Raw genomic sequence first — 55,136 nt, 5'->3', positions numbered from 1 at the left:
GCCGTGGCCATCGCCATCGTCTACGTGCCGATCTTCATCCGCGTCACTCGCGGCCCCGTGCTGTCGCTGCGCGAGGTGGAGTACGTCAAGGCGGCCAAGAGCACCGGTCAGGCGCGGATGGCGACCATGTTCCGCCACGTGCTGCCGAACATCACCTCGATCATCATCGTGCAGGTCACGCTGTCGCTCTCGTGGGCGGTGCTGACGGAGGCATCGCTGAGCTTCCTCGGACTCGGCACCCCGCCGCCCGCGCCGTCTCTGGGGTCCATGATCTTCGAGGCGCGCACCCTCGTGACCATCGCCCCGTGGACCATGATCGCCCCCGGCGTGATCGTCGTGCTCCTCGTCGTCGGCCTGAACCTGCTGGGCGACGGGCTGCGCGACAGCCTCGATCCGCGGAACCGGGGCAAGCGATGATCGCGGAAGACCTCGGCGCCCTCGCCACCGAGGCGAGCGATCCCCGGTACGCCCGCCTCGACCAGATGAGCGTGGCCGAGCTCGCGCAGACCATGAACGAGGCCGACGCCACCGTGCCCGCGGCCGTGCAGCGCGCTCTCCCGCAGATCGTCCCGGCGATCGAGCAGACGGCCGCGCGCATGGCGCAGGGCGGGCGCCTGGTGTACGTGGGCGCCGGCACCCCCGGACGCATCGGGGTGCTCGACGCCTCCGAATGTCCGCCCACGTTCAGCACGCCGCCGGAGCTCGTGTTCGCGATCATGGCGGGCGGTCCCGGCGCGATCGTGAACCCCGTCGAGGGCGCGGAGGACGACGCCGACGCCGGCGCCGCCGCGATCGACGAGGCCGGCATCGGCCCGCTCGACACCGTGATCGGCATCGCGTCCAGTGGTCGCACGCCCTATGTCGTCGCGGCCGTCCGGCGAGCGCGTGAGCGCGGGGCGCTCAGCATCGGCCTGTCGTGCAATACCGGCACCGTGCTGAGCGCGACCGCGGAGCACGGCATCGAGGTCGAGGTCGGCCCCGAGGTGCTCTCCGGCTCCACGCGACTGAAGTCTGGCACGGCGCAGAAGCTCGTGCTGAACATGTTCTCGACCATCGCGATGGTCCGGAACGGCAAGGCCTACGGCAACCTGATGGTCGACGTGAAGGCCACGAACCACAAGCTCCGCGAGCGGGCGATCCGCATGGTGCGGACGATCGCCGCTGTCGATCGCGACACGGCGGCCCCCGCGCTGGAGAGCTCCGGGTGGGATGTGAAGCTCGCCTCGATCATGATCCGCCGCGGGGAGGACCTCGCCGCGGCCACCGACCGACTCGCGGCAGCAGGCGGCCGTCTGCGCACCGCACTGGAGGAGAACTGATGCGCGTCCTGGGACTGATCTCCGGCACTTCGCACGACGGGATCGATGCCGCCGTCGTCGACTTCGCCACCAACGGGGGCTTCACGGCGCACGGCGTCGACCTCCGGGGCACGGTGCTCGCCTCCACGAGCATCCCCTACGATCCCGAGCTGCGGGCACGCCTCATCGCCGCGCTGCCCCCGGCGCAGACCACCCTGGCCGAGGTGGCCGAACTCGACACCCTCATCGGGCAGGCGTTCGCCGACGTGGCGGCCGACATCGCGGCGGAGGTCGGCGGCGTCGACGCGGTGTGCTCGCACGGCCAGACCGTGTACCACTGGGTCGACGGCGCGCACGCGCTCGGCACCCTGCAGATCGGGCAGCCCGCCTGGATCGCCGAGAAGACCGGTGCGCCCGTCGTCTCCGACATCCGTATCCGCGACATCACCGCGGGCGGCCACGGCGCGCCGCTCGTGTCGTTCCTCGACGAGCTGCTGCTCCGCGGCCGCGCCGGCGTCTCGGCGGCGCTGAACCTCGGTGGCATCTCGAACATGACCGTCGTCCGCCCGGACGGCCTCGTCGCCTACGACATCGGCCCCGCGAACGCGCTGGTCGACGCGGTCATCGTCGCGCACGATCTCAACCCGCTCGGCTATGACGACGATGCGGCGATCGCCCGGACCGGACGGGTCGACGAGGCGCTGCTGGACGCCATGCTCGCGGACCCCTACTACGCCCTCACCCCGCCGAAGAGCACCGGCAAGGAGCACTTCCACCTCACCTACGTGCAGGAGCACCTCGCGGCACAGGGACGCGAGATCGCGGTCCCCGACGTCGTGCGCACGCTCACCGAGCTCACGGTCCGCACGGTCGCCCGCGACGTCGAGGCCGCCGGGATCGGGTTCCTCGCGGTGTCCGGCGGCGGCTGCCGCAACCCGCTGCTCCTGGAGGGGCTGCGGACCGCGCTGCCGCAGACCGAGGTCGTGCTGGCCGACGAGCTCGGCGCCCCCGCCGACAGCAAGGAGGCCATCCTCCTCGCGCTCATCGGCTGGTCGACCCTGCACGGCGTCCCCGCGATCGTCCCCGGCGGGACGGGGGCGCGCGAGCCGCGCATCCTCGGCACGATCACGCCCGGCGCCGGCCCGCTGCAGATGCCCGAGCCGGTGGCGGCCATCGACTCCCTCACCCTCACGGAGGCGGCGGGATCGTGACCGTCGTCGAACGGATACGCGTGCTGCGGGTGCCTGCGCCGCTGGCCCGCCCCTTCGTCACGGCCGTCCGTCGCACGGCCCACCTCGACGTCGTGCTCGTGGAGGTGACCGACGCCGGCGGCCGCCGCGGATACGGGGAGGCCGCGACGAGCTGGCGCGTCACCGGGGAGAGCCCCGAGAGCGTGGCGGCTGTGGTCGCCGGTCCCCTCGCCGACGCCGCGCTCAGGCGCTCGGTCGACGATCCCGGGCTGCCGGACGCCCTCGCCGCGGCCGCCTGGGGCAACGCCGCCGCACGCAGCGCGGTGGCGTGCGCGCTCGCCGACCTCACCGCGCAGCACCGAGACGAGCCGCTCGCACAGACGCTCGCCACGGACGGAGACGCGCCCGCGCGCATCCGCACCGACATGACGCTGTCGGTGGCGGAGCCGGCCGCGCTGGCCGCGACCGCCGTCGAACATGCGGCGGCGGGATTCCGCTGCCTCAAGATCAAGGCGTCCCAGGACCACGACACGGTCGCGGGGCTCCAGGCAGTCCGTGCCGCCGTCGGCCCCGACATCGCCCTGCGCGTGGACGCGAACCAAGCGTGGGACGCCGGGACCGCGATCCGCGTCATCCGGGCGGCGGAGGACGCCGGCGTGGGTCTCGAGCTCGTCGAGCAGCCCGTCGCCGCGCGCGACCTCGACGCGCTGGCGGTGGTGACCGCGGCCATCGACACCCCGATCATGGCGGACGAGTCCGTCCGCACCGCGCAGGATGTCCGCGACATCGCCGCGCGCGGGGCTGCCGAGCTCGTGAACGTCAAGCTCGCCAAGACCGGCGGGCTCAGCGAGGCGCTCGCCTGCGTGCAGGCCGCCCGTTCCGCCGGCCTCGGCGTCGTCGTGGGCTGCATGATGGAGTCGCACGTGGGTGTGGCCGCCGCGGCGCATCTCGCCGCCGCCGTCGCTCCGGACGTCGTGCACGACCTCGACGCGGCATCGTGGCTGCGCCGCTCCCCGGTGACCGGAGGGCTCACCGCCGACGCGGAGTGGCTCACCCTCGCCCCGGCCGCAGGACTGGGGATCACCGGGATCGCCCCCGATGCCGAGGTGCTGCTCGACCGCTCCCGGACAGGGGTTCTCGTATGAGCGCTGCCGAGGCGATCGCCGCCGTCCTCGCCGGGCCGACCGCGCCGCGGGGAGCCGTCGCCGGTGTCGCCACCCGCACGAGCCGGGACACGGCCGCCGGCGGTTTCGCCGACCTCGCGGGGACGCCGGTCACGACGGACACCGCGTTCGACCTCGCCTCGGTCACCAAGGTCGCCGGGACCACCACCGCCATCCTCCGGCTGGCCTCCCGGGGCGACCTCCGACTCGACGATCCGGTCGACCGCTTCGTCCCCGGCACCGCCTGCGCACCAGGGACCACCGTGCGCCATCTGCTGCTGCATCGGGCGGGACTGTGGGAATGGCAGCCGCTGTACCTCGACGGCGCGCACGCCGATGGCGCGGCCGCCGCAGATGCCCTCCCGCTCCGCTACGGCGTGGATGAAGGGCGGCACTACTCCGACCTGGGCTTCCTGATCCTCGGCCGCATCGTCGCCGCCGCGACCGGCCTCTCCCTCGACGCGGCCGTGCGCGAGCTCGTGACCGAGCCCCTCGGCCTCACACGCACGGGCTACGGGCCCGTCTCCGGTCCGGTCGCGTCATCCGCGGGCGACGGGGATGCCGCTGAGCGACGCATGGTCGCCACCGGCACGCCCTACCCGATCCTCACCTCTCGTCGGCACTTCCCCTGGCGTGAGGGGGAGATCACCGGTGTCGTCAACGACGGCAACTGCTTCCACGCCCTGCGCGGCGTCTCCGGGCACGCCGGCCTCTTCGGCACGGTCGACGACCTGCTCACTCTCGGCGTCGCGCTCGCCGATGCCGACGCGCACCCGGACCTCTGGGACCCGGCACTCGTGGCCGAGCTGTTCCGCGACGGCCCCGACCCCGGTCAGGCGCTCGGCTGGCGCAGTGACACCGTCACCGCCGGCGGACGACCGGTCCGGATGCTCTGGCACCCCGGATACACCGGCTGCGCCCTGGGCGTGGTCCCCGCCACCGGAGCCGCCGTCGTCCTGCTCGCGAACCGGCTGTTCGCGAGCGAGGTCGCCCCCACCGAGACCCTCTGGCGCGCAGCGCTGCCCGCACTCCTGGACCCCGAAGGAACGAGTACCCCATGAGCACCACTCCGCCCGTGCTGAGCATCGACGGCCTCGCGGTCGCCTTCCGGACCGGCTCCGAGCTGGTCACCGCCATCAGCGACATCTCGATCGACATCGCCGCCGGGGAGACGGTCGCCGTGGTCGGCGAGTCCGGCTCCGGGAAGTCCACCACGGCGGCTGCGGTCAACCGTCTGCTGCCCGAGAACGGCGTCATCACCGCGGGCAGCATCCGATTCGACGGCCGCGAGCTCACCGACCTCCCCGAGAACGCGATGGTGTCCCTCCGCGGGGCCGGCATCGGCCTCGTGCCGCAGGACCCGATGTCGAACCTCAATCCCCTCATGCGCGTCGGCGAGCAGATCGGGGAGGCGCTCGAAGTCCACGGGCATACCAGCGGCGACGCGACGAAGACCCGCGTGGTCGAGCTGCTGGAGATGGTCGGGATCCCCGATGCCGCCCGCCGGGCGACCCAGTATCCGCACGAGTTCTCCGGCGGCATGCGGCAGCGCGTGCTCATCGCGATGGGACTCGCCTGCAAGCCGCGGCTGCTCATCGCTGACGAGCCCACCTCGGCGCTCGACGTCACCGTGCAGCGGCGGATCCTCGACCAGCTCGATCAGCTGACCGACGAGCTGGGCACCGCGGTGTTCCTCATCACCCACGATCTCGCTCTCGCCGCCGAGCGCGCCGACCGGATCGTCGTGATGTTCCGCGGCCGTGTCGTCGAGGAGGGGACCTCAGCGCAGGTCCTGGGGAACCCGCAGCACGAGTACACCCGGCAGCTGCTCGCGGCCGCGCCGAGCCTGGCGTCCCGCCGCGACGCCCTGCCCTCACGCGAGATCGCCGCCGACGCCGTGCCCTTCGTCGAGATCCGCGACCTGCGCAAGGAGTTCCCGCTCCGGAACGCGAAGGCCGGGGAGCCGCAGACCTTCACGGCGGTCGACGGCGTGAGCTTCTCGATCCGCCGCGGCACGACCGTGTCCATCGTGGGCGAGTCGGGCTCGGGCAAGTCCACCACGGCGAACATGGTGCTGGGACTGGAGGACGCGACCTCCGGGTCCATCCTCTTCGACGGCACCGACCTGACGACCCTCCGCCGCAAGGCGCTCTTCGCGCTGCGCCGCCGCGTCCAGCCCGTCTTCCAGAACCCCTACGCCTCGCTCGACCCGCGGTACACCGTGGAGCAGTCGATCGCCGAGCCGCTGCGCGTGCACCGGATCGGCACCGCGGCCTCCCGGCACGCCCGCGTCCTGGAGCTCCTGGAGCAGGTCGCCCTGCCCGCGGCCATGGCCGAGCGGCTGCCGCACGAGCTCTCCGGCGGACAGCGGCAGCGGGTCGCGATCGCCCGCGCCCTGGCCCTGGAGCCCGAGCTCGTCGTGCTGGACGAGGCGGTCTCCGCGCTCGACGTGCTGGTGCAGGCGCAGATCCTCGACCTCCTCGCCGACCTGCAGAAGCGCCTCGGGCTCAGCTACCTCTTCATCAGCCACGACCTCGCCGTCGTGCGCATGATCTCCGACGAGGTGCACGTCATGCAGCGCGGCGTCGTGGTCGAGAGCGGCACCCCGGAGAGCATCTTCGACACGCCGCAGCACCCGTACACCCGGGAGCTGCTCGCCGCGATCCCCGGGGCGTCGCTCGCCTCCTGAGACGTCCAGGCGGCCGTCGGCTCAGCGCCGGCGGTCGTCGTCGTCCCAGGGGCCTTCCCACCAGCCGGCGCGGCCGTCATCCTCGCCGCCGCGGCGGCGGGAGCGCACGAACTGTACCACGAACACGACCAGCGACGTGAGCGTGATGAGGATCAGGACGAGGAACAGCAGGTCGCTCTGGTTCATGGGCGCTTCCCCTCCGCGGCATCCGCCACGATCTTCGCGATGCGGGCGGCCTTGGTCTCCGCGCGCTTGGCCATCGCGATGTGCGTGAGGCCGAACTTCTTCACCGACTTCGGGAACGCATCCCAGGTGGCCCTCGCCGCCGGCACCGCGTCGAGGGCGGCGGTGAGCTCCGGGGGCTCGATGCCGGACTCCGGGCCGTCGAGCACGGTCCACGAGCCGTTCGCCTTCGCCGTCTCCAGCGCGCGGATTCCGGCAGGGGCGAGCAGCCCCGCGGCCTCCAGCTCCGCGATGCGCGCCTTGTTCGTCGCCGCCCAGCCGCTCCCCGGCCGTCGAGGGGAGAACCACTGGCCGCCGGTCTCGTCGTCGAATGTGCGCACCGGGCCGTCGATCCACCCGAAGCAGAGGGCCTGCCGGACCGCGTCCTCGTAGCCGACGCCGGTGGCGGATCGCCCGCGGACGCTCAGCAGCCACACCCCGGCCGTGCGTTCGTGGTTCGCCTCGAGCCAGGCGCGCCAGGCCGCGGCGTCCGCCGCCGTGACCCGCTCGCCGTCGTCGAGGGCGCCCACGTCAGTCCTCGTCGAGGGTGGGGATCGAGTCGGTGATGGTCGGCAGCAGGTCGGCGACCGAGTCGACGATCTCATCCGGCCGGAAGGGGTACTGCTCGATGATCCGCTGATCGCTGATGCCCGTGAGCACGAGCACCGTGTGCAGACCCGCCTCGATGCCGGCGACGATGTCCGTGTCCATCCGGTCGCCGATCATGCCGGTCTTCTTCGAGTGCGCGCCGATCTTGTTGAGGGCCGAGCGGAACATCATCGGGTTGGGCTTGCCGACGACGTAGGGCTCCTTGCCGGTGGCCTTGGTGATGAGGGCGGCGATCGCTCCCGTGGCCGGCAGCACCCCGTCGGCGCTGGGGCCGGTGGCGTCCGGGTTGGTCACGATGAAGCGCGAGCCGTTGATGATGTGGCGGATGGCCTTCGTGATGGCCTCGAACGAGTAGTTGCGGGTCTCGCCGACGACGACGAAGTCGGGGTTCGTCTCGGTCATGATGAAGCCGGCCTCGTGCAGCGCGGTGAGGATGCCGGCCTCGCCGATGACGAACGCGGAGCCGCCGGGGAGCTGCTGCGCGAGGAAGTCGGCGGTCGCGAGCGCCGAGGTCCAGATGCGCTCCTCCGGCACGATCAGGCCGCTCGCGCGCAGGCGGGCGGAGAGGTCGCGGGCGGTGAAGATCGAGTTGTTCGTGAGCACGAGGTAGGGGATCTCGTTGCGCTCCCATCCGGCGAGGAGTTCGGAGGCCCCGGGGATGGCGTCGTTCTCATGGACGAGCACGCCGTCCATGTCGGTGAGCCAGCATTCGATGTCGTCACGGTGTGCCATGTGCTCAGCCTAGAGGCCCCACCTTTCCTTTCGAATCGCCTGATTGGCCCCATCCCCGGCCGATTTGCCGCAAAGTGCGCGATTCGAAGTGGGGGGTCAGGCCGACAACCACACCACGTCGCGGGCGGCGGCGGGCAACGGCGGCTCGGTGCCGTCGAGGGCGATGCCGAACGGCGTCACCGTCACGGTCGTGCCGACGGTGAGGCCCTGGGCCTCCAGGGTCCGCAGGAGCTCCGGGTCGCGGTCGTCGACGCGGAGCACGCGGCCGGTGTGTCCTTCCGGGGCATCGGCGAGCAGGATGAAGGGCGCCCGTTCGATGCGGCCCTCCGCGTCCGGGATGGCGTCTCCGTGCGGGTCGAAGCGCGGCCGCCCCAGGCGCTCGTCGATGCCCTCGAGCAGCCGGTCGCTGATGGTGTGCTCCAGCACCTCGGCCTCGTCGTGCACCTCGTCCCACCCGTACCCGAACTCCTGCACGAGCCAGGTCTCGATGAGGCGGTGGCGGCGGACCATCGCGAGGGCGCGGGTGGTCCCGGCCTCCGTCAGCCGGACCGCTCCGTACGGCACGTGCGACACGAGCCCCGCCGCGGCGAGCTTCTTCACCATCTCCGTGACCGACGACGGCGCGATGCCGAGCTTGGCGGCCAAGACCGAGGGGGTGATCGGCGCATCCTGCCACTCGGTGTGTGCGTAGACGGTCTTCAGGTAGTCGTCAGCTGCCGGGGATGCCACCCGTCAACCTTACGCGTTCGGGTCGGGCTGCCTCGCGGCCTGGGTCAGGCGCTCGCGGAGCCGAGCAGGATCACGGCCGCCTGCCCCGCGAAGAACAGGACAAGGAACCCCAGGAGGGCGGCGGCGAGCGACAGGCGCCCGTCGAAGCCCTCCACCTCGGCGATGCCCACCTTGCGGGCACGGAAGGCGAAGACCAGGGTCGCGACCCCGAGTGCGAGCTGGACCCAGGGGCTGGCGGGGCCGATGACCTTCGGGAACGCGATGAGCAGACCGCCGATGACGCCGGTCGCGAAGCCGCTCCAGGTGAGGAGGCGGACGGTGCGACGGGCGGACGCGGCAGACATGGTGTCGAGCCTATCCGCCGTCATGCCCCCGTCAGCACCAGCCAGAGCAGAGCGCCGTTCAGGGCGATGAGGAGCACCGAGGCCACGACGCCGGCGACCGTCGTCCACACCCGGTTGACCCACGCGCCCAGTGTCCGGCGCTGCGCGGTGAGGGTGACGAGAGGGATGAGCGCGAACGGGATGCCGAACGACAGCACGACCTGGCTGAGGACGAGGGCGAGCGTCGGATCCACCCCGATGCCGAGGATCACCAGCGCGGGGATGAGCGTCACCAGGCGGCGCGCCAGCAGGGGGATGCGCACGTGCAGCAGGCCGTGCATGATCTCGGCGCCCGCGTATGCGCCGACGGAGGTCGAGGCGAGACCCGAGGCGAGCAGCCCCACGGCGAAGAAGGTCGCCACGACCGGGCCGAGGCCTGCGGCGAGGGCGGCGTGCGCACCCTCCAGCGAGTCGGTCCCCGCGACCCCCGCGAGGTTCGCCGCCGCGAGCAGGAGGATGCCGAGGTTCACGGAGCCCGCGATGACCATGGCGATCGTCACATCCCAGCGTGTCGCCGTGAGGAGGCGGCGGATCCGCGAGGTCTCGACCCGGGCGGCCTCCTCGGTCGTCTCGGCGCTCGTCGCACCGAACCGGTCGCGGGCCAGGGAGGAGTGCGCGTAGATCGCGTGCGGCATGATCGTCGCGCCGAGGATCGAGGCGGCGAGGAGCACGGACCCCGTGTCCTCGAAGCGCGGCACGAGGCCGCTCACCACGCCAGCCGGATCCGGCGGCGCGAGGAAGAGACCGGCCATGAAGCCGATCGTGATCACGAACATGAGGCCGATGATCACGAACTCGAAGGGCCGGGCGCCGCGACGGTTCTGCACGGCGAGCAGGACCATCGACACCGCGCCGGTGATGAGGCCGCCCCATAGCAGGGGGATGCCGAACAGCAGGTTCAGGGCGACGGCGCCGCCGATGACCTCGGCGAGGTCCGTCGCCATCGCGACCAGCTCCGCCTGCAGCCAGTAAGCACGGCGGGCCCAGGGGTGGCGCAGCCGCTGGCCCAGCATCTCCGGGAGGCTCTGGCCGGTGACGACGCCGAGCTTCGCGGACAGGTATTGGATCAGCCAGGCCATCACATTGCCGGCGACGACCACCCACACGAGCAGGTAGCCGTACTGCGCCCCCGCGGTCATATTGCTGGCGACGTTGCCGGGGTCGAGGTAGGCGACACCCGCCACGAGCGCCGGTCCCAGCAGCCACAGCAGGCGCGGCGAAGCGGTGCGAGCGGGGGTCAGCGAGGCGTCGGAACTTTTAGGCACACCGAAACCGTAGCGTATTTTTCGGTGTGCCTAAATATCTGCGAGATGATTCTGGTGACCTCTTCGCCGACGGGGAGACGGCCGACACGGCGATAGCCTGGCGGGATGGATGCGCAGCGCCCCGAGAGCTCGGACCCGACCGCCCCCGGTGGGTCTCCGGCGCAGCCCGGATACGGCGTCGGATCCTGGCCGGGAGGACCGTCGGCCTGGCCGCGGGGAGACCAGTACGATCCGGAACTCCTCGCGGAGGGCGACACGCGGAACGTGATCGACCGCTACCGCTACTGGCGCATGGAGGCGATCGTCGCCGACCTCGACACGCGGCGTCATCCGTTCCACGTCGCGATCGAGAACTGGCAGCACGACATGAACATCGGTTCCATCGTGCGCAGCGCCAACGCGTTCCTCGCCGACACGGTGCACATCATCGGTCGCCGTCGCTGGAACAAGCGGGGCGCCATGGTGACCGACCGCTATCAGCATGTCGTGCACCACGAGGACATCGCCGCGTTCGCCGCCTGGGCCGCGGCGGAAGGGCTGCCCGTCATCGCGATCGACAACGTCGACGGGGCCGTGCCGGTCGATCGTGCCGACCTGCCGCGCTCCTGCGTCCTCCTCTTCGGTCAGGAGGGGCCCGGGCTGTCGCCGGAGGCATTGGCGGCCGCCTCGGGTCACATCGAGATCACGCAGTACGGCTCGACCCGCTCGATCAACGCGAGTGCCGCCGCCGCCGTCATCATGTACGAGTGGTGCCGTCGCCACGCGGCGTGACCAGCGCGGCCGGTCGGCTCCGTCAGGCCGGATCGATACCGAACAGGTGTCGCGAGATCGCGCTGACGTCGCGGTCGAGGCCGTCCATGCGCCGGCTCAGGCCGTGCACCTCCTTCCGGAGATCCCCGATCTCGGATTTCACGCCGACGATCTCGCCCTTGATCCCGCCGATCTCACCCTTGATCCCGACGATCTCGCCCTTGATCCCGCCGATCTCGGTGCGAACCGTGCCGATCTCCGTCTTGATGATCCTCACGAACATGGTCGCCATGAGAGTGATCGTGGCGTACATGCCCGTGGCAAGGACTCCGATCGTCGTCCATACCTGTGCGTCGTTCATCCCCAGCATCCCTTCAGTGTCGCTCCATGTTCGTCGGAAGCGCGAGGGGTGCGGGGTGCTGTATTCCGCTCTGCCCGGCGGCGGGGGATAAGTCGTCCTCTCCGTCGGTTGTGGAGGACTTATGCGGACGCGGCGAGCCATCGCCCGGAGCGCACTCGCCACCCCAGCGTCGCCAGCCGTGCGAGCAGGTACACCCCGAAGAACGCGACGGCCAGCCACACGAGGCCGGCGGTGCCGTCGATCCCCGTCGCGGCGATGATGCCCAGGGCGGGCAGGAACGGCACGAGGTTCAGACCGCCCGCGATCGCCAGGTACCGGGCGTCGTCGGCCCCCATGAGCACGCCGTCGAGCACGAACACCACGCCCGCGATCGGCTGCGCCACCGCGAGCACGAGCAGGGCCGGCTGCACCACCTCCGCCACGGCCCGGTCGCCGGTGAAGACGATGCCGAGCACCCCGGAGAGGGCGGCGATGACGGCGCCGACCACGACCCCGAACCAGGCCCCCCATGCGACCGTCCGCGCCAGCACGCGGCGCACCTGCTCCTCGTCCCCGGCGCCCAGCTCCTTGCCGATCAGCGCCTGCGCGGCGATCGCGAGCGCGTCGAGCGCGAACGCCGCCGCCGAGAAGATGGTGAACACGATCTGCCAGCCGGCGAGCTCCTCGGTGCCGATCCCCGTCGCCACGGCCACGGTCGCGAGCAGGGCGACGCGCAGGCTCACGGTGCGGAGGAACAGCCACCCGCCCGACGTCGCGGTGTGGCGCAGACCGTCCCGCTGGGCACGCAACGAGGCGCTGTGCCGGGTCGCGAGACGCCGGACCACGAGCGCGTACGCCGCGACCATGCCCCACTGCGCCGTCACGGTGCCCGCCGCGGAGCCGGCGATGCCCCAGCCGAGTCCGTAGATGAAGAGCCAGTTCAGCAGGGCGTTCGCCGCGAAGCCGAGTCCCGCGATCCACAGCGGCGTCATGGTGTCCTGCATTCCCCGCAGCAGCCCCGTGGCGGCGAACACGATGAGCATCGCGGGGAGACCCCACATCGAGATCACGAGGTACTCGTTCGCCTGGGCCGCGACCTCGGGGCTCGCCCCGAACAGCGAGACGAGCCAGGGGGAGGAGACAGCGCCGACGACGGCGAGCACGGCACCCAGGCCGAGCGCCAGCCACATGCCGTTGATCCCGACCGAGACCGCCTCTCCCGGACGCCCGGCCCCGAACCGACGCGCGACCGCGGGGGTGGTGGAGTACGCGAGGAACACCATGAGGCCGACGATCGTCTGCAGCACGGCTCCGGCGATGCCGAGTCCGGCGAGGGGGACGGTGCCGAGGTGGCCGACGAGGGCGGCGTCGACGATGAGGAAGGCCGGCTCCGCGATGAGGGCGCCGAGCGCGGGGACGGCCAGGCGCAGGATCTCGCGGTTCAGGGAGGTGCGGGCGGCCATCCTCCGAGCCTATGACCTGTCGTCGACCCCCGAGACCTCCGGCCTCGACCGGACGTAGGGTGAAGGAGGAGCTCCGAGCGGACGGAGGCGCATCATGACGGATCCCCGGGAGGCGGCCGCGCGTTATCGGGCCCGACGGCAGCAGGGTGGTGGTGGTGCTGAGGACGACGGCGAGACCGGTGCCCCGTCCGCGGCGGCGGTCGATCGAGCCGCCTTCGTCGAGTCCGCCATCCAGGTCGCCATCCGTCGCGGCGACTTCGACGACCTGCCGGGCGCCGGGAAGCCGCTCGAAGGGCTCGGAGACCACCACGACCCGGACTGGTGGATCCGTCGGAAGATCGAGACGGAGGGGCTGACCGGGCTCGGCCCTCCCGCGATCCTGCTGCGCACCGAGGACCGGGAGCTCGACGGCCAGCTCGACCTCCTCGGCAGGGAATCCGACGTCCGGGAGGTGCTCGAGGACTTCAACCGCCGCGTGCGCGAGGCGCGCAGGCAGCTGCAGGGCGGGCCACCCGTCGTGACACCGCTGCGCGATGTCGACGCCGAGGTCGTCGCATGGGCGGAGCGCCGGGCGACGCGTGCAGCCCCTCCCGAGGCGCCATCCCGGCGCCGACGTTTCGGTCGTCGGCGCCGGGGATGACTCAGCCCTCCGGTCCCTCCACCGGACGCGCCCGCCGCGCCTGCATCCAGCCGTCCACCCCGAATCGTCCGGCGGTGACGATCAGCAGCACCGTCGCGGACAGCACCAGCATCACCGGGTACTGCGCGATCAACTGATCCGCGCTCCAGTAGAGCGCCAGGGTCCCGGCCGAGACGAAGGCGACCGTTCGGGTGAGCGCACCCGCGACGAGGAGGATGCCGAGGCCCACCTCCAGCGCCGGGATCACCGCCCCGAAGAACGGAGACGCCGAGGCCATCGCCGCGCCGAGCGGATCGAAGAACGCCGGCACCCTCGTGTTCCCCTGCGCGCTCTGCGCCACGAGCTCGATGTCAGCGGCCCCGAAGCCCGCCCGGTACTTGAGGACACCCTCGATGAGCCACAGGACCCCGACCGCGACCCGGGCGGCCGCCCCCAGCAGCGAGCCGATCACGAGGCGAGCGGATCGTGGCGCGGTCATGACAGCTCGGCTGCCCCGAAGACGGCCTTCGCCTTGTCGCAGTAGATGACGACGTGCGAGTACTCCCCGGCCTTCACTCCGTCCAGAGCGAAGGTCTGCGTGGCGGTGTCGTACGAGACCGCGTCGACGAGCATGCCGGCGGCGATCGCGGCTTCATCGGTGCCGTCCGCGAGGTACACGTGCAGATCGGGCCCCTCGTCCGAGGAGAACTCCGTCAGCATCACTTCGCCGTCGGAGACCGAGACGGTGCCGGCCACCTTCTTGCCGTTCAGGCCGGCGAACTCCCCGGTCCTGGCGGCGGTGTCCGTGCTCGCCGAGCTCTTGGTGGTGCTCTGGGAGGAGGAGGACGACGGCGCGGAGGAAGCGCCGGAGTCCTGGGGACTGCAGGCGGCGAGGGCGAGGGCGAGCCCGAGGGCGGCGGTCGTGGCGAGAAGGGTCTTGCGCATGAGGATCTCCTGTCCGGTGCGGGAAGAGCCCGCCCGGCGAGTGCCGGACGGACGTGCTGCACAGCACGCTAGGAAGCACCGGAGTAGGACGGGGAAGACATTTCGGAACTGTAAGGATCCGCCGACCGCCGTGGCCGCGGCGGCTACCCTCGACCGCATGGAAGGCGTCGTCAGAGTCGCGGTCGTGGAGGACGACCCCACGGTGCGCGAGGCCGTGGGGGAGTATCTGCGCACGCACGGCTATGCGGTCTCGAGCTTCGGCGACGGCGTCTCGGCACGAACGGCGCTGCGGGAGACCGTGCCCGATGTCGTGATCGTCGACCGCATGCTGCCGGGCATCAGCGGCGATGAGCTCTGTCGTGAGCTGCGCGCCGCGTCCGATGTCCCGATCATGATGCTCACCGCCCTCGGCGAGGTGGAGGACCGTATCGACGGCTTCGCGTTCGGTGTCGACGACTACCTGGCCAAGCCGTTCTCGATGCGGGAGCTGTCCCTGCGGATCGCGGCCCTCGTCCGCCGCTCGCACGCCGCGCAGGCCGCGTCCGGGGAGCTCAGGGCCGGCGCCTTCGCGATCGATCTGCTCCGGCGGCGCGCGTGGGTGCGCGGAGACGAGATCGCCCTGACGAGCAGGGAGTACGAACTGCTGGCCTTCCTCGTGCGCAACGACGACCGTGCGCTGGGACGCGACGAGATCCTCCGCGAGGTCTGGGGATGGACCGTCGGCGATCTGTCGACGGTGACGGTCCACGTCAGGCGCCTGCGGGAGAAGGTCGAGGAGGATCCGCAGGACCCGCGCCATCTGCTCACCGAATGGGGCGTCGGCTACCGTTTCGTGGCGAGAGGGGACGGCTGATGACGATGCCCTCCGGTGCGGTCGTCCTGCAGATCGTCGTCACGAGCCTGCTGGTGGCGATCGTCGTCGCCCTCACCGCCGTACTTCTCCTGCGAGCCCTTCGGCGTCGCGGACTCCGCGCACAGCTGATGGTCGTGGCGAGTGCGGGCACGGTCGCGATGGCGGGGGCCGTGGTGGCGATCGCACTCGAGATGTACCTCTCCGCCCACGACCTGACGATCCTCCTCACCGTGATCGCGGTCTCGCTCGTGCTCGGTCTGGGCATGGCGTGGTGCATGGCGCGGACGGTGCGCGCCTGGGTCGAGGGGTTCTCGGTGTCGCTGGGCAGGATCGGTCGGACGGACGACGCGGTGGTGGACGCGGCGGCCTCTCGGGAGCTCGCCGGCCTCTCGACACAGCTCGCGGTGGTCTCGGCCGAGGTGGATGCGGCGAGGGCCGAGCTGGTGCGGCTGGACTCCGCCCGTCGGCGCTTCTTCGCCTGGATCTCGCACGACCTGCGCACCCCACTCACCGCGGTCCGTGTGCTCGCCGAGGCGGTGGAGGACGGCGTTGCGGTCGCTCCGGAGCGGTTCGCCGGTCAGGTGCGGGGACAGGTGGAGACGATGAGCCGGATGGTCGACGATCTCTTCGAGCTGTCCCGCCTCACGTCCGGCGCGGTGCAACTGCAGACCGAGCAGGTGGTCCTGTGGGATGTCGTCTCCGATGCGGTGGCCGACGTCGCGGCCGCCGCGGCGAAGCGCGACCTTCGCATCGTCGAGCGCGGGATCGCCGGTCCGGTGCTCTGGGCCGATCCGCATCAGCTCGGCAGGATCGTGGTGAACCTGCTCACGAACGCCGTCCGGCACGCCCCTCCCGGCACGGAGATCGTGCTGTCCGCGACGATGGTCGACCGGGACCGACTCGTCCTGGGGGTGCTGGATCAAGGGGCCGGTGTGGCGGTGGAGGACCTGGACCGGATGTTCGACGTCGGCTGGCGCGAGGACACGGCGCGAGCGACGGCGGGCGACGACGACGGGGTCGCGTCGGGTGCCGGGCTCGGGCTGTCCATCGCCAGAGGCCTCGCGCGTGCGCACGGCGGTGACGTCTTCGCCGAGCGCACCGCCGCCGGGTTCCGCATGAACGTCTCGCTCCCCGTGGGGGCCCCTGGGCATCCGTGACGCCGTCTGGACACCGTGGGGGACCCCGGCCATAGGCTGGAGCGCATGACCGATGTGCTTCCCGCGGGCCTCGCGCTCGACGACCTCAGCCCCGACATCCGCCCGCAGGACGATCTCTACCGTCACGTGAACGGCGCCTGGATCGCTCGCACCGAGATCCCCGGAGACAAGGCGCGCTGGGGCTCCTTCCATCTGCTGGCCGAGCAGGCCGAGAAGGATGTGCGCGCGATCGTCGAGGAGTCGCAGGAGGCGGAGGAGGGGACTCTCGCCCGCAAGATCGGCGACCTCTTCGCGAGCTTCATGGACACCGATCGCATCGCCGCCGCCGGTGTGACCCCGCTGGCCGAGACGTTCGCCGAGATCGACGCGATCGACGGCATCCCGGCCTTCCTGCGCACCGTGGGGACCTACGACCGGGAGGGCCGGGCGGCGGTGATCGGCCTCTACGTCGACGGCGACCCCGGGAACCCGGAGCGCTACCTCCCGGTGCTCGTGCAGGCCGGACTCTCGCTGCCGGACGAGAGCTACTTCCGTCTCGACACCTTCGCAGAGACCCGCGCGGCGTACCGGGAGCACCTCGAGCGCCTGCTCGCTCTCGCCGGTGTCGCCGATGCCGCCGCGCAGGCCGAGCGCTCCATCGCCCTGGAGACCGAGCTCGCCGGGCACCACTGGGACAACGTGCGCAGCCGTGACGCGGTGGCGACCTACAACCTCAAGACGTGGGACGAGCTCCAGGCCCTCGCCGGCGTCGACCTCACCCCGTGGCGCGAGGCCGTGACGCCGACGAACCCGCGGGCGTTCGACGAGGTCGTCGTCGCGCAGCCGAGCTTCTTCGAAGGGCTGGGCGGCCTGCTCACTCCCGAGCGTCTGGACGACTGGAAGGCCTGGCTGCGTGCGAAGGTCGTGCACGCGGCGGCGCCCTACCTCACCGACGACCTCGTGCAGGAGAACTTCTCGTTCTACGGCACCCAGCTCACCGGCGTCCCCACGATCCGCGAGCGCTGGAAGCGGGGCGTGTCGGTCACCGAGGGGGCGCTCGGCGAGGCGATCGGCAAGGTCTACGTCGAGCGGCACTACCCGCCGACGGCGAAGGCCGCCATGGACGAGCTCGTCGCGAACCTCGTCGAGGCGTACCGGCAGAGCATCGAGACGCTGGAGTGGATGACCGCCGAGACCCGGCAGCGTGCGCTCGCGAAGCTGGACGCCTTCACGCCGAAGATCGGGCACCCGGAGGTGTGGCGGGACTACTCGGCCCTCGTGATCGACCCGGCCGACCTCCTCGGCAACGTGCGCCGCGCGGCGATCTTCGAGCACGACCGCAACATCGACAAGGTCGGGAAGCCGATCGACCGCACCGAGTGGCACATGCCGCCGCAGATGGTGAACGCCTACTACAACCCCTCGATGAACGAGATCGTGTTCCCCGCGGCCATCCTCCAGTACCCCTTCTTCGACGCGGGGCGCGACGCGGCGGCGAACTACGGCGGGATCGGCGCGGTCATCGGGCATGAGATCGGCCATGGCTTCGACGACCAGGGCAGCCGGTACGACGGCGAGGGGCGCCTGCAGGACTGGTGGACCGATGCCGACCGCGCCGCCTTCGAGGAGCGCACGAAAGAGCTCATCGCCCAGTACGACGCCCTCGTGCCGGAGGGGCTGGACGCCGAGCATCACGTGAACGGCGCCCTCACCATCGGCGAGAACATCGGCGATCTGGGCGGGCTCGGCATCGCGCTGAAGGCGTATGAGCTGTCCCTGCGCGCCGATCCCGCGGTCCCTGAGCCCGTCGAAGGCCCGGTCATCGACGGCTACACCGGTGTGCAGCGGCTGCTCCTGTCGTGGGCACAGGTCTGGCAGCAGAAGAGCCGGGACGCCGAGACGCTGCGTCTGCTGACCATCGACCCGCACTCGCCCAACGAGTTCCGGTGCAACCAGATCGTCCGCAACATCGACGCGTTCTACGAGGCCTTCGGGGTCACCGAGAAGGACGCCCTGTGGCTTCCGGAGTCTTCCCGGGTGACCATCTGGTGACGAACCTCCGCACTCTGTGAGACGCGCCCCGGCGGTGGGGTTACGATAGCCCTGCCGCCGGGGCGCCCCTTCCCGGAAGCGCAGTATCCCTCCCCCTCCTGAAGGACCACGCGTGGGTGCGACCGACCCTGGTGACGCGTTCCGGAACGCCTCGGCTCCCGGAGCGTCCGGGAGCGCGCCCGAGTCGGCCAGCGGTCGCCGTTCGCAGCGGCCGGGAGCCCGCCGGCTGCCGCGTCGCGTGGCCGTCGGTCGGCGGTCGTTCACCTCGACGCTGAAGGCTCTCGAAGGCCTGGCGAACGCCGGGGCACAGGTGTCGGTGCACGTGGTCGACCTCGACTCCCATGTGCACGTGCTGGCGGGGGACGACCACGTCACGATGCCCGTCGCGGGGCTCGGTGTGGTCCCCCTGCTCATCGAGGTGGCGGCGGCGTTCGAGTCCGGCGCCCTCGACCCTCTCGAGATCGTCGAGCGCTCGAGCGTCGAAGCCGTGGAGAGCTCCGGCCTGTGGCGGCATCTGCGGGCACCGGCGCTGCCGCTGGAGGATCTCGCCGTGCTGGCCGCCACCGCCGGAGATCCGATCGCCGTGAACATCCTGCTGCAGAAGGTGGGGCATGACCGGGTGCGGGAGCGCATCGAGGAACTGGGTCTGCGGCGCACCGCCCTGCTCGACCGGTTCCGCGACCGCCGCGGTCCGGACGACGCCCCGCAGGTCGCCGTGGGATCGGCGCGCGAGCTCGCGGGTCTGTTCTCCGCGCTCGTCAACTCCCAGGTGGTGGATGCCGCGGTCAGCGCCCAGGTGTCGGAGTGGCTCAGCCTCAACCAGGACCTCAGTCTCGTGGCCGCCTCGACGGGGCTCGACCCCTTCGCCCACGAGCACGATGCCCACGGCCTGCTGTTCGTGAACAAGACCGGCCGCGATCGGGGGGTGCGCGCCGAGGCCGGTGTGCTCGCGGGGCCGCGGGCCGGTGTCGCCTACTCGATGATCGTGTGCTTCGACGACCTCTCGATCAGCCACCGCCTCCGTGCGCACGACGCCTTCCGCGTGCTCGGGGTCGAGCTCATGGAGTACACGCACTGACTCCGCACGCCTGTCCCCGCGCGTCAACGCAGGCATCCGCGCGGCATCAGGCTTCTGGAACGGCAGTGAGCCTGGTCTCGCGCGAGCGCCTGATCGGGAGCAGGGGTGGCTAGCATCGGGGGATGCCTCGCGCCTGGACTCCGCACCGCCGCGACGACGGGGAGCTGCTCGGCTGGATCCATCCGGAGGGCGCGGACTGGGTCGCCGTCGACGTGCTCGGACGCAGGGTCTCCACCCCCGGCGAGTGGCTGGACGCGGAGGCCGCGCTGGAGGAGCACGGCATCGCGTGGCTCGCCGATCCGTGGATGCTCGAGGGCGAGGGGGACCGCCCGCTCCGGGTGCGCATCCTCGAAGTGACACCAAACGAAGAAGGGGTTCCGGGGCGCATCGTCGTGAAGGTCGACGACTTCGGCGACATGACCCGACCCGCGACCGCACGGTTCACCCTGCCGTGGCCGCTCCCCGACCGCCTCCGGTCCCCGCGTGCCGACGACCCGGATCCGCGCACGATCTCCCGCTGAGACCCGGCGCCGCGTCGCAGATCCGCCGCACGTCGCACGTTCTGCGGCAATCCCTGCGACCCCGACGCGAATCTGCGACGGGCCGAGTCAGCCGGGGAGCGAGGGGTGCTGCTCCGTGGCACGGCGCCGCGGAATGAACAGCGAGAGGATCACGGCCACGATGCCGGCGGCGATCGCGAGCCAGAAGCACACCTCGAACGCCGTCCGCGTCGGCACGGCCACGCCTCCGACGTCGACGCTCATCGCCGCGAGCACCCCGCCCATCACGGCCGAGGCCGTCGAGGTGCCCACGGAGCGGAACAGCGCGTTGAGCCCGTTCGACGCCCCGGTCTCGTTCGCGGGCACGGAGCGCATGATGATCATGGGCATCGCGGCGAAGGTGAACCCGATGCCGACGCCGATGAAGATGTTGGCGATGAAGATGTGCCACACCTCGGTCGACCACAGCAGCACGAAGACGTAGGCGAGCACGATCGCGATGGCGCCGACGGTGAAGAGCGGACGCGGCCCCACGGTGCGCTCCAGCCATCCGGACAGCGGCGAGATCACCATCATGACCAGACCCGCCGGCATGATGACGAGCGAGGCGGCCACCATGTCGAGCCCGAACCCGGCGCCGCCCGCCGCCGGCATCTCCAGCATCTGCGGGAAGGTGACGTTGGAGGCGAACAGGGCGAAGCCCATGCCGATCGCGGCGATGTTCGTGAAGAGGACGGCGGGCCGAGCGGCGACCCGCAGGTCGAGCAGCGGATCCTTCGCGCGGAGCTGATACCAGCCCCACAGCAGCAGGACCGCGACGCCGCCGATCACGCAGACGAGGGTGAGCGGTGCCGTCCAGCCCCACTCGGCGCCGCGCGACACGAACAGCAGCAGGCCCGTGAGGCCGATCGCGAGTCCGATGGCCCCGAGCACGTCGAGGCGGCCGGGGGAGCGGAGCACGTCCTCCGGCACCACGGCGAGCACCAGCAGCAGCCCGAGGACTCCGAGGGCGGCGGCGAGCCAGAACAGCATGTGCCAGTCGGCGTTCTCGGCGAGCAGTGCGGCGACGGGCATGCCGATCGCCCCGCCGACGCCCATGGTCGCGCTCATCAGGGCCACCGCGGTGCCGAGGCGCTCAGGCGGCAGCACGTCGCGCATGATGGCGATGCCGAGGGGGACGACGCCGGTCACGGCCCCCTGGAGGGCGCGGCCGATGATCACGCCGACGATCGATCCGGAGAGCGCGGCGATGACCGAGCCCACGATGAGGATCGCGAGGAGCACGATGACGACGCGGCGCTTGCCGTACATGTCGCCGAGACGGCCGGAGATGGGGGTCGCGACGGCGGCCACGAGCAGGGTGATCGTGACCACCCAGGTGGTGTCCTCGCGGGAGGAGTTCAGCAGCTGCGGCAGCTCGGCCTGCAGCGGCACGACGAGGGTGAACATGAACGACGAGCACAGGCCCGCGAACGCGAGCACGGCGATGACCGCCCACCGCGGAGGGGTACGGGAGAGGCGTTTCCTGGCTCTGTCGTCGTTCGCACCCACCGGCTCAGGCTATCGGCGTTCCCGGAGTGGAGGGGCCGATGTGGTTGCATGGCCGGATGACCGACGACTCCGCGCCCGTGCAGCGCCCCGCCGACTCCGCGTACCACCGCCGGCTCCCGATCGGGGAGGTGCTCGACGCCTCGGCGCTCGCGGAAGGCCTGCCCTGGGCGTTCGAGAGCATCACGATGCGACCGCTGGAGCCGATGCTCGTGCCGGAGGAACCCCGAGCCGGCGAGCAGGACCCGGCCGAGTGCGGCCACTGCGGTCCGAGCGTGCACACCATCTGGCACGACGACCTCTGGCAGGTGCGTGCCGGGTGGGATGTCGGCGGCCTGCCGTTCATCGGCGGGGTCGCGCCGCGTGAGCACTGGCTCCTCGAGAACGCCCCGCAGGAGGTGCTCGCCGCTCTCGGACCGCTGATGCAGCGCGTGTCGGAGGCGGTCAAGAGCATCCCCGGCGTCGCCCGCTGTCACTTCGGCCGCTGGAATGACGGCTCCGCGCACATGCACATGTGGGCGCTGGGCCGTCCGGCCGGCATGATGCAGGGACGCGGCGCGGTGCTCGCGTTCTGGGACGGGATCCTGCCGCCGCTGCCGGCGGAGATGGCCGAGGACCACCTCCGCATCGTCGCGGAGGCGCTCGCCGCGGGCGGGGGACAGGCCTTTCCGCACCGGTGACCCGGGGTCGGTTTCCGCGAACGGGCGGAGGAGGGGCAGACTGGGATCGTGCGAACCATCCGCGATCTCGACACCGTTGAACTCATCCTCGACGCCCAGAGCCTGCTCGACTCCATCCGGGGTCCGCAGCGCGTGGTGGACGCCGGGACCCTGCGCGCCCTGCAGCAGTCGGGCAACTACGTCGTCGGCTTCTTCGACGGCGAGGGCGACGAGGAGCGCATGGTCGGCGCCTCGATCGCCTTCTTCGGCGAACCGGCCCGCCGTGCCATGCACTCGCACATCACGGCCCTGCTGCCCGAGTACCGAGGGCGCGGATGGGGGCGGGAGCTCAAGGAGCACCAGCGGCAGTGGGCCTTCTCCCGCGAGGTCGGCCGCATCACGTGGACCTTCGATCCGCTGGTCGCCCGCAACGCGCACTTCTTCCTCACCGTCCTCGGCGCCCGCGCCACGGGCTACTCGGTGAACCGCTACGGCATCTTCGGCGGCGGCGATGCGGGCGACGAGAGCGACCGCCTCGACGTCGAGTGGGCCCTCGCGGACATCGCCAAGCCCCCGGCGGACGATGCGGTCGTCGAGACGCTGGAGATCCCGGACGACATCGAGGGCATGCGGGAGTCCGACCCCGCGGCCGCGCACGAGTGGCGGCTGCGCCTGCGCGCGCAGATGGAGGGCCTGCTCGGCAGCGGTCTCACGATCGGCGGCTTCGAGGCCGGTCGGGGCTACCTCTTCACCGCGTGATCGGCGGCGCGGCCGTCACCGCACGCCGCGCATGAGCCGCAGCACCGGCTTCACGCTCAGCAGCAGTCCGATGCCGACGAGGATCGCGATGCCGCCGAGGATCGAGAAGTACGGCACCTCGTTCCCCGGATCGTAGAACTTCACGAGCTCGCCCGAGATGGCGGTGCCGAGGGCGATGGACAGGAAGAACAGCGCGACCATCTGCGTGTGGAAGACTGCCGGGGCGAGCTTCGTCGTGACCGACAGCCCGACCGGCGAGAGCAGCAGCTCGGCGACGGTGAACACGAACAGGATGCCGACGATCGCGAGCAGCGGCGTCGAGTTCGCACCGCCGCCGGAGAACGGCAGGAACAGCAGGAAGGCGGAGCCCATGATGATGGCGGCCAGTCCGAACTTGACCGGGGTCGACGGCTGACGCTTCCCCAGCTTCGTCCAGATCGCCGCGAAGACCCCGGACAGGATGATGATGAACACCGGGTTGATGGACTGCACCCACGACACCGGCATCTCCCACCCGAACAAGTCGCGGTCGAGCCGTTTGTCGGAGTAGATCGTCAGCACCGTGAACTGCTGCTGGTACAGCGACCAGAACGCGACGCTCGTGAGGAACAGCGGCAGGAACCCCCAGACCCGCGAGCGCTCGGTGGCGTCGATGCGGCGACTGCCGAGGATCACCGCGAAGTAGGCGACCGCGGCGACCACGGTGACCCCGATCACGATCGTGGCGAGGTTGTCGGCCTGGATGACTCCGGTCAGCACGAGCACCGCGATCACGACGACCGCACCGACCGCGATGCCGGCGACCAGCGGGTAGCGCGTGCGGGGGAGCGGGTTCGGCACCTCGCGCGAGGAGGCGGGCAGGCCGCGGCGGCCGAACGAGTACTGCACGAGACCCAGCGTCATGCCGAGGGCGGCGAGGCCGAACCCCCAGTGGAAGCCGAGGGTCGACTGGAGCAGCCCGGTGAGGATCGGTCCGAGGAAGGCGCCGAGGTTGATGCCGAGGTAGAACAGCGAGAACCCGGCGTCGCGTCGTTCGTCGTCCGGACGGTACAGCGTCCCCACGACCGACGTGGCGTTCGCCTTCAGGCCTCCCGAGCCCAGGGCCACGAGCACGAGTCCGACCCCGACGCCGACGAACCCCGGCAGGAGCGCGAGGGCGAGGTGGCCCGAGACGATGACGATGGCGCTGACGAACAGCACCCGCTCGGAGCCGAACAGCCGATCGGCGAGCCAGGCCCCGAGGATGGTGGACAGGTACACGGAGCCGCCGTACGCGCCGACGATCCCGCCCGCCACCGCCTCCGGAAGCCCGAGGCCGCCGTCGGTCACCGAGAAGTACAGGTAGATGAGCAGGATGCCCTGCATGCCGTAGAAGCTGAACCGCTCCCACATCTCCACGCCGAAGATGTGCACGAGCGACCACGGCTGCCCGAAGAAGCGGGTGTCCTCGTCGCGGGAGGCGGGCGGGTGCGCGGTGGTGCTCATGCGTGGGACGGTACTCCTCCCGCGGGTCCCGCGGCCAGGGGTTGCGCTCCGGCCCCGGATAGACTGGGGGTGCCCGTGCTCACGGGCATTCTCCGCATCCGACCATTGGAGCCACCGTGGCCGAACAGTCCCGTCTTGACAAGGTCATCGCCCTCGCCCGCCACCGCGGGTTCGTGTTCCAGGCGGGTGAGATCTACGGCGGTTCCCGGTCGGCCTGGGACTACGGCCCCCTCGGCACGGAGCTGAAGGAGAACATCCGGCGGCAGTGGTGGCAGACCTTCGTGCGCGGTCGCGGCGACATGGTCGGCCTCGACTCCAGCATCATCCTGCCGAAGCGCGTGTGGGAGGCCTCCGGCCACGTCGCGACCTTCACCGACCCGCTCGTCGAGTGCCTGCAGTGCCACAAGCGCTTCCGTGCCGACAACCTCATCGAGGACTTCGAGGCGCGCAAGGGGCGGAAGGCCGAGAACGGTCTCGCCGACATCCCCTGCCCGAACTGCGGCACCAAGGGGCAGTACACCGAGCCGAAGGCCTTCTCTGGTCTGGTGAAGACGTACCTCGGTGTGGTCGACGACGAGTCCGGCCTCTACTACCTGCGTCCGGAGACCGCGCAGGGCATCTTCGTGAACTTCGCGAACGTGCTCACCGCGAGCCGCAAGAAACCGCCGTTCGGCATCGGCCAGGTCGGCAAGGCGTTCCGCAACGAGATCACCCCCGGCAACTTCATCTTCCGCACCCGCGAGTTCGAGCAGATGGAGATCGAGTTCTTCACGCCGCCCGCCGAGGCGCCGCAGTGGTTCGACCACTGGGTCGAGGCGTGCTGGAACTGGTTCATCGACCTCGGCATCGACCCGGAGAACATGCGGCAGTTCGACGTGCCGGAGGAGGACCGCGCGCACTACTCGGCCGGCACCATCGACGTCGAGTACCGCTTCGGCTTCGCCGGCAAGGAGTGGGGCGAGCTCATGGGCGTCGCCAACCGCACCGACTACGACCTCTCCAGCCACAGCGAGGCCTCCGGCCAGAGCCTGACGTACTTCGACCAGGCCACGGGCGAGCGCTACACCCCGTACGTGATCGAGCCCTCCTTCGGACTCACCCGCGCGATGATGGCCTTCCTCGTCGACGCGTACGTCGAGGAGCAGGTGCCCAACGCCAAGGGCGGCACCGACACGCGCACCGTGCTCAAGCTCGACCCGCGCCTGGCTCCGGTCAAGGCCGCCGTGCTCCCGCTGTCGCGCAACGAGAAGCTGTCGCCGCTCGCCCGTGAGGTGGCCGACACGCTGCGCGGCTCGTGGGCCGTGGACTTCGACGACGCCGGTGCGATCGGCCGGCGCTACCGCCGCCAGGACGAGATCGGCACGCCGTTCTGCGTCACGGTCGACTTCGACTCGCTCGACGACCGCGCCGTGACGGTGCGCGACCGGGACACTATGGCACAGGAGCGCGTCCCGATCGACGGGCTGCATGCCTACCTGGCGGAGCGCCTCCGCGGCGCCTGACATGACGGCACCGGGGGGAGCCGACGCGCGGGTGGAATCCTCGCCCGTGCGTCCGGTCGCGGCCATCGTGCTCGGCGCGCTCGCCGTGTCGTGGATGATCCTCACGGTGCTCGACCTGCGCGAGAACGACGGCGCAGGCCCGATCATCGCGATGTTCGGCATCCCGGCGCTCGCGGCGGCGGTCATCATCCAGATCGTGATGGCGCGGCTGGGGGAGCGCAAGCGGGTGCCGAAGGCCGTGTTCTGGTGGGTGCTCGCGGTGCTGCCGCTGGGGACCCTTGCGGGCTTCGTCGTCGCGATCCTCCGTGACCCGGACTACTTCATCGCGGACGAAGGCCCGTGGATGCTGATCTGGGTGCCGATCTTCATCGTCGTGGGGCTGCTGCTCGGCGCCCTCGTCTGGTTCTTCTTCGTGTTCCCCCTCGTGTCGCTCGTGACGGTGATCCGCTTGATCGCGCGCGGGGAGGCGAAGCCCGGCGCCCTCATCATGCCGATCGTGCTGCTGAGCCTCGGGGTGCTGAGCATCGTGGGCGGACTCTCGATCGACACGGACAGCAGCGGCCGCGCGTCGTGGGGATCGATCATCGCCGCGTTCCTCGGTCTTCCCGGGAACTACGAGGTGATCTGGGAGCCCGGACTCTGGATCGTCCGCGGCATCGTCCTCGCGATCATCCTCCTCTTCGCCGCCCCCGCCGCCCACGCCCGCCTCTCCTCCCGCCTCCGCTCCCGCTGAGCCCCCGGGTTCCCGCCGAGACCCCGGGCCGCGTGTGGGGGTAGGTCGGGGTCTCGCCGAGAAAGCGGGGTCTGGCGGGCGCGGAGTGACCCTGCTATGGTCGCTCCTCGTGGGTACTCTGATTCGCTAGATCGGGACGCCGCGTCGAGAACTCTTCTCCGCGGTGGGTCCTGAGCGACCCGCACCCGAGCAGGGTGCGGTCGAGGTTCCTGTTCCCCGCGTCATCGACGCAGATCCCGGCGGTGCGCGTGCGCCGCCGGAGAGGACCCCTCATGTTCCCTGTACCCTCGCCCCCTTCCGACACTCCGGCCCGCGTTCATCGCGAGTGCGCGCTGCAGGCCGCCTCCGTCCGGTTCGCCGACCGTCTCGTGCTGAACCGCATCGATCTCGCCGTCGGACCCGCCGACCGCCTCGCCGTCATCGGCGACAACGGCGCCGGGAAGTCGACGCTGCTCGATCTGCTCGCCGGTGTTCTCGCACCGACATCCGGGGAGGTGCGGCTCGACCTCCCCGGCGGGATCGCTCATGCCCGGCAGAACCCCGTGTTCGCGGATGGAGCGACGATGGCCGATGCCATCGACGATCTCCTCGGCGACCTCCGCGTGCTGGAGCGCGACCTCGGCCACGCGTACGAGCTCCTCGCCGCCGGGGGCTCCGCCGAGCGTGCGCAGCAGATGGCCGCTGTGGCCCTGTTGCAGGACCGTTTCGAGTCCCGCGAGGGATACGACGTCGACCGTCGCATCGACACCGCCCTGGAACAGCTCGGGCTGGGCGGAGTGGACCGCGCGCGACCGGTGGCCGCGCTGTCGGGCGGAGAGCGGGCGCGGCTCGCTCTCGCGGTCGCCCTCTCTTCCGGAGCCGAGATGCTGCTCCTCGACGAGCCCACGAACGACCTCGACGATCGGGCGCTGACCTGGCTCGAGGACCGTCTCGCGGCGCACCGCGGAGCGCTGGTGGTCGTGACCCACGACCGCGACTTCCTGGACCGTTTCGCGACGGCTGTCGTGCAGGTGGAGGACGGTCGGATCCGCCGCTACGGCGATGGTTACGCCGGGTTCCTGCGAGCGCGCGAGGCCGAGAGACGTGCGGCGGTCGCGCGCCACGAGGAGTGGAAGGCCGAGGTCGCCCGGGCCGAGTCGCTGCTCGCCGCCAACGCGTTCCGGCTGCAGGCGATCCCGCGGAAGCTCGAGCTCGACGGCTTCGGTCATGGCGCGTTCCGGGCGCGGAGCCGCGACCACGGTGCCGTCGGACGCATCCGCATGGCGAAGGAGAGGTTGTCGCGGCTGCGGGAGAACCCGTGCCCGGCGCCGCCCGAGCCCCTGCGGTTCGTGGTCGCAGCAGAGGATCGGGCACCGCTCGACGACCCACTCCTGACCCTCGATGCCGTCTCGTTCCGTGAACCGGGACGACGGCTCGACGTGTCGCAGTGGACGATCGAGGCCGGTTCGCGGTGGCTCGTGACCGGGCCGAACGGCGCCGGGAAGACGACGCTCCTCCGCCTCCTCGTCGGCGAGCTGATCCCCGCGTCCGGGACGATCCGCCACGCGGACGGGCTGCGGATCGCGTTCCTCCGGCAGGAGGTCGATACCCGTTTGCGAGGCACGGCCATCGAGGTCTTCGCGGCGCGGACGGGGACGCCGCCGGCGGATGCGCACGACGCTCTCCTGGCTCATGGACTCTTCCGCAGGCCGGAGGCGGACCGCGACGTGCGGACACTCTCGGTCGGGCAGCGTCGCCGGCTGGATCTCGCGGTCGCCCTGGCGTCGCGGTTCGACCTGCTGCTGCTCGATGAGCCGACGAACCATCTCGACCCCGAGCTCGTGGAGCAGCTCGAGGACGCCCTCGTCGATCACCCCGCCGCCGTCGTCACAGCGACGCACGACCGCCGGTGGCGGCGTCACGCGGAGCACGCGCGGCGCGTGCAGGTCGAGGAGGGGGTGGCCACCACCTGAGACCCCGCCCTCCCGCCGAGACCCCGGGCCCCACACGTCCCCACGCCGGGGTCTCGGCGGGAACCCGGGGTCTCGGCGACAGGAGGGGGAGTTACGACGTGATCGTCAGGTGCATACGCGCGTCGCCGCCGGACTCGACCCAGGCGCGCGAACGCTCGAGGATCCCGCGCAGCACGTCGAGGTCGACCTGGTCGAGGTCCTTGATGTAAAGGCAGCCCACCCCTGTCGTGTGCGGGCCGAGCGCGCCGAGAGCCTCCGCGTGGGCGTCCACGCCGTCGAGGAGGTAGATCGTGGTCGCGGCCTTCCGGGGGGCGAAGCTCAGAATGCCGCTGTCGCCCTCCGTCCCGGTGGGGTAGCGGTAGTGGCAGGAGCCGAACCCGATGATCGAGCCCCAGGTCTGCGGTTCGCGTCCGGAGATGTCCCGCAGGAGAGCGGTCAGCGTCTCCGCATCACGGCGACGCACGGCCGGGGAGGAGCGGGCGATCAGCCCCGCGACGTCGTCCCCGGTCGGCTGCACTACTTCGCCGCCTTCGCCGCCGCCTTCATCGCCTTCTTGTACTCGCGCACCTTCGTCAGCGACTCCGGCGACACGATGTCGGCGACGCTGCGGTACGAACCGTCCTCGCCGTAGGGCGCCGAAGCCTCCCGCCAGCCCTCGCCGGTGAACCCGTACTGCTTGCCGAGGAGGGCGAGGAAGATCTTCGCCTTCTGCTCACCGAAGCCGGGAAGGGCCTTGAGTCTCTTGAGCACCTCGGCGCCGCTCGGCTGGGACCCTGAGCCTGTCGACGGGCCTGAGCCTGTCGAAGGGCGCGTCCAGAGGGCGGCGGCGTCCCCGTCCCAGTCGTCGACGAGCGCCTGGCACAGGGTCTGCACCCGCGTCGCCATGGATCCGGGGAACCGGTGCACTGCGGGGGTCTGCCGGAAGGCCTCCAGGAACTCCTCCGGTGCCATGCCCGCGATCGCCGCGGCATCCGCGGCGCCGGTGCGCTGCTCGATCTTGAGCGGACCGGAGAACGCGGTCTCCATGGGGATCTGCTGGTCCAGCAGCATGCCGATCAGCAGAGCCGTCGGGTTCTCGGTCAGCAGGGCGTCGGCGGCGGTGTCTCCGGTGATGTGAAGGGCCATGAGTCCCATCCTCTCTCACTACGGGGCGGCGGATTCGCAGATGCAGAGCTGGGTCGAGGAGCCCGCCCCGAAGAGGCTGCCGTCCCAGCCGCCGAAGCGCTTGACCAGTCGGAGTCCGGCATGCGCAAGGAGCACCGGCAGTTCCTGGGGGAAGATGCTCCGCACCTCGATGGACACCGTCTGGAAGTCGGGCTCGGAGTCCGTCGAGAAGTACCAGGTGCCGCGCGTCACCTGTGCGGCGGCATCATAGGCGTCCGCGACGTCGACGCGGACGTCGCCGCGGTCGGGATCGGCGAATGTCGTGCGCGGGCGCCGGGCCCCGTCGGCGTCAGCCAGGAGCCGCACGTCGGGATGGAAGACGTCGAAAGCGAAACGTCCGCCGGGCGCGAGGTGCCGCCGTGCCGCGCGGAAGCACTGCACGATGTCGTCAGCCTCGTGCAGGTGCAGCAGAGCGTTGCCAGCGATGAAGATGAGGTCGAACTCGTCGCCCAGGTCGAAGTTGCGCATGTCGCCGTGCTGCCACTCGACGGACACACCGCGCTCCTCAGCCTTCTGACGTGCCACAGCCAGCATGTCGAGCGACAGGTCGAGTCCGACGCTCGGGTGCCCGTCGGCCACGATCGGGATCAGCTTCTGACCGGTTCCGCATCCGAGCTCGAGCACGCGACCGCCCACGCTGTCGGCTTCGGCACGGTAGAAGTCCACGGCTGCCTCGCTCGTCGGAAACAGCAGGTCGTACAGCCTCGCGTCCGAGTACAGATCCTGGGTCATTCGCGCCTCCTCGTGCCCCACGCTCTCACAGCGCGGATCCTCGCGCAGCCCATGGCTCCCGCCCTCTGGTCCATCAGCATGTCGACGCGCAGCACACGGCTCTCGTTCCGCAGCGTCGGCGGCGGTGTCTCCGGTGATGTGGAGGGCCGCGCCTCCCATCTCGCCCACACGGGATCAGGCTGTGGCGGCGTCTTCGACCGTGTCCGCGGCAGGGGTGATGCCGTACAGCGTCGCGAGCGCGGCGGCGAACTCGTCCGCGCGACCGGCGGCGGCGAGCTCATGAGCCCGCACGGTCGGCGTGTGCAGCAGCACGCCGGAGAGGTGCCGGAGGGCCTGCTCGACCTTGCCGTCCTCGTCGCCACGCGCACGCGCACGATCGATCTCGCGCTCCAGCAGCTCGAAGATGTGCGACCGGAACGCCACCACCGACGGGGTCACGCTCTGGCGGGCACCGACGACGTGGAAGGTCTCCGCGGCCTCGCGGACGACGCTGCGGGCGGCGTCCGTCGCCTGCAGCTCCTCGAGCGGGGCGTGCAGGCGGATGGTCTCCAGGTCCAGCAGCGCGACGCCCTCCAGTGCGGCCACGGCCGGGTCGACGTTGCGCGGCATGCCGAGGTCGACCACCAGCCGGCTCGGGACACCGGTGGTGCCGCTGGTCGCGCTGACGGGGCAGCCCGCGGCGGCGAGGCCGACCGAGAGCTGCAGGTGCTCCGGGCCGAGCACGGGCTCGGTCGCGGTGGTGCAGGTGATCAGCAGCGTGGAGTGCGCCGCCGTGCGTGCGTACTCGTCTGCCGGAACCGGGCGGATGTCGTGCTTGGCCGCGAAGATCTCTGCGCGGCCCGAGGGGGAGTAGACGGAGATGTCGACGGCGCCGCGCTCGCGCAGAGTCGCGAGGGTGACGGCGGCGTAGGCTCCGGTGCCGACCAGCAGCACGCGCTCGGCCGACCAGTCGGCGATGCGGCTGTCGGCGAGCTCCAGTGCGAGACGCACGAGAGATCGACCGGCGCGGCCGAGGGCGGTGACGTTCTTGACCTTGCGCTGCGCCTGGCTCGCGCGCTGGAACAGGCGCTCGAGCTCGGGGGAGGTGGTGCCGTCCTTGCGGGCGGACTTCAGGGCACGCCGCACCTGACCGGCGATCTCGCCCTCGCCGGAGACGACGGACTCGAGACCGGAGGCCACGGAGAAGAGGTGCTCGGCGACGCGGCGACCGGAATGCACGGCGTAGGCACCGTCGAGGTCGGCGGCGGGAATGCCGGTCGCGGACTCGACGGCCTCGATCACGGCTTCGACGCCGATGGCGCCGGCCGCGGTCACGGGCTCGTCCATTTCCACGTACGCCTCGAAGCGGTTGCACGTCGCCAGGACCACGGCACCCTGCACGCACGGCGCCATGCCCATGATGGTGGGAGCGACGTCGTCGGGGGTGCGGCTCAGGCGTTCGAGCAGTTCGAAGGAGGCGGTCTTGTGACTCGCCGTCACACACAGCAGCACCCTTCGATTGTACCCGAGCGTACGGAGCCGGGACTCGGCGGCTCCCTAGGCGCCGGATGGGAGGATGGGGGCATGGCACTCTCCGACGCCCCGCTGCTGCGCGCCCTCACCGGCGACCGCCCCGCCACCGCTCCGGTCTGGTTCATGCGCCAGGCGGGCCGATCCCTGCCCGAGTACCGGGAGCTGCGGGTCGGCACACGGATGCTCGACGCCTGCCTCACCCCCGACCTCGCCGCCGAGATCACCCTGCAGCCGGTGCGGCGGCACGGCGTCGACGCGGCGGTCTTCTTCAGCGACATCGTCATCCCGCTGCGTCTCGCCGGCGTGGACGTGGAGATCGAGCCCGGCCGCGGCCCGGTCTTCGCGAACCCGGTGCGGACGGTCGCCGACGTCGACCGCATCACGGCGATCGATCCGGACAGCCTCGACGGCAGCGCCATCGCGGAAGCCGTCGGCATCGTCGCCGCCGAGCTCGGCGACACCCCGGTCATCGGCTTCGCGGGAGCCCCCTTCACGCTCGCGGCGTATCTCGTCGAGGGCGGTCCGTCCAAGGAGCACCTGCGTGCGCGCGGCATGATGCACGCGGAGCCCGAGGCCTGGCACCGTCTCGCGGGCTGGCTGGCGCAGATCTCGCGGCGGTTCCTGGAGACGCAGCGCGATGCCGGCGCCGCGGTCGTGCAGCTCTTCGACAGCTGGGCGGGTTCCCTCAGCCCCGCCGACTACCGCACCTTCGTGGCGCCGCACTCCCGCACGGCTCTGGACGGCATCGGGGTCCCGACCATCCACTTCGGCGTCGGCACCGGCCCCTTCCTCGGCGACATGCGGCTGGACGGCATCGCCGACGGCGTGGGGGTCGACTGGCGGCTGCCCCTCGACGAGGCCGCAGCGATCCTCGGTCCCGACGTCTCGGTGCAGGGGAACATCGACCCCGCGTTCCTCGGCGCGCCGTGGCCGGTGCTCGAGGCGCATGTCCGCGACGTGCTCGAACGCGGTCGCGCGGCCCGCGGACACATCCTCAACCTCGGCCACGGTGTGCCCCCGGAGACCGACCCCGACCAGCTCACCCGTATCGTCGAGCTGGTGCACGCCGGCTGACCTCCGTTCGAATCGCCTGCTTTGCGGCATCTGCGGCCCAGATGCAGCCATTCAGGCGATTCGAAGCGCCCGCACCATCCGCAGATCCGAAAGACCGAAGCGGCCGGTGGGCAGCGCCGCGCGGATGCTGTCGTCGTCGAACGGCCGCGACGGGCGGATGCCCTCCGGCGGCTCCGGCGCCCACGGTGCCGGTTCGCTGACGCCCTCCGCGAGCATCCGCGCCTGCGCCTTCGCGACCAGGGGCACGACCATGGTCCACTCGGTGAGCTGCGCGAGCACCCGCACGACCCAGGCCGGAACGGGGAGGAACGCGGGACGACGTCCGGCGACGCGGGCGATCCGGCGGATGGCCTCCCCGAGCGTGACCTCGTCCGCCCCCATCACGGCGACCGTCGGCTCCGGGATGCGGCCCTCGAGCGCGGCCACCAGCACGTCCGCGGCATCCTCGACGGGGACCGGGCGGGCGGTGCGTTCGCGGTAGCCGACCGTCCAGAAGAAGGGGAGGGTGCGGACGGCACGGGTCACATGGTCGACCATGTGATCGCCGGGGCCGTAGATCATCCCGGACTTCAGGATCGTGTGCGGGAGCCCGGAGCCGCGGATGATCTCCTCGGCCTCCCACTTCGACTCGTGGTAAGCGGAGCCGCAGTCGGGCCGGGCGCGGAGGAAGCTCACCATCACGAGCCGCCGGACGCCGGCGCGGCGAGCGGCCTCGACGACGGCCGCCGTGCCCTCGACGTGCACGCGGCGGAAGGTCTGATCGCCGATCTCCCGGTTGATCCCGGCGCAGTGGGCGACGGCGTCGCATCCGGCGAAGGCGGCGGTCAGCGCGTCGACGTCGGTGATGTCCGTGCCGGAGCGTCGGGAGATCACCACGGGCTCCTCCAGGCGATCGGCGAGGGCGCGGCCGACGAATCCACTGCCTCCGGTGATGGCGACCTTCATGGTGTTCTCCTTCGCTAATTAGCTATCTGGCGAAACTGTATCTAGCGAAGGTGCTATATTGCAAGCATGGCCGACAGCGCATCCGACATCTTCGCGGCGCTCGCCCATCCGACCCGGCGGCAGATCCTGCAGGACCTCAAGGAGGGGGAGCTCGCGGCCGGGGAGATCGCGTCCCGCTTCTCCGCGAGCGGCCCGACCATCTCCCGGCACCTGAGCGTGCTGCGCCAGGCGGGCCTCGTCTCCGAACGTCGCGATGCCAACCGCATCTTCTACTCGCTCGTCGGTGAACGCCTCGCCCTCTCCGTCGGCGACTTCCTCTCCACGGTCTGTCCCGAGCAGATCGTCCTCCGCGAGGTGCGCAAGCGCGGTCGGGCCTGACCTCCGTTCGAATCGCGCACCTGGCGGCATCAGCGGCGATTATCCGGTCAATCGGGCGATTCGAAGCACAGGGGCGGTGAAAGGATGGAGGCATGAGCCCCGAGCACCCCGCACCCGCTGAACCGGCCGACCTGGCCGCCCGTGCCGCACGGAAGCACGTCGTCGTGGTGGGCGGCGGCGTCGGCGGACTCGTGGCCGCGCGGGAGTGCGCGAAGGTCGGCATGCAGGTCACGCTGCTCGAAGGGTCCGAGTCCCTGGGTGGCGTGATCCGCAGAGTCGCGCTGGACGGTGTCGTCGTCGACGCGGGCGCGGAGAGCTACGCGACGAAGGGCGGGCACGTCCGGGCTCTCGTGAACGACCTCGGTCTCTCCGACCGCGTCGTGACGCCGCAGGCGGGAGGCGCGTGGCTCGCCGGACTCCCCGGCGGCGGCGCGGCTCCGCTTCCGGCCGGCGGCATCCTCGGCATCCCGGGCAACCCCTTCCAGGACGACGTCCGCCGCATCATCGGCTGGTCGGGCGCCTGGCGGGCCTATCTCGACCGGGTGCGCCCGCCGCTCACCATCGGCCACCAGCTGAGCCTCGGCCGCCTCGTCGCCTCGCGCATGGGGGAGAAGGTGCGCGACCGCCTCGTCGCCCCCGTCACCACGGGTGTCTACTCCGCCTCCCCGGACGACGTGGACATCGACGTCGCCGCCCCCGGACTCAACGCCGCCCTGACCCGCGTCGGATCCCTCTCCGGGGCGGTGCTGGCCCTCCGCGGTGAGGCGGCGTCGCGCGGCGCGAAGACTCCCGGTGCCGCCGTCGAGGGGCTCGTCGGCGGGATGAGCGTGCTCGTCGACGCCCTCGCGGCCGACCTCGACGAACTCGGTGCGACCGTGCGCACCCGCGTCCGAGCTCGTCGCCTCACCACCGACGGCACCACCTGGCGCGTCGTGGTCGAGGAGCCCGCCGCGGAGGAGCCGATCGAGGGCGAGGAGACGACGCAGGAGGCGGAACTCGCCGCCGACGCCGTGATCGTCGCAACCTCCGAGCACGGGGCGCGGGAGCTGCTCGCGGGCGCCGTGCCCGCCCTCGCGGCCGCCGACGCGGCACCGGCCCCCGAGATCGAGATCATCAGTCTGCTGCTCGACGCGCCCGCGCTGCGCATCCCGCCCCGGGGCACCGGCGTGCTCACGGTGCCGCACAGCCACACGGCGAAGGCGCTCACGCATTCCACGGCGAAGTGGTCCTGGGTGCGGGCGGCCGCCGGCGACCGGGAGGTCGTCCGCGTCTCGTTCGGCGCCCAGGGGGAGCCGGCGGCGACGGCGGCGCTGGACGACGAGGCCGCGGTCGACCTCGCCCGCCGGGAGGCCTCGGCCCTCCTGGGGGTTCCGCTGACGGCCGACCAGGTCGTGGCAGGCCACCGGGGGCGCTTCGTGCAGGCGCAGCCGGCATCGATCATCGGGTCGGGAGAGCGGCGCGCGGCGGCGCGTCATGCCGTGCAGGCGGTTCCCGGTCTGGCCGCGGTGGGGGCCTGGCTGGCCGGCACCGGGCTCGCGCAGGTCGTGCCGGACGCCGCGGAGGAAGCCGAGCGCCTGCGTCGCGCCCTCCTCTGGGACTGAGTGCGCGCGGGGCGTACGCGAGTGCGCTCCGGGGCTCCGTGTCAACCCTCTCATCGATTGATGCCGAAATCGGCATACGGCGTTACGCTGGGTACCTGATCGCGGCGGAGACGCGGGCGATCGGGCGTCCCCCGGGACGGACCACAGCCGGAACAACGTGAGGAGACCCCATGAAGGGGAAGATCGGACTCGTCGTCGGACTCGGCGTCGGCTATGTGCTCGGCACCCGCGCAGGACGCGAGCGTTACGAGCAGATCAAGACGCAGTGGCTGAAGGTCTGGAACACGGACCCGGTGCAGGAGCGCGTCGACAAGGTCAAGGGCTTCGTCGGCGACAAGGCCGCCGCGGTTCCCGGCGCGGTCTGGACCGGCGCCGTCAAGATCGTCAAGTCGGTCAAGGGCGACGGCACGCCCGGCCAGAAGCTCGACGCGGTCATCGCCTCCGGCAAGGACGCCGCGGAAGAGATCTCGGACGCCGCGGAGGACGCGGTCGACGAGGTCAAGGAGCGCGCGGCCGAGGCCCAGAAGCCCGCGGCGTCGAAGCCCGCCGCGAGCAAGCCCACCCCGCGGAAGTCCGACGACTGACATGCCCCGCGGATATCGGGATCGCGCCGACGACAGTCTGCTGACGCTGCTCGGCGACCTGCCGGAGCTCGTCACCACCCTCGTCAAGGCCGAGATCGACGCGGCCAAGGCGTGGGTGTCGCGCACGGCGAAGGATGCGGGCGTCGGCTCCGTCTGGTTCCTCGTCGCGCTGTTCTTCCTGTTCTGGGCCGTGCCCGTGATCCTCGTGTTCGCGATCGCGGGGCTGTCGTCGTGGTGGCCGGTCTGGCTGTCCGCGCTGGCGGTGTTCGGCATCCTCATCGTCGCCGTGCTGCTGTTCGCGCTGCTCGGCATCCTGAAGTTCCGCAAGGTGCTCCGTCGCCAGAACCCGGCACAGGCCGTGGCCGAGGACATCCGAATCGTGAAGGAGGCCGGCGATGAGCACCCCTGAGTCGCTGCCGCGCACCGCGGTCCCCGCGGGAATCGTCGATCCCGTCGCCTCGGCGCGGGCGGAGTTGAAGGCGGCCCTGGCCGCCATCGAGGTCAAGGGGAACATCCCCCGGCGCGTGGAGAAGGCATCGGCGCGGGCGGCCGTGAAGGCGCGCGCGTTCGCCGATCGCAACCCCGCCGCAGCGATCGCCGCGACCGTGGGCATCGCCGCCGCCGTCGGCGGGGCGGTGTGGGCCATCGCCCGCGCCATCGCCCGCTGATCGACCCCCGTACCGCCCTCGCGTGGGGGCAGTATTCCCCTGATTAGCGGCTCCTCCGCAAAGGGGGCAGACTGGGATCATGTCCGACCTGCGTGAAGAGAACCCGTCCGGTTACACCCTCTGGGCCGTCTGGCGACGCAATCCCGATGCTCCCGTCACCGAGAACGACGCGACCGAGGTCGAGTCGATCGTCTCGCACATCGAGGACTCGGGCGTCACCGTCCGCGGCTTCTACGACGTCTCCGGGCTCAAGGCCGACGCCGACCTCATGGTGTGGCTGCACGGTGCCACGGCCGAGGAGCTGCAGCGGGCGCTCCGTCGCCTGCGTCGCACCGAGATGCTGCGTTCGCTCCTGCCGGTGTGGAACGCCATGGGTGTCCACCGCGACGCCGAGTTCAACCGCGCGCACGTCCCCGGGTTCCTCCGTGGCATCGAGCCCAAGGACTGGCTCGTCCTCTACCCGTTCGTCCGCACCCCGGAGTGGTACCTCGCGCCGGAGGGGGAGCGCCGCACGATGCTCGCCGACCACGGTCGCAAGGGCGCCGCGTTCACCGGTGTCATCGCGAACACCGTCGCAGCCTTCGCGCTGGGCGACTACGAGTGGCTGCTGCCGATGGAGGCGGATGAACTCACGGATCTCGTCGACATGATGCGCGACCTCCGCTACACCGACGCCCGCATGTTCGTGAAGGAGGAGGTGCCCTTCTACACGGGGCGCCGCCTGCGCTTCGACGAGATCGCGGACGTGCTGCAGTAAGCGCCATGAGCACCCCCATCCGTCTCGGCACCCGTCGCAGCGCGCTCGCGCAGGCGCAGTCGGGCCACGTCGCCGCAGCGCTCGAGAAGGTCACCGGCCGGCGCGTCGAGCTCGTCCCGATCACCAGCGAGGGCGACACCAATCGCGCCTCGTTGTCGGAGATCGGCGGCCTCGGCATCTTCGCCACCCGTCTCCGTGAGGCCCTCCTCGCCGGCGAGTGCGACTTCCTCGTGCACTCCCTCAAGGATCTCCCGACCGCGGTGCCGGAGTCGCTCGTCATCGCCGCGACGCCCCGACGGGAGGATGCCCGCGACGTGGTGCTCACCCGACACGGCATCCCGCTTCACGAGCTGCCGGCCGGGAGCGCCGTGGGCACCGGGTCGCCCCGCCGTATCGCGCAGGTCCACCGCCGTGCGCCCCGCGCTCACGTCGTGGACATCCGCGGCAACGTCGACTCCCGGCTCTCCCGCGTCGCGTCCGGCGAGTTGGACGCCGTGATCCTCGCCGCCGCCGGGCTCTCGCGGCTGGGCACCGATTCGCCCCTGCATCGCGAGGAGCTCGGTCTCGCGGAATGGCCGACGGCGCCGGGTCAGGGGTCGCTGGCAGTCGAGACGCGGGCGGATGCCCCGGAGGAGCTGCGCGCGGCGCTGTCCGCGCTGGACCACCGCGAGACGCGGCTCGCGATCACGGTCGAGCGGGCCATCCTGGAGGGCCTGGACGCCGGTTGTCAAGCCCCCATGGCAGCGCACGCCGTCGTCCAGGGGGCCGAGATCCGCGTCAGGACAGTGGTCTACGCCCCGGACGGGGGTCGCCGGATCGGTCTGGACGTCACGGAAGCCCTGAACGGGGAGTATATTCATCGGAACGGCAGTGGCAATGGTGCGGATGCTGCCGATGGTGCAGACCCGATGCACGCAGCGCGTGAGTTCGGGCTCGCTGTTGCCCGTCGGCTGCTCGATCAGGGGCGGCCGACCTCGTCCCTCAAGAGCAATCCGAATTGTCATGACCACTTCTGAAAGCAAGCAGGACCGACCGCTGGACGGCTGGCGCATCCTCGTGCCCCGTGGCGGACCCTGGGGCGACAGCGTCGCCGCGAGTCTCCGGAACCTCGGGGCCGTTCCCGTCGTCGCCCCGCTCATCAACTTCGCGCCCACGACGGACCAGGCGACGCTCGACCGGGCGCTGGAGCAGCTCGCGGCCGGTGAGTTCGATTGGCTGACCGTCACGAGCGCGACCACGGTGGACGTGCTGTTCGCCCACCGCGCCGTCGTGCCGAAGACCACGAAGATCGCGGCCGTCGGCGAGACGACGGCCACGGCGCTGCAGGCCGTGGGCTACGAGGTCGCCCTGGTGCCGGAACAGGACAACTCCGCGCAGGGCATGGCGCAGCAGCTCATCGCCCTGGAGCACGAGCCGCGCCGCATCCTGGCGCTGCGGAGCGAGATCGCCAAGCCCGTCCTCAGCCTCCTCCTTTCCGACGCGGGGCACGACGTGCACGGCGTCGTCGCCTATCGCACGGTCGGCGTCCCGGTGACGGAGCGCATCCGCCGCGATGTCGAGAACGGCCGGATCAACGCGATCCTCATCACCAGCGGTTCGGTGGCCGAGCAGGTGCGGGAGCAGTTCCCCGAGATCCCGGACGAGACGCTGCTCGCGGCGATCGGTCCCCGCACGGCCAAGGACGCCGAGCGCGCCGGTCTCCCCGTCTCGGTGGTCGCCGACCGGCAGACCATCGATGCGCTGATCGAAGCCGTCTCGCAGTTCACCCTTCCGCACGCGGCAGACGAGTTCGCGCCGTGAGCTTCCCCGACATCCGCCTGCGCCGACTTCGCCAGTCGCGCGCCGTCCGCGACCTCGTGCGCGAGACCTCTCTCGAGCCCCGGCAGCTCGTGCTCCCGCTCTTCGTCCGCGAGGGCCTGAGCGAACCGGTCGCCATCGGGTCGATGCCCGGTGTCGCCCAGCACTCGATCGACTCGCTGCGCGCTGCGGCCGTGGAGGCCGCGGAGGCCGGGGTCGGCGGCGTCATGCTGTTCGGCGTTCCCGCGGTGCGCGACGCCCGGGGCTCCGGCGCGGACGACCCGCAGGGCATCCTGAACGTCGCCACCGAAGCGCTGGCGGCCGAGGTCGGCGACGCCCTCGTCGTGCAGACCGACCTGTGTCTCGACGAGTTCACCGACCACGGTCACTGCGGCGTCCTCGCCGCCGACGGCTCCGTGGACAACGACGCGACCCTGGAGCGGTACGCCTCGATGGCCCTGGCCCAGGCGCGCGCAGGGTCCCAGCTGCTCGGGCTGTCCGGGATGATGGACGGCCAGGTCGCCGTGATCCGTCAGGCGCTCGACGCCGAGGGGTTCACGGACACGCTGATCCTGGCGTATGCCGCGAAGTACGCGAGCGCGTTCTACGGCCCGTTCCGCGAAGCCGTCGACTCGCAGCTCCAGGGCGACCGCCGTACCTACCAGCTCGACCCCGGCAACCGCCGCGAGGGCGTGCGGGAGGCCCTGGTCGACGAGGGCGAGGGTGCGGACATCGTCATGGTGAAGCCGGCGATGGCCTTCCTGGACGTGCTCCGCGAGGTGCGCGACGCCGTGACCGTCCCGGTCTGGGCGTACCAGGTCTCGGGCGAGTACGCGATGATCGAGGCCGCCGCGGCGAACGGGTGGATCGATCGGCGTGCCGCGGTGCTCGAGTCGCTGCTCTCGATCCGTCGCGCGGGTGCCGACGCGGTGCTGACCTACTGGGCCACGGAAGCCGCCCGCTGGCTGCGCGGCTGAGCCTCCCTCCTGTCCGCCGACGGCCTTCGAAGGGCAGGCGGCGGGTTAGCCTGGAAGGGATGCCGGGAGAGCTCCGTGCATCACGGAGGAGCCTCGATGACCGACCGCAATGACGACCTTTTCTCTGCCGCCCGTGCGGTGATCCCCGGCGGGGTGAACTCTCCGGTGCGCGCCTACGGGTCGGTCGGCGGGACGCCGCGGTTCCTCGCCTCGGCGCGGGGAGCGACCGTGACCGATGCCGCGGGCAACGAGTACGTCGACCTCGTCGCGTCGTGGGGCCCCGCCCTGCTCGGCCACGCACAGCCCGAGGTCGTCGCCGCGGTGCAGGAAGCCGCCACCCGCGGGCTCTCGTTCGGCGCTCCCACCGAGGGGGAGGTCGAGCTCGCCGCGCTCATCGCAGACCGCGTCCGCTTCGGCGAGATCCGTCCCGTCGAGCGTGTCCGGTTGGTCTCGACCGGCACCGAGGCCACCATGACCGCCATCCGCCTCGCTCGCGGCGCGACCGGCCGCGATCTGCTCGTGAAGTTCGCCGGCCATTATCACGGCCACTCCGACGGCCTGCTCGCCGAGGCCGGCTCCGGGGTCGCCACCCTCGCGCTGCCCGGCTCGGCAGGCGTGCCCGCGCCGATCGCTGCGCAGACGCTCGTGATCCGCTACAACGACCCGGAGGCGCTCGCCGCCGTCTTCGCCGAGCACGGCCCGCGGATCGCGGCCGTCATCGTCGAGGCCTCGGCGGCGAACATGGGCGTCGTCCCTCCGCTGCCGGGCTTCAACCGCCTCATCGCGGAGACCGCCCACGCGCACGGCGCCCTCATGATCCTCGACGAGGTCCTCACCGGATTCCGGGTGCACCCGGCGGGCTTCTGGGGACTCCAGGCGGAGGCGGGGGAGGACTACCTTCCCGACATCCTCACCTTCGGGAAGGTCGTCGGCGGCGGTATGCCGCTGGCGGCCCTCGGCGGTCGTGCCGAGGTCATGGACCTTCTGGCGCCGCTCGGCCCGGTCTACCAGGCGGGCACGCTCTCCGGGAACCCGCTGTCGGTGGCCGCGGGCCTGGCCACGCTGCGACTCGCGACGCCCGAGGTCTACGCGACCGTCGACGCCGCGGCCGCTCGGGTGTCGTCGGCGCTGGACCGCGCGCTCGGCGAGGCCGGCGTCACCCACGCTCTGGCGTCCGCCGGCAACCTCTTCAGCGCGTCTTTCCGGGCCTCCGCTCCGCGCGACTACGCCGAGGCGCAGGCGCAGGAGTCGTTCCGGTACGCGGCGTTCTTCCACGCGATGCGCGAGCACGGGGTCGCGCTGCCGCCGAGCGTCTTCGAGGCCTGGTTCCTCACCGCCGCGCACGGCGAGGACGAGCTCCAGCGCATCGAGGAAGCCCTGCCGCACGCCGCCCGGGCCGCCCTCACCGCGCGTCCCTGACTTCCGCCGCCGCCGCTCGCTCGCGCGAAGACAGGCGCCCGCTCGGGAACAGGGGCCCCTGGACCCTGCTGCCTGATGTCGCGCGGATGCCTGCGCAGGGAGCGGCGGTCGCGAGGTCGGCGAGATCAGGCGCTCGCGCGGAGTCAGGCTTGCACTCCCGGTAGCGGCCTGTTCCGGCGTGAGCGCCTGTCCTCGCGGGAGGTGGTTGCTGCGGGTGGGCGTGTGGGTGATTCCGACAAGGGATCGTTGCGTTCCTGTGAGCAACTTCCAGCCAACCGGGAGGGCGGCGCTGGCAGACTGGGGGCATGGTGACGTTGTTGCTGGACCAGACGCAACTCGAGGTCGTGCTCTCGCCCATCGAACGTGCCGCCACCTTCCACCGTGAGAACGTCCGCATCGTGCGCGACACGATCACCAAGGTCCAGCTGACCGATGACGCCTGGACCTGGCTCCGCGGCGTCCCGAACCCGGGCACCCACATCCCGGGCGTGCTGGCGGCGGGGAGCTGGAAGGCCGCGGGCAGCCTCGACTTCGTGCTGATCCGTCGCCGTCGCCCCAGCGTGGTCGTCGATCTCGAGGGCGACCCGCAGTACAACCGGCTGATCCTCACCACCCGGCACGGCCTCGCGCTCACGCAGGCTCTCCGTCTCCCCGTGTCGGAGGAGCCCGCGACGGTCGAGGAGATCGTCGCCACGGCCCCGACTCCCGTCTCGAAGGGCAGTCGCCGGCCCGTCATCCGGCCCCGTCCGGCCTGACCTCAGACGCAGAACGCCCTCCCGATCGGGAGGGCGTTCGTGTGTGCGGTTCAGCCGTGGTTCTCGTCGGAGCGCGCGCCGTGGTCCTCGTCCGCCTGCGCGTCGGGTGCCTGCTCCTGACCTGGAGCGTGCGCACCGGGCTCCTCCGAGGACTCGTCGTCCGCGGATGGCTGCTCCTCGGACGATGCGGTCTCGGCGGGGGCGTCGCCCTCCGCGGACGCGAGCGGGTAGTCCCGGGGCTCGTCCTCGTAGTAGGCGCGGGCGGCGGCGGCGAGCATGGAGCTCACGGCCGCGGATCGCGGGTCCTCGTCGTCGGTCGCGGGGTCGGATGCCTCTGCCGGCTGCGTCGTGTCGGCGGTCGCGGTCTCGTCGTTCGCGGCGGACGCGGCGTCGAGCTCGGAGAAGAACTCCACGCCCGCGGGCTCCGCTTCGTCGGCCGCGGACTCCGCGTCCTCTGCGTCGGTCGTGTCGTCGGCGGCGTCGATGTCAGACGGAGCCTCGGGGCCCTCGATCTCGGCGCCCGCTGCGGGGACGGACGCGTCGGGTGTCGTCTCGTCCGACTCCCCTGGGGCGGGAGCGTCCTGTCCCGCCGACTGCTCGGGCGATGTGCGCGCCTCCGCCGTGTCTTCGTCCGCCATCTCGGCGGAGGATGCCGCGAACAGGGCGGCGAAAGAGCGTCGCGGGGACTCGGTCGCGGGCACCGGCGCGGGAGCGCCGAAGAGGATGTCGTCGAACGAACGCGAGGAGTCGGACTCCGCGTCGGACGCGGTGTCGGGCTCCGCATCCGTCTCCTCCTCGGCATCGCTCAACGTCAGCGCCGCGGTCTCCTCGACCACGGGGATGACCTGGACGGTCTCGTCGCCCGCAGCGGTCTCGACCACGGTCACGAGCCGGGTGGTCTCGTCGTCGACCGGGCCCTCGGCTCCCGCCGTCTCGTCATCGTCGCCGGACCCGGGAGCCGCGGCACCGCCGGCCGCGAGCGCGGAGGCGGCGGCACCGGCGGCCGCATCGCCTGTCGTGACCGTCTCGGTCCCGGTCGAAGCGTCTTCCGACGGTTCGACCGCCGGAGCGGTGTCGAACCGGCCGCCGCGCATGAGGTCGATGAAGACGTCCTCCAGCGTCGGGCCTCGCTGCACGAGCGTGCTCAGAGCGATACCGGCGTCCGCAGCCACGGCACCCACTCGGCTCGCGTCGGTGCCGCGCACGGTCAGGCCGGAGCGGAGCACCTCGATGTCGAACCCGGCGGCGACCAGCGCGGTCGTGAGGCCCGGGCGATCGACGGAGTCGACGACCACCGAGCCGCCGGCCGGATCGGCGAGGGTCTCGATGCCGCTCGACAGCACGAGGCGTCCCTTGGAGAGCACGAGGACGTGGTCGGCGACCTGCTCGATCTCGCTGAGCACGTGGGACGAGACCAGCACCGTGCGGCCTTCGTCGGCGAGGCGACGCATCAGCAGACGCATCCAGCGGATGCCCTCGGGGTCGAGACCGTTCGCCGGCTCGTCGAACACGAGCGCTCCGGGGTCGCCGAGCAGCGCGTGGGCGACGCTGAGGCGCTGGCGCATGCCGAGCGAGAACCCGCCGATGCGCGTGTCCGCTTCGCCCTCCAGGCCGACCAGGGAGATCACCTCGTCGACGCGGGCGAGGCGGATGCCGTTGGCCTTCGCGGCGATGGTGAGCTGACGACTCGCGGTGCGGCGCGGCCGGTAGGCCGTCTCCTCCAGGACCGCGCCGATGGTGCGCAGTGGCTGGCGCAGCTCCGCGTACGCGACGCCGCCGATCGTGGCGGTGCCGGACGTGGGGCGCACCTGGCCGAGCAGGATGCGCAGGGTCGTCGTCTTGCCCGCGCCGTTGGGGCCGAGGAAAGCGGTGACCGCGCCGGGCTCGACCCGTGCGGAGAAGTCCGAGACGGCCGTCACCTCGTTGAAGCGCTTCGTCACATTCGTGAACTCGAGCACCTGTCCTTCGGGCATCCGGGACCTCTCGTTGCGATGAACAGTTCCTCCTATCCTGCCGGAAAACCGCCCCGGAACCCGCATTTCGTGCGGAATCCGGCCGCATGCGACGGGGTAGCCTGGCACCCGTGACCGATACCCTCGCCGCGCCCCGTGTCCTCATCCGCACCGAAGGAGCGCTCGGGCGGCTCACGCTCAACCGCCCTGAGGCGATCAATGCGCTCGACGAGGACATGATCGCGGCCATCACGACGGCGCTCGTCGCGTGGCGCGACGATTCCGACGTGCAGATCGTCCTCATCGACGGCGAGGGTGAGCGCGGCATGTGCGCGGGCGGCGACGTGCGCCGCCTGCACAGCCAGATCACGTCGGGTCATCCGCAGCAGTCCGCAGAGTTCTTCCGCCGGGAGTACGCGATGAACGCCATGATCGCGGAGTATCCGAAGCCCGTGGTCGCGCTCGCCGACGGCATCACCATGGGCGGCGGCATCGGTCTCGCGGGGCACGCCGCGATCCGCGTGGTCACCGAGCGCTCGAAGCTCGCCATGCCGGAGACCCGGATCGGCTTCACGCCCGACGTCGGCGGCACGTGGCTGCTGGGGCGGGCGCCGGGACGGCTCGGCGAATACCTCGGTCTCACCGGGGCCACGATGAACGGTGCCGACGCCGTGTACGCGGGCTTCGCCGACCACTTCGTCCCCTCCGACCGCCTCGACGCGCTGCGCGAGGCTCTGGCGTACCGCGCCGATCCGACGAGCCCGAGCGAGATCGTCCTGCTCTTCGACGAGACGCCGGAGCCGTCCGCGCTCCCCGACGCGCGGGAGTGGATCGACGAGGTCTTCGCCGCCTCGACCGTGCCCGAGATCCTGGAGCGGCTGCGTGCGCTCGGCTCCGATGAAGCGGCCGCCGTCGCCGACCTGCTCGACGGACTGGCCCCGACCGGCCTCGTCGTGACCCTCGACGCCGTGCGGGAGGCGCGGGGGATGAGTGGGCTTCGTGCCGCGCTCGAAGGCGAGTACCGCCGGGTGCTGTGGTTCGTGAACGAGCACCCCGACCTGGTGGAGGGCATCCGGGCGCAGGTGGTCGACAAGGACCGCAACCCGAAGTGGCAGCCGGCCTCCCTCGCCGAGCTCGGCCCCGACGCCGGGGCGGCCGCGCGGGACTACGTTCCGCAGCCCGCGCTGTTCTGACGATCACGGCCCCGGTCACGACCGGGAAGTCCTTGATCGCCCGCGTGCAGAAATGGGCGGCGAGACGGAGGAGTGGTTCGCTGTGAGCGAAGGTCCTCCCGGAGGGGGATCCGAATGTCGCCGCTTCGTGGCACCCTGTCCTATGGCCGGTCGTCGGTCGGCATCCGTCTGCCGGGAGACCCGCCGCCTCCTCCTTCCTAGAAAGTCCGCCTGTGCTGGGAAAACTCCTCCTCCGATATCTGTCTCGCTACAAGTGGCTCCTCGTCGCCGTGCTGGTCTTCCAGTTCGCCAGCGCGGCCGCGACCCTCTACCTGCCCCGCCTCAACGCCGACATCATCGACAAGGGCGTCGCCCAGGGCGACACCGCGTACATCTGGCGCACCGGCCTGTTCATGCTGGCCGTGTCGCTCGGCCAGATCGTGGCCTCGGTCATCGCGACCTTCTTCGCCGCCCGCGCCGCGATGGGGGCGGGTCGTGACATCCGTGCCGACGTGTTCGGCAAGGTCAGCGGCTTCTCCGAGCGCGAGGTCTCGCAGTTCGGCGCCGGTTCCCTCATCACCCGCAACACGAACGACGTGCAGCAGGTGCAGATGCTGGCGATGATGGGCGCGACGATGCTCGTCACCGCGCCGCTGCTCGCGATCGGCGGCATCATCTTCGCCGTGCAGACCAACGCCGGGCTGAGCTGGCTGATCGCCGTCTCCGTCCCGGTGCTGCTCCTCCTCGCGGCACTCGTCATCGGCCGCATGGTCCCGCTGTTCCGCAGCTACCAGGGCAAGCTCGACAACGTGAACCGCATCATGCGCGAGCAGCTCACCGGCGTGCGCGTGGTGCGGGCCTTCGTCCGCGAGCGCATCGAGGAAGAGCGCTTCCGCGGCGCGAACACCGACATCATGGTCGTCGGCCGCAAGGTCGGCTCGCTGTTCGTGCTGCTGTTCCCGCTCTTCATGCTCATCCTCAACGTGACCGTGGTCGCCGTCATCTGGTTCGGCGGCATCGAGGTCAACAACGGCACCGTGCAGGTGGGCACGCTGTTCGCCTTCATGCAGTACATCGGTCAGATCATGGGCGGCGTCATCATGGCGAGCTTCATGGCCATGATGATCCCGCGCGCCGCCGTCTCGGCCGAGCGCATCGGCGAGGTTCTGAACACCGAGTCGACGATGACCCGTCCGGCGGACGGCGTCACCGTCTTCCCGACGCCGGGCGCCGTCGTCTTCGACGACGTGTCGTTCACCTACCCCGGTGCCGACGCCCCGGTCCTCACCGGCATCAGCTTCGCCGCGGAGCCGGGCGAGACCGTCGCCGTCGTGGGCTCCACCGGGTCGGGCAAGACCACGCTCGTCTCGCTCATCCCGCGCCTGTTCGACGTCTCCGGCGGCTCCGTGCACGTCGGCGGCACGGACGTGCGGAACGCCGACGTCGAAGCGCTGTGGGACAGCATCGGCCTCGTGCCGCAGCGGCCCTTCCTCTTCACCGGCACCGTGGCTTCCAACCTGCGCTACGGCCGCGAGGACGCGACGGACGAGGAGCTCTGGCACGCTCTCGAGATCGCTCAGGGTCGTGACTTCGTCGAGGAGATGCCGGACGGCCTGAACTCCCGCATCGCCCAGGGCGGAACGAACGTGTCCGGCGGTCAGCGACAGCGCCTCGCGATCGCGCGGGCCATCGTGCACCGGCCGCAGGTGCTCGTGTTCGACGACTCCTTCTCCGCACTCGACCTCACGACGGACGCCCGTCTGCGGCAGGCATTGTGGCGGGAGCTTCCGCACGTGACGAAGATCGTGGTCGCGCAGCGCGTCTCCACGATCACCGACGCCGACCGCATCGTGGTGCTTGAGGGCGGCACGATGGTCGGAGTCGGCACCCACGAGGAGCTGCTGGAGACCAGCGAGACCTACCGGGAGATCGTCGAGTCGCAGCTGGGGGTGGACGCATGAGCGAGCAGGACCCTTCGACACGCTCAGGGACCCAGGGTGCGGGGTCAGAGACCCAGGGTGCGGGGTCAGGGACCCAGGGGGCAGCGGCGCGGCGCCGCGGGCGAGGGAAGGCCCCGGCTCCCACGGCCGAGCGGGAGCTCACCGCCGAGGAGCAGTACGAGGCGGAGCTCGCCGAGCAGGCTCGGCAGCACTCCGGCGACTGGGACAGCGTCGCACCGGGCAAGGCCGACAACTTCGGCAAGAGCTTCGCCCGGATGATCGGGCTGCTCAAGCCCTCCGCCGTCTGGTTCGTCTTCGTGTCGATCCTCGGAGCGATCGGGGTCGTGCTGACCGTCGCCGCGCCGAAGGTGCTCGCCGAGGCGACGAACATCGTCTACCGCGGCTTCATCTCCATCCAGCTCGGCCAGCCGAGCGGCGACTTCCCCGGATTCCCCGCGGGGACGCCGCAGGACGTGGTGGTCGACGCGCTGCGTGATGCCGGACAGACCGACTTCGCGAACCAGGTGGGAGCGCTCGGCGACTTCCGGGTCGGCGACGGCATCGACTTCGACGCCCTGCGCTGGGTGATCGCGGCGGTCCTCGCGATCTACGTCGTGGCCGCGTTCCTCAGCTGGCTGCAGGGGTACGTCATCAACGTCATCATGGTCCGCACCATGTGGCGCCTGCGTGAGGCCGTCGAGGCGAAGATCAACCGGTTGCCGCTGGCGTACTTCGACAAGGTGCAGCGCGGCGAGCTGATCTCCCGCGTGACGAACGACATCGACAACATCACGCAGACCATGCAGCAGTCGCTGTCTGGTGCCCTGACCGCCGTGCTGACGGTGGTCGGCGTGCTCGTGATGATGTTCTCGATCTCGTGGCAGCTCGCGCTCGTGGCCCTCGTGGCGCTTCCGCTCATGGGCGTGATCTTCGGCGTCATCGGTCCGCGGTCGCAGAAGGCCTTCGGCACGCAGTGGCGCAAGGTCGGGCGGCTCAACGCCCGGGTCGAGGAGGCCTTCTCCGGCCACGCCCTGGTCAAGGTGTTCGGCCGCGAGCAGGACGCCCTGGACAAGTTCAAGGCCGAGAACGAGGAGCTGTTCCAGGCGAGCTTCAAGGCGCAGTTCCTCTCGGGCATCATCATGCCGGCGATGACCTTCGTCGGCAGCCTCACCTATGTCGGCATCGCGGTGCTCGGCGGCCTCATGGTCGCGAGCGGGCAGCTGCGCCTCGGCGACGTGCAGGCGTTCATCCAGTACTCGCAGCAGTTCACGCAGCCGCTGTCCGAGCTGGGCGGCATGGCTGCGGTCGTGCAGTCCGGCACGGCGTCGGCGGAGCGGGTGTTCGATCTGCTCGACTCCGACGAGCAGGAGGCCGACGGCCCTGACGCCCCCGCGCTCCGCGAGGGCGAGGGTGTGATCGAGTTCGAGAACGTCTCCTTCTCGTACTCGCCCGAGCGTCCCCTCATCACCGATCTGTCCTTCCGGGTGGAACCGGGGCAGACCGTCGCGATCGTCGGCCCCACGGGTGCGGGTAAGACGACGCTCGTGAACCTCATCATGCGGTTCTACGAGCTCAGCGGCGGCCGGATCATGCTCGACGGTCAGGACATCTCGACCATCACCCGGGACGAACTGCGCTCCCGCACCGGCATGGTGCTCCAGGACCCCTGGCTCTTCGCCGGGAGCATCCGCGAGAACATCCGCTACGGCCGTTCGACCGCGACGGACGAGGAGGTGCTGGCCGCGGCGAAGGCGACCTACGTCGACCGCTTCGTGCACGCGCTTCCGGACGGGTACGACACCGTGCTCGACGAGGACGCGTCGAACGTCTCGGCCGGTGAGCGCCAGCTCATCACGATCGCGCGGGCCTTCGTGGCGCAGCCGTCGATCCTCATCCTGGACGAGGCCACCTCGGCGGTCGACACCCGCACCGAGCTGCTGCTGCAGAACGCGATGGCGGCGCTCCGGCACGGACGGACCTCGTTCGTCATCGCGCACCGTCTGTCGACCATCCGCGACGCCGATCTCATCCTCGTGATGGAGCACGGCGACATCGTGGAGAAGGGCACGCATGACGAGCTCATCGCGGCGCAGGGCGCGTACTGGCGGCTGTACCAGTCGCAGTTCGAGCAGGCGGCGACCGACCTCGATGCGGAAGCGGCTCTCACCGGCTCGTCTCCGGTGGTCGTGACCGGCGAGGCGGACGCGGAAGCCAGTGCCGAGGAGCAGGCGGCGGACGCCGTGGCGGGAGCAGCCGTCGGCGCCCAGGTCCCGGCGGCCGAGTCCGCAGCAGCGCAGGCGCTTCTCGACGACGGCGCGGACGGCTCCACGCCCCGCGCCTGACCCGCTCCACGCACGATGCCCCACTCCGGATCCGGAGTGGGGCATCGTGCGTCAGGACTCAGTCGTCCCCGGAGATGCCGAAGAGCTCGAGCGGGTGGGTGAGCCGCCACCACGGGCTCGGACCGTCCAGGTCCTCGTCGAGGACGAGTGCGGTCTCTGTGCTGTCGACAGGGCCGGTCGTGGTCAAGGTGCCGACCGTCCCGTCCGCCTCCCGTTCCTCCCCGAGGTCGAACACCGTCGATGCGGTCGCGCTCGCCCCGTTCCACAGCACGACGTCGGCGTCCTCGCCCGCGACCACGTCGACGCGCTCACCCCAGGCGGTGACCACGCGCCCGACCACCGTGCCCGCCGGGACGGCCGGGCCCTGGGCCTGCAACGCCGCCTCCGTCTGGGCGAACAGCGCACGGGTGAGGGCGAGACGCGCCTCGTCGTCCTCCTGGTTCAGCGCCGCGGCGTAGAGCCGGACCGTCGAGTCGCCGACGGCGACGTCCTTGGCGGTCAGCAGATTCCACCCGACGAGGGTGCCCGTCTTGATGCCGACGACACCCGGATCGGCGAGCATCCCGTTCGTGTTCTCGACCTTGCCTGCCCCGGGCAGGTCGACAGACCGGGTTCCCACGATCTCGGCGAACACCGGGTTGCGCATGGCCATCTCGCCCAGGGCCACGAGGGCCTCGGGGGTGGCGACGTTGCGTTCATCGAATCCCGACGGCGTCACCACCGTGATGCCGGAGAGCCCGCGTTCGCCGAGCCAGACCTCGGCCGCGGCCGCGAACTCCCCGTCGGACCCCCAGATCTCCGACGCCAGCCGGTCGATGTAGTTGTTGGCCGAGCCGAGCAGGGTGCCCTGGAGAAGCTGGTACTCGGTCAGCACTCCGCCCACGGGGACATCGAGTGCGGACTGATTGGCGATCCGGTAGTCCCAGTAGCGGATGCTGTCGGCATACGTGAAGGCGAACTCCGGACCCTGCTCCCCGGGGGCGAGCGGCAGACGATCCAGCACCATGAGGCTGCTGACGACCTTCGTGATGCTCGCGATGCTCACCGGAGCGGTGGTGGACGCCGCGGTCGTCATCCCGGCGATCCCGACAGCGCCGTCGCCGACCGCGGGCCAGGCGAGCGCGGCGGTGGGGGCGGCGACCGGGGTGAACTCGACGGCCTGGACGGTCGGGGCGACCTCGTGCAGCGGCCAGAGCAGCGTGGTGCCGGCGTAGGAGGCGACGAGGCCGACGAGCACACCGAGCGGGACGAGCAGTCCGGGGCCGGCGATCGCGGGTCGCAGTTTCGCGTCGCGCAGCAATCCCGTCTCGTCCTCCGTGCCGGCCGAGGCGTCGAACTCGGGCGTCGACGACTCCGCGGCGACGAGCGACGGGTCCACCCAGGTCAGCGCGGTCGCCGGAGCCGACGCATCGGCCCACGACACCGCTTCCGTGACCGGAGGGTCGAGCGCGGGCTCGGCGGACACGGGTGCGGAGTCTTCGGGCCGCGCGTCGACGTCGACGCCGCCGGACGCTTCTTCAGGGGGATCGGAAGCGGTCACTCGCTTACGGTACCGAATACCGCCCGGAATCCGCCGTGCGCGGCTCGGGACGCGCGGGCGGAACGGGGTAGGATCGACAGCACAACCACGGGAGTCCGGCGAGCCGGGCTGAGAGGGAGCGAATCGCGCTTCGACCGTCGAACCTGATCTGGGTCATGCCAGCGCAGGGAGGAGTTCACATGAGTACGTCCACGTCCGCATCCGCGTCTGCGAAGAGCACGGCCGTTCCGGCGCGCGGCTATCTGCGCTGGCGCGTCGTCGACATCGTCGTCGCCAGCGTCCTCGGCGTCGCCGCCGGTCTGATCTTCCTGGCCTGGAACGTCGGATACCTGGGGCCGAAGGCCCTGCTCGAGCCGTTGCTTCCCGGCCTCCAAGGGCTCCTCGACGGCCCGTGGCTCTTCGCGGGCGTGCTCGGCGGGCTCATCATCCGCAAGGCGGGCGCCGCGATCTACGTCGAGCTGCTGGCCGCCGTCGTCTCGGCGCTCATCGGCAACCAGTGGGGCGGCTTCCTCACGCTCGAGGCAGGCCTCGTGCAGGGACTCGGTGCCGAGCTGATCTTCCTGCTGTTCTTCTACCGCCGCTGGTCGCTGCCCGTCGCGATCCTCGCCGGTGCCGGCGCTGCGCTCGCGGGCGGCATCAACAACCTCGTCCTCTGGTACGCCGGCTCCGGTCCCGCCTTCACCGCGATCTATCTCGTGAGCACCGTGATCTCCGGGGCGGTCATCGCCGGTGCGCTGTCCTGGGTGCTCGCGCGCGGCATCGCGGCGACGGGGGCTCTCGACCGTTTCGGCTCCGGGCGCGAGGCGCGCGTGCGCGTCTGATGTCGTCCGAGCAGGTCGCTCCCGCCGGCGTCGAGGCCCGGGGGTGGGGGTGGCGACACGCGAGTCGCCTCGCCTGGGCGCTGCGCGATGTCTCGTTCCGCGTCGAGCCCGGCGAGCGGGTTCTCGTGCTCGGGGCCTCTGGCGCGGGCAAATCCACACTGCTGCACGGCCTCGCCGGTGTGCTCGGCGGCGAGGAGGAGGGGGAGAGCGAGGGGGGGCTGCTCATCGACGGCGGCCCCGCCGTGGCCACCCGCGGTCGGGCCGGGCTCGTCCTCCAGGATCCCGACTCGCAGGTGATCCTCGCCCGCGCCGGCGACGATGTGGCCTTCGGCTGTGAGAACCTCGGGGTGCCGCGGGCGGAGATCTGGCCTCGTGTCGAGGCGGCCATGGCGGCCGTCGGCCTCGACGTGCCGCTCGACCATCCGACCGCGGCGCTCTCGGGCGGCCAGAAGCAGCGCCTCGCCCTGGCTGGCATGCTCGCGATGCGCCCCGGACTCGTGCTGCTGGACGAGCCGACGGCGAATCTCGATCCCGAGGGCGTGCGCGAGGTGAGGGATACGGTGGAGCGGATGCTCGCCGCGCGTCCCGCCACCCTCGTGGTCGTGGAGCATCGCCTCGAGGTGTGGCTGCCCCTCCTCACGCGGGTCATCGTGCTCGGCGCCGGCGGGGTCGTCGCGGACGGCACTCCCGCGGAGGTGCTCGGCACGGAGGGGGAGCGCCTGGCGGCGGACGGCGTGTGGGTACCCGGCCGCCCGCCGGCCGCGCCCCCCGCACCACGCGCGGCGCCCGGGGACGTGCTGCTCTCGGCGCACGGGCTGGCTGTCGCACGGGTGAAGGGGCGTCCGGTGGCGCACGACATCGACCTGGACGTGCGTGCCGGCGAGGCCCTCGCGATCACCGGGCCGAACGGCGCGGGCAAGTCCACGCTGGCCCTGACCCTCGCGGGGCTCCTCCCTCCCGCAGGGGGAGCCGTGATCGCGGCGCCGTCACTCGCGCAGGGGGCCAATCCGTCTCCGATCCGGTGGGCGTCTCGCGAGCTCCTCACGCGGATCGGGATGGTGTTCCAGGAACCGGAGCACCAGCTCCTCGCCAAGACCGTGCGCGACGAGCTCGCGGTCGGTCCCCGCGCCCTGGGCGTCCCCGATGACGAGGTGTCTGCCCGCGTCGACGAGCTGCTCACCCGCCTGCGGCTCGCGCACCTGGGTGCGGCGAATCCGTACACGCTCTCGGGCGGGGAGAAGCGCCGCCTGACGGTCGCGGCCGCGATCGCCACGAGACCCCGGGTGCTGATCCTCGACGAGCCGACCTTCGGCCAGGACGCCCGGACCTGGGCCGAGCTCGTGGCGATGCTCGCCACCCTCCGGGACGAGGGATCGGCGATCGTCACCATCACCCACGATCTCGATGTGGCCCGCGCTCTGCACGCCACCCGGTTCGTCCTGGGGGCACCGGCATGACGGTGCTCGCCCCCGCCCCCACCCGCACCGGCGTCGTCGCCCGCATCAATCCGGTCGCCAAGCTGGGGGTGAGCGCGCTCATCGCCGTGCCGCTGGTCCTCACGCTCGACCCGGTGTCGGCGGCCGTCGCCCTGGCACTCGAAGCGGTGCTGTTCCTCTTCGCGGGCATCGGCTGGCGGGAGTTCTGGGTGCGCACGTGGCCGGTCTGGCTCGCGGCGCCGCTGACCGGTCTCACCATCGCCCTCTACGGCGAGACGAGCGGCACCGTCTACGTCGACTGGTTCGTGCTGCGCATCAGCGAGGGGTCGCTCGCGCTCGCCGTCGCCACGATGCTGCGCGTGCTCGCGATCGCCCTGCCCTCCGTGGTCCTGTTCATCACGGTGGATCCCACGGATCTCGCCGACGGCCTCGGGCAGATCCTGCGGCTTCCGGCCCGATTCGTCCTCGGCGCGCTCGCCGGCCTGCGCATGGTGGGACTGTTCCTCGACGACTGGCGTGCTCTCGAACTCGCCCGTCGCGCGCGCGGCGTGGCCGACCGCGGTCGCATCCGGCGCTTCCTCGGCATGGCCTTCGCCCTGCTCGTGCTGTCGATCCGCCGGGGCGCGAAGCTCGCGACAGCGATGGAGGCGCGGGGCTTCGGCGCCCCCGGTCGTCGCACCTGGGCGCGCGAGTCCCGCTTCGGTGCGTCCGAGTGGATCCTGCTCGCCGTGGGGGCGGCGATCTCCGGGACGGCGATCGCCGCCGCGGTCGCCACCGGGGCCTGGAACTTCATCCTCGGGCCGTCCTGACCCTCACCCGTTTCGGACGAGGGTCCCTGGAGGTCGGTCAGAGGCGGGGCTAGCGTCCGCAGGAGACAGTGCCATCGACACCGACCGAAAGGGACGTCCCATGAGCA

The 55,136-nt window shown here is 71.4% G+C and carries 55 protein-coding genes, 1 pseudogene and 1 riboswitch (2 of these 57 running past the window's edge); of the genes and pseudogenes, 37 read left to right on the top strand and 19 right to left on the bottom strand.

The window, feature by feature from the left end; genetic code table 11:
* The 6 genes in view from ACIGJI_RS14035 to ACIGJI_RS14010 are tightly spaced (each overlapping or abutting the next) and all read left to right on the top strand, a layout consistent with a single transcriptional unit that may run on beyond the window.
* A protein-coding gene (locus ACIGJI_RS14035; protein ID WP_187662593.1) for an ABC transporter permease crosses the window boundary here: on the top strand, positions 1-417 show its end. 471 nt of this gene lie to the left of the window's left edge; the window shows 417 of its 888 coding nt (coding positions 472-888); the start codon falls outside the window, past its left edge; the stop codon is at positions 415-417.
* A complete protein-coding gene (gene murQ / locus ACIGJI_RS14030; protein WP_363446301.1) occupies positions 414-1,319 on the top strand; it encodes an N-acetylmuramic acid 6-phosphate etherase in 906 nt (301 codons plus the stop codon). Before ACIGJI_RS14035 ends, murQ begins: the two co-directional genes overlap by 4 nt.
* A complete protein-coding gene (locus ACIGJI_RS14025) occupies positions 1,319-2,509 on the top strand; it encodes an anhydro-N-acetylmuramic acid kinase (RefSeq protein ID WP_363446303.1) in 1,191 nt (396 codons plus the stop codon). The genes murQ and ACIGJI_RS14025 overlap by 1 nt, the downstream gene beginning before the upstream one ends.
* Positions 2,506-3,633, top strand: coding sequence for an enolase C-terminal domain-like protein (locus ACIGJI_RS14020; protein WP_363446305.1), 1,128 nt, complete (start codon positions 2,506-2,508; stop codon positions 3,631-3,633). The genes ACIGJI_RS14025 and ACIGJI_RS14020 overlap by 4 nt, the downstream gene beginning before the upstream one ends.
* On the top strand, positions 3,630-4,712 hold the full coding sequence (locus tag ACIGJI_RS14015; RefSeq protein ID WP_187662590.1) for a serine hydrolase: 1,083 nt from the start codon (positions 3,630-3,632) through the stop codon (positions 4,710-4,712). Before ACIGJI_RS14020 ends, ACIGJI_RS14015 begins: the two co-directional genes overlap by 4 nt.
* Entirely contained in the window at positions 4,709-6,340 is a 1,632-nt protein-coding gene (locus tag ACIGJI_RS14010) for an ABC transporter ATP-binding protein (RefSeq protein WP_363446307.1), read from the top strand. The genes ACIGJI_RS14015 and ACIGJI_RS14010 overlap by 4 nt, the downstream gene beginning before the upstream one ends.
* 21 nt (positions 6,341-6,361) lie before the next feature.
* On the opposite strand, the gene ACIGJI_RS14005 is transcribed toward ACIGJI_RS14010, so the two are convergent.
* From ACIGJI_RS14005 to ACIGJI_RS13980, 6 genes are all read right to left on the bottom strand, one after another.
* Entirely contained in the window at positions 6,362-6,526 is a 165-nt protein-coding gene (locus tag ACIGJI_RS14005) for a hypothetical protein (protein ID WP_259953864.1), read from the bottom strand.
* The gene (locus tag ACIGJI_RS14000) at positions 6,523-7,092 is read right to left on the bottom strand and encodes a YdeI family protein (protein ID WP_259953866.1); all 570 of its coding nucleotides are present in this window, start codon (positions 7,090-7,092) and stop codon (positions 6,523-6,525) included. The genes ACIGJI_RS14005 and ACIGJI_RS14000 overlap by 4 nt, the downstream gene beginning before the upstream one ends.
* Before the next feature lies 1 nt (position 7,093).
* Positions 7,094-7,903 carry an HAD-IIA family hydrolase gene (locus ACIGJI_RS13995; RefSeq protein WP_025104898.1) on the bottom strand — a complete coding sequence of 270 codons (810 nt, stop codon included), beginning with the start codon at positions 7,901-7,903 and terminating at the stop codon, positions 7,094-7,096.
* Positions 7,904-7,999: 96 nt separating this feature from the next.
* Positions 8,000-8,632 carry a metal-dependent transcriptional regulator gene (locus ACIGJI_RS13990; protein WP_363446309.1) on the bottom strand — a complete coding sequence of 211 codons (633 nt, stop codon included), beginning with the start codon at positions 8,630-8,632 and terminating at the stop codon, positions 8,000-8,002.
* A 44-nt stretch (positions 8,633-8,676) separates the two neighbouring features.
* Complete coding sequence (locus tag ACIGJI_RS13985) at positions 8,677-8,976, bottom strand: hypothetical protein (protein WP_136052938.1); 300 nt, start codon at positions 8,974-8,976, stop codon at positions 8,677-8,679.
* A gap of 20 nt (positions 8,977-8,996) precedes the next feature.
* Entirely contained in the window at positions 8,997-10,280 is a 1,284-nt protein-coding gene (locus ACIGJI_RS13980; RefSeq protein WP_363446311.1) for an Nramp family divalent metal transporter, read from the bottom strand.
* A 105-nt stretch (positions 10,281-10,385) separates the two neighbouring features.
* Between ACIGJI_RS13980 and ACIGJI_RS13975 the strand changes: the two genes are divergently transcribed.
* Complete coding sequence (locus ACIGJI_RS13975) at positions 10,386-11,051, top strand: TrmH family RNA methyltransferase (protein WP_259953873.1); 666 nt, start codon at positions 10,386-10,388, stop codon at positions 11,049-11,051.
* A gap of 22 nt (positions 11,052-11,073) precedes the next feature.
* Here the strand turns inward: ACIGJI_RS13975 and ACIGJI_RS13970 are convergent, their stop codons facing one another.
* Together ACIGJI_RS13970 and ACIGJI_RS13965 are read right to left on the bottom strand one after the other, a co-directional pair.
* On the bottom strand, positions 11,074-11,391 hold the full coding sequence (locus ACIGJI_RS13970; protein ID WP_187662584.1) for a hypothetical protein: 318 nt from the start codon (positions 11,389-11,391) through the stop codon (positions 11,074-11,076).
* A gap of 119 nt (positions 11,392-11,510) precedes the next feature.
* Positions 11,511-12,833, bottom strand: a complete 1,323-nt coding sequence (locus ACIGJI_RS13965; protein WP_259953875.1) for an MATE family efflux transporter — start codon at positions 12,831-12,833, stop codon at positions 11,511-11,513.
* A 94-nt stretch (positions 12,834-12,927) separates the two neighbouring features.
* Here ACIGJI_RS13965 and ACIGJI_RS13960 point away from each other — a divergent pair, with 94 nt between their 5' ends.
* On the top strand, positions 12,928-13,473 hold the full coding sequence (locus tag ACIGJI_RS13960) for a DUF1992 domain-containing protein (RefSeq protein ID WP_187662582.1): 546 nt from the start codon (positions 12,928-12,930) through the stop codon (positions 13,471-13,473).
* A gap of 1 nt (position 13,474) precedes the next feature.
* On the opposite strand, the gene ACIGJI_RS13955 is transcribed toward ACIGJI_RS13960, so the two are convergent.
* On the bottom strand, positions 13,475-13,951 hold the full coding sequence (locus ACIGJI_RS13955; RefSeq protein WP_268777001.1) for a DoxX family protein: 477 nt from the start codon (positions 13,949-13,951) through the stop codon (positions 13,475-13,477).
* Positions 13,948-14,397 carry a DM13 domain-containing protein gene (locus ACIGJI_RS13950; RefSeq protein WP_268777002.1) on the bottom strand — a complete coding sequence of 150 codons (450 nt, stop codon included), beginning with the start codon at positions 14,395-14,397 and terminating at the stop codon, positions 13,948-13,950. Before ACIGJI_RS13950 ends, ACIGJI_RS13955 begins: the two co-directional genes overlap by 4 nt.
* 157 nt (positions 14,398-14,554) lie before the next feature.
* Between ACIGJI_RS13950 and ACIGJI_RS13945 the strand changes: the two genes are divergently transcribed.
* From ACIGJI_RS13945 to ACIGJI_RS13925, 5 genes are all read left to right on the top strand, one after another.
* Positions 14,555-15,250 carry a response regulator transcription factor gene (locus ACIGJI_RS13945; RefSeq protein WP_363446314.1) on the top strand — a complete coding sequence of 232 codons (696 nt, stop codon included), beginning with the start codon at positions 14,555-14,557 and terminating at the stop codon, positions 15,248-15,250.
* Positions 15,250-16,407 carry a HAMP domain-containing sensor histidine kinase gene (locus ACIGJI_RS13940; RefSeq protein WP_363446316.1) on the top strand — a complete coding sequence of 386 codons (1,158 nt, stop codon included), beginning with the start codon at positions 15,250-15,252 and terminating at the stop codon, positions 16,405-16,407. The genes ACIGJI_RS13945 and ACIGJI_RS13940 overlap by 1 nt, the downstream gene beginning before the upstream one ends.
* Before the next feature lie 45 nt (positions 16,408-16,452).
* Positions 16,453-18,438, top strand: a complete 1,986-nt coding sequence (locus ACIGJI_RS13935) for a M13 family metallopeptidase (RefSeq protein ID WP_259953892.1) — start codon at positions 16,453-16,455, stop codon at positions 18,436-18,438.
* Positions 18,439-18,550: 112 nt separating this feature from the next.
* Complete coding sequence (locus ACIGJI_RS13930) at positions 18,551-19,516, top strand: serine hydrolase (protein ID WP_187662577.1); 966 nt, start codon at positions 18,551-18,553, stop codon at positions 19,514-19,516.
* 122 nt (positions 19,517-19,638) lie between these two features.
* Entirely contained in the window at positions 19,639-20,037 is a 399-nt protein-coding gene (locus ACIGJI_RS13925; protein ID WP_363446318.1) for a hypothetical protein, read from the top strand.
* Between the two features lie 87 nt (positions 20,038-20,124).
* On the opposite strand, the gene ACIGJI_RS13920 is transcribed toward ACIGJI_RS13925, so the two are convergent.
* A complete protein-coding gene (locus ACIGJI_RS13920; protein ID WP_363446320.1) occupies positions 20,125-21,567 on the bottom strand; it encodes an MFS transporter in 1,443 nt (480 codons plus the stop codon).
* 56 nt (positions 21,568-21,623) lie between these two features.
* On the opposite strand from ACIGJI_RS13920, the gene ACIGJI_RS13915 reads away from it, so the two are divergent.
* The gene (locus ACIGJI_RS13915; protein ID WP_363446322.1) at positions 21,624-22,244 is read left to right on the top strand and encodes a hypothetical protein; all 621 of its coding nucleotides are present in this window, start codon (positions 21,624-21,626) and stop codon (positions 22,242-22,244) included.
* A 48-nt stretch (positions 22,245-22,292) separates the two neighbouring features.
* Positions 22,293-22,982 carry a GNAT family N-acetyltransferase gene (locus ACIGJI_RS13910; RefSeq protein ID WP_259953894.1) on the top strand — a complete coding sequence of 230 codons (690 nt, stop codon included), beginning with the start codon at positions 22,293-22,295 and terminating at the stop codon, positions 22,980-22,982.
* Positions 22,983-22,997: 15 nt separating this feature from the next.
* On the opposite strand, the gene ACIGJI_RS13905 is transcribed toward ACIGJI_RS13910, so the two are convergent.
* Complete coding sequence (locus tag ACIGJI_RS13905) at positions 22,998-24,467, bottom strand: peptide MFS transporter (protein ID WP_259953895.1); 1,470 nt, start codon at positions 24,465-24,467, stop codon at positions 22,998-23,000.
* Between the two features lie 116 nt (positions 24,468-24,583).
* Between ACIGJI_RS13905 and ACIGJI_RS13900 the strand changes: the two genes are divergently transcribed.
* The 3 genes from ACIGJI_RS13900 (at position 24,584) to ACIGJI_RS13890 (ending at position 28,654) form a co-directional block, all read left to right on the top strand.
* On the top strand, positions 24,584-25,969 hold the full coding sequence (locus tag ACIGJI_RS13900) for a glycine--tRNA ligase (RefSeq protein WP_363446324.1): 1,386 nt from the start codon (positions 24,584-24,586) through the stop codon (positions 25,967-25,969).
* Between the two features lies 1 nt (position 25,970).
* Positions 25,971-26,702, top strand: a complete 732-nt coding sequence (locus ACIGJI_RS13895) for a hypothetical protein (protein ID WP_363446326.1) — start codon at positions 25,971-25,973, stop codon at positions 26,700-26,702.
* Positions 26,703-26,974: 272 nt separating this feature from the next.
* Entirely contained in the window at positions 26,975-28,654 is a 1,680-nt protein-coding gene (locus ACIGJI_RS13890) for an ABC-F family ATP-binding cassette domain-containing protein (protein ID WP_363446328.1), read from the top strand.
* Positions 28,655-28,745: 91 nt separating this feature from the next.
* On the opposite strand, the gene ACIGJI_RS13885 is transcribed toward ACIGJI_RS13890, so the two are convergent.
* The 4 genes from ACIGJI_RS13885 to ACIGJI_RS13870 all read right to left on the bottom strand — a co-directional run bounded on the left by ACIGJI_RS13885 (position 28,746) and on the right by ACIGJI_RS13870 (position 32,041).
* Positions 28,746-29,171, bottom strand: coding sequence for a DUF1801 domain-containing protein (locus ACIGJI_RS13885; RefSeq protein ID WP_363446330.1), 426 nt, complete (start codon positions 29,169-29,171; stop codon positions 28,746-28,748).
* A complete protein-coding gene (locus tag ACIGJI_RS13880; protein WP_363446332.1) occupies positions 29,171-29,779 on the bottom strand; it encodes an HhH-GPD-type base excision DNA repair protein in 609 nt (202 codons plus the stop codon). Before ACIGJI_RS13880 ends, ACIGJI_RS13885 begins: the two co-directional genes overlap by 1 nt.
* Positions 29,780-29,797: 18 nt before the next feature.
* Positions 29,798-30,550: a class I SAM-dependent methyltransferase gene (locus ACIGJI_RS13875; RefSeq protein ID WP_363446334.1), complete on the bottom strand. Its 753-nt coding sequence runs from the start codon at positions 30,548-30,550 to the stop codon at positions 29,798-29,800.
* Positions 30,551-30,724: 174 nt separating this feature from the next.
* Entirely contained in the window at positions 30,725-32,041 is a 1,317-nt protein-coding gene (locus ACIGJI_RS13870) for a glutamyl-tRNA reductase (RefSeq protein ID WP_363446336.1), read from the bottom strand.
* A 72-nt stretch (positions 32,042-32,113) separates the two neighbouring features.
* Between ACIGJI_RS13870 and hemE the strand changes: the two genes are divergently transcribed.
* The gene (hemE, locus tag ACIGJI_RS13865; protein ID WP_259954402.1) at positions 32,114-33,136 is read left to right on the top strand and encodes a uroporphyrinogen decarboxylase; all 1,023 of its coding nucleotides are present in this window, start codon (positions 32,114-32,116) and stop codon (positions 33,134-33,136) included.
* Positions 33,137-33,187: 51 nt separating this feature from the next.
* Here hemE and ACIGJI_RS13860 read toward each other — a convergent pair whose 3' ends face one another.
* Positions 33,188-34,081: an NAD(P)H-binding protein gene (locus tag ACIGJI_RS13860; protein WP_363446338.1), complete on the bottom strand. Its 894-nt coding sequence runs from the start codon at positions 34,079-34,081 to the stop codon at positions 33,188-33,190.
* 66 nt (positions 34,082-34,147) lie between these two features.
* On the opposite strand from ACIGJI_RS13860, the gene ACIGJI_RS13855 reads away from it, so the two are divergent.
* From ACIGJI_RS13855 to ACIGJI_RS13805, 11 genes and pseudogenes are all read left to right on the top strand, one after another.
* Positions 34,148-34,459, top strand: coding sequence for a metalloregulator ArsR/SmtB family transcription factor (locus ACIGJI_RS13855; protein ID WP_060921528.1), 312 nt, complete (start codon positions 34,148-34,150; stop codon positions 34,457-34,459).
* Between the two features lie 92 nt (positions 34,460-34,551).
* The gene (locus ACIGJI_RS13850; RefSeq protein WP_363446340.1) at positions 34,552-36,060 is read left to right on the top strand and encodes an FAD-dependent oxidoreductase; all 1,509 of its coding nucleotides are present in this window, start codon (positions 34,552-34,554) and stop codon (positions 36,058-36,060) included.
* Between the two features lie 170 nt (positions 36,061-36,230).
* Entirely contained in the window at positions 36,231-36,644 is a 414-nt protein-coding gene (locus ACIGJI_RS13845) for a hypothetical protein (RefSeq protein ID WP_259954394.1), read from the top strand.
* 1 nt (position 36,645) lies between these two features.
* Positions 36,646-37,053, top strand: coding sequence for a phage holin family protein (locus tag ACIGJI_RS13840; RefSeq protein ID WP_259954392.1), 408 nt, complete (start codon positions 36,646-36,648; stop codon positions 37,051-37,053).
* Positions 37,040-37,312, top strand: coding sequence for a hypothetical protein (locus ACIGJI_RS13835; protein ID WP_025104872.1), 273 nt, complete (start codon positions 37,040-37,042; stop codon positions 37,310-37,312). The genes ACIGJI_RS13840 and ACIGJI_RS13835 overlap by 14 nt, the downstream gene beginning before the upstream one ends.
* A gap of 76 nt (positions 37,313-37,388) precedes the next feature.
* Positions 37,389-38,069 (top strand): hydrogen peroxide-dependent heme synthase, encoded by a 681-nt coding sequence (gene hemQ, locus ACIGJI_RS13830; RefSeq protein WP_370429007.1) that lies wholly within the window; start codon positions 37,389-37,391, stop codon positions 38,067-38,069.
* A gap of 5 nt (positions 38,070-38,074) precedes the next feature.
* Positions 38,075-39,075 (top strand): annotated as a pseudogene (hemC, locus tag ACIGJI_RS13825) (hydroxymethylbilane synthase).
* Positions 39,072-39,869, top strand: a complete 798-nt coding sequence (locus ACIGJI_RS13820) for a uroporphyrinogen-III synthase (RefSeq protein WP_187662559.1) — start codon at positions 39,072-39,074, stop codon at positions 39,867-39,869. Before hemC ends, ACIGJI_RS13820 begins: the two are co-directional and overlap by 4 nt.
* The gene (hemB, locus tag ACIGJI_RS13815; RefSeq protein WP_363446345.1) at positions 39,866-40,843 is read left to right on the top strand and encodes a porphobilinogen synthase; all 978 of its coding nucleotides are present in this window, start codon (positions 39,866-39,868) and stop codon (positions 40,841-40,843) included. Before ACIGJI_RS13820 ends, hemB begins: the two co-directional genes overlap by 4 nt.
* A 96-nt stretch (positions 40,844-40,939) precedes the next feature.
* Positions 40,940-42,262, top strand: a complete 1,323-nt coding sequence (locus tag ACIGJI_RS13810; protein ID WP_259954388.1) for a glutamate-1-semialdehyde 2,1-aminomutase — start codon at positions 40,940-40,942, stop codon at positions 42,260-42,262.
* A 305-nt stretch (positions 42,263-42,567) separates the two neighbouring features.
* A complete protein-coding gene (locus ACIGJI_RS13805) occupies positions 42,568-43,017 on the top strand; it encodes a hypothetical protein (RefSeq protein ID WP_136052962.1) in 450 nt (149 codons plus the stop codon).
* A 50-nt stretch (positions 43,018-43,067) separates the two neighbouring features.
* Here the strand turns inward: ACIGJI_RS13805 and ACIGJI_RS13800 are convergent, their stop codons facing one another.
* Positions 43,068-44,990: an ATP-binding cassette domain-containing protein gene (locus ACIGJI_RS13800; protein ID WP_363446347.1), complete on the bottom strand. Its 1,923-nt coding sequence runs from the start codon at positions 44,988-44,990 to the stop codon at positions 43,068-43,070.
* Positions 44,991-45,100: 110 nt separating this feature from the next.
* On the opposite strand from ACIGJI_RS13800, the gene ACIGJI_RS13795 reads away from it, so the two are divergent.
* The 3 genes from ACIGJI_RS13795 (at position 45,101) to ACIGJI_RS13785 (ending at position 50,423) form a co-directional block, all read left to right on the top strand.
* Positions 45,101-46,162, top strand: coding sequence for an enoyl-CoA hydratase/isomerase family protein (locus ACIGJI_RS13795; protein ID WP_363446349.1), 1,062 nt, complete (start codon positions 45,101-45,103; stop codon positions 46,160-46,162).
* A 212-nt stretch (positions 46,163-46,374) separates the two neighbouring features.
* A complete protein-coding gene (locus tag ACIGJI_RS13790; RefSeq protein WP_363446351.1) occupies positions 46,375-48,102 on the top strand; it encodes an ABC transporter ATP-binding protein in 1,728 nt (575 codons plus the stop codon).
* Entirely contained in the window at positions 48,099-50,423 is a 2,325-nt protein-coding gene (locus tag ACIGJI_RS13785) for an ABC transporter ATP-binding protein (RefSeq protein WP_363446353.1), read from the top strand. Before ACIGJI_RS13790 ends, ACIGJI_RS13785 begins: the two co-directional genes overlap by 4 nt.
* Positions 50,424-50,481: 58 nt before the next feature.
* Here the strand turns inward: ACIGJI_RS13785 and ACIGJI_RS13780 are convergent, their stop codons facing one another.
* Entirely contained in the window at positions 50,482-51,963 is a 1,482-nt protein-coding gene (locus ACIGJI_RS13780; protein ID WP_363446355.1) for a D-alanyl-D-alanine carboxypeptidase, read from the bottom strand.
* Positions 51,964-52,040: 77 nt separating this feature from the next.
* Positions 52,041-52,150: riboswitch (TPP riboswitch) on the top strand.
* Here ACIGJI_RS13780 and ACIGJI_RS13775 point away from each other — a divergent pair.
* From ACIGJI_RS13775 to ACIGJI_RS13760, 4 genes are all read left to right on the top strand, one after another.
* Entirely contained in the window at positions 52,143-52,784 is a 642-nt protein-coding gene (locus ACIGJI_RS13775) for an ECF transporter S component (protein WP_187662552.1), read from the top strand. Its footprint overlaps the riboswitch before it by 8 nt.
* Positions 52,784-54,241, top strand: a complete 1,458-nt coding sequence (locus tag ACIGJI_RS13770; RefSeq protein WP_366244374.1) for an ABC transporter ATP-binding protein — start codon at positions 52,784-52,786, stop codon at positions 54,239-54,241. Before ACIGJI_RS13775 ends, ACIGJI_RS13770 begins: the two co-directional genes overlap by 1 nt.
* Positions 54,238-55,029, top strand: coding sequence for an energy-coupling factor transporter transmembrane component T (locus tag ACIGJI_RS13765; RefSeq protein WP_363446359.1), 792 nt, complete (start codon positions 54,238-54,240; stop codon positions 55,027-55,029). The genes ACIGJI_RS13770 and ACIGJI_RS13765 overlap by 4 nt, the downstream gene beginning before the upstream one ends.
* Positions 55,030-55,129: 100 nt before the next feature.
* Positions 55,130-55,136, top strand: the 5' portion of a protein-coding gene (locus ACIGJI_RS13760) for a glutamate decarboxylase (RefSeq protein WP_363446361.1). It continues 1,364 nt past the right edge of the window; only the first 7 of its 1,371 coding nucleotides appear in the window; it begins with the start codon at positions 55,130-55,132; its stop codon lies beyond the right edge, outside the window.

It is taken from the genome of Microbacterium sp. NPDC064978 (assembly GCF_044543605.1).
In the GTDB taxonomy this organism is placed as follows: domain Bacteria; phylum Actinomycetota; class Actinomycetes; order Actinomycetales; family Microbacteriaceae; genus Microbacterium; species Microbacterium meiriae.
The sequence above is the reverse complement of the archived record's forward strand: the minus strand, read 5'-3'. Positions and strand labels throughout refer to the sequence as shown.

Excerpts from the sequence above, each read along its gene's own strand:
- ACIGJI_RS13875 (WP_363446334.1), bottom strand. The coding sequence starts at position 30,550 with ATGACCCAGGATCTGTACTCGGACGCGAGGCTGTACGACCTGCTGTTT.
- ACIGJI_RS13890 (WP_363446328.1), top strand. The coding sequence starts at position 26,975 with ATGTTCCCTGTACCCTCGCCCCCTTCCGACACTCCGGCCCGCGTTCAT.
- ACIGJI_RS13805 (WP_136052962.1), top strand. The coding sequence starts at position 42,568 with ATGGTGACGTTGTTGCTGGACCAGACGCAACTCGAGGTCGTGCTCTCG.
- ACIGJI_RS13880 (WP_363446332.1), bottom strand. The coding sequence starts at position 29,779 with ATGGCCCTTCACATCACCGGAGACACCGCCGCCGACGCCCTGCTGACC.
- ACIGJI_RS14025 (WP_363446303.1), top strand. The coding sequence starts at position 1,319 with ATGCGCGTCCTGGGACTGATCTCCGGCACTTCGCACGACGGGATCGAT.
- ACIGJI_RS13955 (WP_268777001.1), bottom strand. The coding sequence starts at position 13,951 with ATGACCGCGCCACGATCCGCTCGCCTCGTGATCGGCTCGCTGCTGGGG.
- ACIGJI_RS13840 (WP_259954392.1), top strand. The coding sequence starts at position 36,646 with ATGCCCCGCGGATATCGGGATCGCGCCGACGACAGTCTGCTGACGCTG.
- ACIGJI_RS13895 (WP_363446326.1), top strand. The coding sequence starts at position 25,971 with ATGACGGCACCGGGGGGAGCCGACGCGCGGGTGGAATCCTCGCCCGTG.
- ACIGJI_RS13765 (WP_363446359.1), top strand. The coding sequence starts at position 54,238 with ATGACGGTGCTCGCCCCCGCCCCCACCCGCACCGGCGTCGTCGCCCGC.
- ACIGJI_RS13975 (WP_259953873.1), top strand. The coding sequence starts at position 10,386 with ATGGATGCGCAGCGCCCCGAGAGCTCGGACCCGACCGCCCCCGGTGGG.
- ACIGJI_RS13940 (WP_363446316.1), top strand. The coding sequence starts at position 15,250 with ATGACGATGCCCTCCGGTGCGGTCGTCCTGCAGATCGTCGTCACGAGC.
- ACIGJI_RS13820 (WP_187662559.1), top strand. The coding sequence starts at position 39,072 with ATGACCACTTCTGAAAGCAAGCAGGACCGACCGCTGGACGGCTGGCGC.
- ACIGJI_RS13800 (WP_363446347.1), bottom strand. The coding sequence starts at position 44,990 with ATGCCCGAAGGACAGGTGCTCGAGTTCACGAATGTGACGAAGCGCTTC.
- ACIGJI_RS14010 (WP_363446307.1), top strand. The coding sequence starts at position 4,709 with ATGAGCACCACTCCGCCCGTGCTGAGCATCGACGGCCTCGCGGTCGCC.
- ACIGJI_RS13860 (WP_363446338.1), bottom strand. The coding sequence starts at position 34,081 with ATGAAGGTCGCCATCACCGGAGGCAGTGGATTCGTCGGCCGCGCCCTC.
- ACIGJI_RS13775 (WP_187662552.1), top strand. The coding sequence starts at position 52,143 with ATGAGTACGTCCACGTCCGCATCCGCGTCTGCGAAGAGCACGGCCGTT.
- ACIGJI_RS14005 (WP_259953864.1), bottom strand. The coding sequence starts at position 6,526 with ATGAACCAGAGCGACCTGCTGTTCCTCGTCCTGATCCTCATCACGCTC.
- murQ (WP_363446301.1), top strand. The coding sequence starts at position 414 with ATGATCGCGGAAGACCTCGGCGCCCTCGCCACCGAGGCGAGCGATCCC.
- ACIGJI_RS13925 (WP_363446318.1), top strand. The coding sequence starts at position 19,639 with ATGCCTCGCGCCTGGACTCCGCACCGCCGCGACGACGGGGAGCTGCTC.
- ACIGJI_RS13995 (WP_025104898.1), bottom strand. The coding sequence starts at position 7,903 with ATGGCACACCGTGACGACATCGAATGCTGGCTCACCGACATGGACGGC.
- ACIGJI_RS13950 (WP_268777002.1), bottom strand. The coding sequence starts at position 14,397 with ATGCGCAAGACCCTTCTCGCCACGACCGCCGCCCTCGGGCTCGCCCTC.
- ACIGJI_RS13850 (WP_363446340.1), top strand. The coding sequence starts at position 34,552 with ATGAGCCCCGAGCACCCCGCACCCGCTGAACCGGCCGACCTGGCCGCC.
- ACIGJI_RS13960 (WP_187662582.1), top strand. The coding sequence starts at position 12,928 with ATGACGGATCCCCGGGAGGCGGCCGCGCGTTATCGGGCCCGACGGCAG.
- ACIGJI_RS13770 (WP_366244374.1), top strand. The coding sequence starts at position 52,784 with ATGTCGTCCGAGCAGGTCGCTCCCGCCGGCGTCGAGGCCCGGGGGTGG.
- ACIGJI_RS13965 (WP_259953875.1), bottom strand. The coding sequence starts at position 12,833 with ATGGCCGCCCGCACCTCCCTGAACCGCGAGATCCTGCGCCTGGCCGTC.
- ACIGJI_RS13855 (WP_060921528.1), top strand. The coding sequence starts at position 34,148 with ATGGCCGACAGCGCATCCGACATCTTCGCGGCGCTCGCCCATCCGACC.
- ACIGJI_RS13915 (WP_363446322.1), top strand. The coding sequence starts at position 21,624 with ATGACCGACGACTCCGCGCCCGTGCAGCGCCCCGCCGACTCCGCGTAC.
- ACIGJI_RS14015 (WP_187662590.1), top strand. The coding sequence starts at position 3,630 with ATGAGCGCTGCCGAGGCGATCGCCGCCGTCCTCGCCGGGCCGACCGCG.
- ACIGJI_RS13905 (WP_259953895.1), bottom strand. The coding sequence starts at position 24,467 with ATGAGCACCACCGCGCACCCGCCCGCCTCCCGCGACGAGGACACCCGC.
- hemE (WP_259954402.1), top strand. The coding sequence starts at position 32,114 with ATGGCACTCTCCGACGCCCCGCTGCTGCGCGCCCTCACCGGCGACCGC.
- ACIGJI_RS13945 (WP_363446314.1), top strand. The coding sequence starts at position 14,555 with ATGGAAGGCGTCGTCAGAGTCGCGGTCGTGGAGGACGACCCCACGGTG.
- ACIGJI_RS13985 (WP_136052938.1), bottom strand. The coding sequence starts at position 8,976 with ATGTCTGCCGCGTCCGCCCGTCGCACCGTCCGCCTCCTCACCTGGAGC.
- ACIGJI_RS13845 (WP_259954394.1), top strand. The coding sequence starts at position 36,231 with ATGAAGGGGAAGATCGGACTCGTCGTCGGACTCGGCGTCGGCTATGTG.
- ACIGJI_RS13810 (WP_259954388.1), top strand. The coding sequence starts at position 40,940 with ATGACCGACCGCAATGACGACCTTTTCTCTGCCGCCCGTGCGGTGATC.
- ACIGJI_RS13935 (WP_259953892.1), top strand. The coding sequence starts at position 16,453 with ATGACCGATGTGCTTCCCGCGGGCCTCGCGCTCGACGACCTCAGCCCC.
- ACIGJI_RS13970 (WP_187662584.1), bottom strand. The coding sequence starts at position 11,391 with ATGAACGACGCACAGGTATGGACGACGATCGGAGTCCTTGCCACGGGC.
- ACIGJI_RS13785 (WP_363446353.1), top strand. The coding sequence starts at position 48,099 with ATGAGCGAGCAGGACCCTTCGACACGCTCAGGGACCCAGGGTGCGGGG.
- ACIGJI_RS13835 (WP_025104872.1), top strand. The coding sequence starts at position 37,040 with ATGAGCACCCCTGAGTCGCTGCCGCGCACCGCGGTCCCCGCGGGAATC.